General features: G+C 54.0%; 59 protein-coding genes, 16 tRNA genes, 1 rRNA gene and 1 pseudogene (1 of these 77 cut by a window edge). 26 read left to right on the top strand and 51 right to left on the bottom strand.

Annotated elements, in window-relative coordinates; all coding sequences use genetic code 11:
* The 8 genes from C7820_RS15430 to C7820_RS15400 all read right to left on the bottom strand — a co-directional run.
* A protein-coding gene (locus tag C7820_RS15430) for a hypothetical protein (RefSeq protein ID WP_116231839.1) crosses the window boundary here: on the bottom strand, positions 1–944 show its 5' portion. The gene continues 709 nt to the left of window position 1, outside the view; 944 of the gene's 1,653 nt are visible here — the first part of the coding sequence; its start codon is at positions 942–944; the stop codon falls past the left edge of the window.
* Between the two features lie 15 nt (positions 945–959).
* On the bottom strand, positions 960–1,094 hold the full coding sequence (locus C7820_RS33860) for a hypothetical protein (protein ID WP_258875269.1): 135 nt from the start codon (positions 1,092–1,094) through the stop codon (positions 960–962).
* Between the two features lie 23 nt (positions 1,095–1,117).
* Positions 1,118–1,552, bottom strand: a complete 435-nt coding sequence (locus C7820_RS15425) for a phage tail assembly chaperone (RefSeq protein ID WP_116231838.1) — start codon at positions 1,550–1,552, stop codon at positions 1,118–1,120.
* A gap of 370 nt (positions 1,553–1,922) precedes the next feature.
* Entirely contained in the window at positions 1,923–2,330 is a 408-nt protein-coding gene (locus tag C7820_RS15420; protein ID WP_076175086.1) for a phage tail tube protein, read from the bottom strand.
* Between the two features lie 74 nt (positions 2,331–2,404).
* Positions 2,405–3,865 (bottom strand): phage tail sheath family protein, encoded by a 1,461-nt coding sequence (locus C7820_RS15415; protein WP_116231837.1) that lies wholly within the window; start codon positions 3,863–3,865, stop codon positions 2,405–2,407.
* Positions 3,866–3,868: 3 nt separating this feature from the next.
* Positions 3,869–4,078, bottom strand: a complete 210-nt coding sequence (locus tag C7820_RS15410; protein WP_116231836.1) for a YqzN/YkzM domain-containing protein — start codon at positions 4,076–4,078, stop codon at positions 3,869–3,871.
* A gap of 11 nt (positions 4,079–4,089) precedes the next feature.
* Positions 4,090–4,929, bottom strand: a complete 840-nt coding sequence (locus C7820_RS15405; RefSeq protein WP_116231835.1) for a hypothetical protein — start codon at positions 4,927–4,929, stop codon at positions 4,090–4,092.
* A gap of 441 nt (positions 4,930–5,370) precedes the next feature.
* Positions 5,371–5,847 (bottom strand): ArpU family phage packaging/lysis transcriptional regulator, encoded by a 477-nt coding sequence (locus C7820_RS15400; protein WP_116231834.1) that lies wholly within the window; start codon positions 5,845–5,847, stop codon positions 5,371–5,373.
* A gap of 262 nt (positions 5,848–6,109) precedes the next feature.
* Between C7820_RS15400 and C7820_RS15395 the strand changes: the two genes are divergently transcribed.
* From C7820_RS15395 to C7820_RS15385, 3 genes are all read left to right on the top strand, one after another.
* Entirely contained in the window at positions 6,110–6,568 is a 459-nt protein-coding gene (locus C7820_RS15395; protein ID WP_116231833.1) for an XRE family transcriptional regulator, read from the top strand.
* Between the two features lie 39 nt (positions 6,569–6,607).
* A complete protein-coding gene (locus C7820_RS15390) occupies positions 6,608–7,021 on the top strand; it encodes an ImmA/IrrE family metallo-endopeptidase (RefSeq protein ID WP_089549896.1) in 414 nt (137 codons plus the stop codon).
* A gap of 101 nt (positions 7,022–7,122) precedes the next feature.
* Positions 7,123–8,955, top strand: a complete 1,833-nt coding sequence (locus C7820_RS15385; RefSeq protein ID WP_116231832.1) for a 5'-nucleotidase C-terminal domain-containing protein — start codon at positions 7,123–7,125, stop codon at positions 8,953–8,955.
* A gap of 154 nt (positions 8,956–9,109) precedes the next feature.
* Here the strand turns inward: C7820_RS15385 and C7820_RS15380 are convergent, their stop codons facing one another.
* Both C7820_RS15380 and C7820_RS15375 read right to left on the bottom strand, forming a co-directional pair.
* Entirely contained in the window at positions 9,110–10,261 is a 1,152-nt protein-coding gene (locus C7820_RS15380) for a transglutaminase domain-containing protein (RefSeq protein ID WP_089549894.1), read from the bottom strand.
* Positions 10,262–10,300: 39 nt separating this feature from the next.
* The gene (locus C7820_RS15375; protein WP_076175110.1) at positions 10,301–10,756 is read right to left on the bottom strand and encodes a hypothetical protein; all 456 of its coding nucleotides are present in this window, start codon (positions 10,754–10,756) and stop codon (positions 10,301–10,303) included.
* 364 nt (positions 10,757–11,120) lie between these two features.
* On the opposite strand from C7820_RS15375, the gene C7820_RS15370 reads away from it, so the two are divergent.
* The 3 genes from C7820_RS15370 (at position 11,121) to C7820_RS15365 (ending at position 13,090) form a co-directional block, all read left to right on the top strand.
* Positions 11,121–12,266 carry an MFS transporter gene (locus C7820_RS15370; RefSeq protein ID WP_116231831.1) on the top strand — a complete coding sequence of 382 codons (1,146 nt, stop codon included), beginning with the start codon at positions 11,121–11,123 and terminating at the stop codon, positions 12,264–12,266.
* A 119-nt stretch (positions 12,267–12,385) separates the two neighbouring features.
* On the top strand, positions 12,386–12,556 hold the full coding sequence (locus C7820_RS33465) for a hypothetical protein (protein WP_163882325.1): 171 nt from the start codon (positions 12,386–12,388) through the stop codon (positions 12,554–12,556).
* A gap of 174 nt (positions 12,557–12,730) precedes the next feature.
* Positions 12,731–13,090 (top strand): toprim domain-containing protein, encoded by a 360-nt coding sequence (locus C7820_RS15365; RefSeq protein ID WP_076175114.1) that lies wholly within the window; start codon positions 12,731–12,733, stop codon positions 13,088–13,090.
* A 180-nt stretch (positions 13,091–13,270) separates the two neighbouring features.
* Here the strand turns inward: C7820_RS15365 and C7820_RS15360 are convergent, their stop codons facing one another.
* Together C7820_RS15360 and cyoE are read right to left on the bottom strand one after the other, a co-directional pair.
* Positions 13,271–13,882, bottom strand: coding sequence for an SCO family protein (locus tag C7820_RS15360; protein ID WP_076175116.1), 612 nt, complete (start codon positions 13,880–13,882; stop codon positions 13,271–13,273).
* A 226-nt stretch (positions 13,883–14,108) separates the two neighbouring features.
* Positions 14,109–15,044 (bottom strand): heme o synthase, encoded by a 936-nt coding sequence (gene cyoE / locus C7820_RS15355; protein ID WP_116231830.1) that lies wholly within the window; start codon positions 15,042–15,044, stop codon positions 14,109–14,111.
* Between the two features lie 280 nt (positions 15,045–15,324).
* On the opposite strand from cyoE, the gene C7820_RS15350 reads away from it, so the two are divergent.
* The gene (locus tag C7820_RS15350) at positions 15,325–16,308 is read left to right on the top strand and encodes a metal-dependent hydrolase (protein WP_116231829.1); all 984 of its coding nucleotides are present in this window, start codon (positions 15,325–15,327) and stop codon (positions 16,306–16,308) included.
* A gap of 231 nt (positions 16,309–16,539) precedes the next feature.
* Here the strand turns inward: C7820_RS15350 and C7820_RS15345 are convergent, their stop codons facing one another.
* Positions 16,540–16,755, bottom strand: coding sequence for an alpha/beta-type small acid-soluble spore protein (locus C7820_RS15345; protein ID WP_076175122.1), 216 nt, complete (start codon positions 16,753–16,755; stop codon positions 16,540–16,542).
* 119 nt (positions 16,756–16,874) lie between these two features.
* On the opposite strand from C7820_RS15345, the gene C7820_RS15340 reads away from it, so the two are divergent.
* A complete protein-coding gene (locus C7820_RS15340; protein WP_116231828.1) occupies positions 16,875–17,060 on the top strand; it encodes a hypothetical protein in 186 nt (61 codons plus the stop codon).
* Between the two features lie 29 nt (positions 17,061–17,089).
* Here C7820_RS15340 and trpS read toward each other — a convergent pair whose 3' ends face one another.
* Positions 17,090–18,079: a tryptophan--tRNA ligase gene (gene trpS / locus C7820_RS15335; RefSeq protein ID WP_116231827.1), complete on the bottom strand. Its 990-nt coding sequence runs from the start codon at positions 18,077–18,079 to the stop codon at positions 17,090–17,092.
* A 453-nt stretch (positions 18,080–18,532) separates the two neighbouring features.
* Between trpS and C7820_RS15330 the strand changes: the two genes are divergently transcribed.
* Together C7820_RS15330 and C7820_RS15325 are read left to right on the top strand one after the other, a co-directional pair.
* Positions 18,533–19,513, top strand: coding sequence for an aldose 1-epimerase (locus C7820_RS15330; protein WP_116231826.1), 981 nt, complete (start codon positions 18,533–18,535; stop codon positions 19,511–19,513).
* A 199-nt stretch (positions 19,514–19,712) separates the two neighbouring features.
* Positions 19,713–19,952 carry an alpha/beta-type small acid-soluble spore protein gene (locus C7820_RS15325; RefSeq protein WP_076175232.1) on the top strand — a complete coding sequence of 80 codons (240 nt, stop codon included), beginning with the start codon at positions 19,713–19,715 and terminating at the stop codon, positions 19,950–19,952.
* 272 nt (positions 19,953–20,224) lie between these two features.
* Here the strand turns inward: C7820_RS15325 and C7820_RS15320 are convergent, their stop codons facing one another.
* The 3 genes from C7820_RS15320 to C7820_RS15310 all read right to left on the bottom strand — a co-directional run bounded on the left by C7820_RS15320 (position 20,225) and on the right by C7820_RS15310 (position 22,521).
* Positions 20,225–20,632: an O-methyltransferase gene (locus C7820_RS15320; RefSeq protein WP_116231825.1), complete on the bottom strand. Its 408-nt coding sequence runs from the start codon at positions 20,630–20,632 to the stop codon at positions 20,225–20,227.
* Positions 20,633–20,996: 364 nt separating this feature from the next.
* Positions 20,997–21,935, bottom strand: coding sequence for an anti-sigma factor (locus tag C7820_RS15315; RefSeq protein WP_116231824.1), 939 nt, complete (start codon positions 21,933–21,935; stop codon positions 20,997–20,999).
* Complete coding sequence (locus C7820_RS15310; protein ID WP_116231823.1) at positions 21,895–22,521, bottom strand: RNA polymerase sigma factor; 627 nt, start codon at positions 22,519–22,521, stop codon at positions 21,895–21,897. Before C7820_RS15310 ends, C7820_RS15315 begins: the two co-directional genes overlap by 41 nt.
* 257 nt (positions 22,522–22,778) lie before the next feature.
* On the opposite strand from C7820_RS15310, the gene C7820_RS15305 reads away from it, so the two are divergent.
* The 4 genes and pseudogenes from C7820_RS15305 to C7820_RS15295 all read left to right on the top strand — a co-directional run bounded on the left by C7820_RS15305 (position 22,779) and on the right by C7820_RS15295 (position 26,006).
* Positions 22,779–23,942, top strand: coding sequence for a COG1470 family protein (locus C7820_RS15305; RefSeq protein WP_116231822.1), 1,164 nt, complete (start codon positions 22,779–22,781; stop codon positions 23,940–23,942).
* Positions 23,943–24,001: 59 nt separating this feature from the next.
* Positions 24,002–24,376 (top strand): annotated as a pseudogene (locus C7820_RS34170) (ABC transporter ATP-binding protein); the annotation flags it as partial.
* Positions 24,365–24,955, top strand: coding sequence for an ATP-binding cassette domain-containing protein (locus C7820_RS34165; RefSeq protein ID WP_483874466.1), 591 nt, complete (start codon positions 24,365–24,367; stop codon positions 24,953–24,955). The pseudogene C7820_RS34170 and the gene C7820_RS34165, both read left to right, overlap by 12 nt.
* A gap of 118 nt (positions 24,956–25,073) precedes the next feature.
* Positions 25,074–26,006 carry an ABC transporter permease gene (locus C7820_RS15295; RefSeq protein ID WP_234489784.1) on the top strand — a complete coding sequence of 311 codons (933 nt, stop codon included), beginning with the start codon at positions 25,074–25,076 and terminating at the stop codon, positions 26,004–26,006.
* Positions 26,007–26,241: 235 nt separating this feature from the next.
* Here C7820_RS15295 and C7820_RS15290 read toward each other — a convergent pair whose 3' ends face one another.
* Positions 26,242–28,041, bottom strand: a complete 1,800-nt coding sequence (locus C7820_RS15290) for a M3 family oligoendopeptidase (RefSeq protein WP_116231819.1) — start codon at positions 28,039–28,041, stop codon at positions 26,242–26,244.
* Positions 28,042–28,177: 136 nt separating this feature from the next.
* Here C7820_RS15290 and C7820_RS15285 point away from each other — a divergent pair, with 136 nt between their 5' ends.
* Both C7820_RS15285 and C7820_RS15280 read left to right on the top strand, forming a co-directional pair.
* Positions 28,178–28,348 carry a YycC family protein gene (locus C7820_RS15285; protein WP_076175142.1) on the top strand — a complete coding sequence of 57 codons (171 nt, stop codon included), beginning with the start codon at positions 28,178–28,180 and terminating at the stop codon, positions 28,346–28,348.
* Positions 28,345–28,575 (top strand): hypothetical protein, encoded by a 231-nt coding sequence (locus C7820_RS15280; RefSeq protein ID WP_076175144.1) that lies wholly within the window; start codon positions 28,345–28,347, stop codon positions 28,573–28,575. The genes C7820_RS15285 and C7820_RS15280 overlap by 4 nt, the downstream gene beginning before the upstream one ends.
* 82 nt (positions 28,576–28,657) lie before the next feature.
* Here the strand turns inward: C7820_RS15280 and C7820_RS15275 are convergent, their stop codons facing one another.
* Positions 28,658–29,359: a DUF2225 domain-containing protein gene (locus C7820_RS15275; protein ID WP_181909077.1), complete on the bottom strand. Its 702-nt coding sequence runs from the start codon at positions 29,357–29,359 to the stop codon at positions 28,658–28,660.
* Positions 29,360–29,928: 569 nt separating this feature from the next.
* Between C7820_RS15275 and ylbJ the strand changes: the two genes are divergently transcribed.
* Together ylbJ and C7820_RS15265 are read left to right on the top strand one after the other, a co-directional pair.
* Positions 29,929–31,161, top strand: a complete 1,233-nt coding sequence (gene ylbJ, locus C7820_RS15270) for a sporulation integral membrane protein YlbJ (RefSeq protein WP_116231817.1) — start codon at positions 29,929–29,931, stop codon at positions 31,159–31,161.
* A gap of 83 nt (positions 31,162–31,244) precedes the next feature.
* A complete protein-coding gene (locus C7820_RS15265; protein ID WP_076175238.1) occupies positions 31,245–32,048 on the top strand; it encodes an NAD kinase in 804 nt (267 codons plus the stop codon).
* A 163-nt stretch (positions 32,049–32,211) separates the two neighbouring features.
* On the opposite strand, the gene C7820_RS15260 is transcribed toward C7820_RS15265, so the two are convergent.
* Both C7820_RS15260 and lipA read right to left on the bottom strand, forming a co-directional pair.
* A complete protein-coding gene (locus C7820_RS15260; protein ID WP_076175150.1) occupies positions 32,212–32,523 on the bottom strand; it encodes a YutD family protein in 312 nt (103 codons plus the stop codon).
* Between the two features lie 45 nt (positions 32,524–32,568).
* Positions 32,569–33,450, bottom strand: a complete 882-nt coding sequence (gene lipA / locus C7820_RS15255) for a lipoyl synthase (protein ID WP_234489770.1) — start codon at positions 33,448–33,450, stop codon at positions 32,569–32,571.
* 187 nt (positions 33,451–33,637) lie between these two features.
* Between lipA and C7820_RS15250 the strand changes: the two genes are divergently transcribed.
* Positions 33,638–34,729, top strand: a complete 1,092-nt coding sequence (locus C7820_RS15250; protein ID WP_116231816.1) for a M23 family metallopeptidase — start codon at positions 33,638–33,640, stop codon at positions 34,727–34,729.
* Positions 34,730–34,777: 48 nt separating this feature from the next.
* Here C7820_RS15250 and yunB read toward each other — a convergent pair whose 3' ends face one another.
* Entirely contained in the window at positions 34,778–35,617 is an 840-nt protein-coding gene (gene yunB / locus C7820_RS15245; protein WP_116231815.1) for a sporulation protein YunB, read from the bottom strand.
* 247 nt (positions 35,618–35,864) lie between these two features.
* Between yunB and C7820_RS15235 the strand changes: the two genes are divergently transcribed.
* From C7820_RS15235 to C7820_RS15215, 5 genes are all read left to right on the top strand, one after another.
* On the top strand, positions 35,865–36,560 hold the full coding sequence (locus tag C7820_RS15235) for a sigma-70 family RNA polymerase sigma factor (RefSeq protein ID WP_116231813.1): 696 nt from the start codon (positions 35,865–35,867) through the stop codon (positions 36,558–36,560).
* 30 nt (positions 36,561–36,590) lie between these two features.
* Positions 36,591–37,184 (top strand): ATP-dependent Clp endopeptidase proteolytic subunit ClpP, encoded by a 594-nt coding sequence (gene clpP / locus C7820_RS15230; RefSeq protein WP_258875268.1) that lies wholly within the window; start codon positions 36,591–36,593, stop codon positions 37,182–37,184.
* Positions 37,185–37,511: 327 nt separating this feature from the next.
* Entirely contained in the window at positions 37,512–38,186 is a 675-nt protein-coding gene (locus C7820_RS15225; protein ID WP_116231811.1) for a GntR family transcriptional regulator, read from the top strand.
* Between the two features lie 121 nt (positions 38,187–38,307).
* Positions 38,308–39,408: a mannonate dehydratase gene (uxuA, locus tag C7820_RS15220; protein WP_116231810.1), complete on the top strand. Its 1,101-nt coding sequence runs from the start codon at positions 38,308–38,310 to the stop codon at positions 39,406–39,408.
* Positions 39,392–40,246, top strand: a complete 855-nt coding sequence (locus tag C7820_RS15215) for an SDR family oxidoreductase (protein WP_089549876.1) — start codon at positions 39,392–39,394, stop codon at positions 40,244–40,246. Before uxuA ends, C7820_RS15215 begins: the two co-directional genes overlap by 17 nt.
* A gap of 78 nt (positions 40,247–40,324) precedes the next feature.
* On the opposite strand, the gene C7820_RS15210 is transcribed toward C7820_RS15215, so the two are convergent.
* Complete coding sequence (locus C7820_RS15210) at positions 40,325–41,122, bottom strand: TrmH family RNA methyltransferase (protein WP_116231809.1); 798 nt, start codon at positions 41,120–41,122, stop codon at positions 40,325–40,327.
* A gap of 78 nt (positions 41,123–41,200) precedes the next feature.
* Positions 41,201–41,863, bottom strand: a complete 663-nt coding sequence (locus C7820_RS15205) for a potassium channel family protein (RefSeq protein ID WP_076175169.1) — start codon at positions 41,861–41,863, stop codon at positions 41,201–41,203.
* 218 nt (positions 41,864–42,081) lie between these two features.
* Between C7820_RS15205 and C7820_RS15200 the strand changes: the two genes are divergently transcribed.
* Positions 42,082–42,315 carry a small acid-soluble spore protein SspI gene (locus tag C7820_RS15200; RefSeq protein ID WP_076175171.1) on the top strand — a complete coding sequence of 78 codons (234 nt, stop codon included), beginning with the start codon at positions 42,082–42,084 and terminating at the stop codon, positions 42,313–42,315.
* 95 nt (positions 42,316–42,410) lie between these two features.
* Here C7820_RS15200 and C7820_RS15195 read toward each other — a convergent pair whose 3' ends face one another.
* From C7820_RS15195 to C7820_RS15185, 3 genes are all read right to left on the bottom strand, one after another.
* Positions 42,411–43,994: a peptide chain release factor 3 gene (locus C7820_RS15195; RefSeq protein WP_076175173.1), complete on the bottom strand. Its 1,584-nt coding sequence runs from the start codon at positions 43,992–43,994 to the stop codon at positions 42,411–42,413.
* A 147-nt stretch (positions 43,995–44,141) separates the two neighbouring features.
* A complete protein-coding gene (zwf, locus tag C7820_RS15190; RefSeq protein WP_116231808.1) occupies positions 44,142–45,692 on the bottom strand; it encodes a glucose-6-phosphate dehydrogenase in 1,551 nt (516 codons plus the stop codon).
* 168 nt (positions 45,693–45,860) lie between these two features.
* Entirely contained in the window at positions 45,861–46,625 is a 765-nt protein-coding gene (locus C7820_RS15185; protein WP_116231807.1) for a YwmB family TATA-box binding protein, read from the bottom strand.
* A gap of 175 nt (positions 46,626–46,800) precedes the next feature.
* On the opposite strand from C7820_RS15185, the gene C7820_RS15180 reads away from it, so the two are divergent.
* Positions 46,801–47,133 (top strand): hypothetical protein, encoded by a 333-nt coding sequence (locus C7820_RS15180; protein ID WP_116231806.1) that lies wholly within the window; start codon positions 46,801–46,803, stop codon positions 47,131–47,133.
* Positions 47,134–47,240: 107 nt separating this feature from the next.
* On the opposite strand, the gene C7820_RS15175 is transcribed toward C7820_RS15180, so the two are convergent.
* From C7820_RS15175 to C7820_RS15060, 24 genes are all read right to left on the bottom strand, one after another.
* The gene (locus C7820_RS15175; protein WP_076175243.1) at positions 47,241–47,888 is read right to left on the bottom strand and encodes a response regulator transcription factor; all 648 of its coding nucleotides are present in this window, start codon (positions 47,886–47,888) and stop codon (positions 47,241–47,243) included.
* On the bottom strand, positions 47,869–48,951 hold the full coding sequence (locus C7820_RS15170) for a sensor histidine kinase (protein WP_116231805.1): 1,083 nt from the start codon (positions 48,949–48,951) through the stop codon (positions 47,869–47,871). Before C7820_RS15170 ends, C7820_RS15175 begins: the two co-directional genes overlap by 20 nt.
* A 15-nt stretch (positions 48,952–48,966) precedes the next feature.
* Positions 48,967–49,614 carry a cell wall-active antibiotics response protein LiaF gene (liaF, locus tag C7820_RS15165; RefSeq protein ID WP_076175183.1) on the bottom strand — a complete coding sequence of 216 codons (648 nt, stop codon included), beginning with the start codon at positions 49,612–49,614 and terminating at the stop codon, positions 48,967–48,969.
* Between the two features lie 173 nt (positions 49,615–49,787).
* A complete protein-coding gene (locus C7820_RS15160) occupies positions 49,788–50,492 on the bottom strand; it encodes a PspA/IM30 family protein (protein ID WP_116231804.1) in 705 nt (234 codons plus the stop codon).
* A 3-nt stretch (positions 50,493–50,495) separates the two neighbouring features.
* A complete protein-coding gene (locus C7820_RS15155) occupies positions 50,496–50,984 on the bottom strand; it encodes a PspC domain-containing protein (RefSeq protein WP_116231803.1) in 489 nt (162 codons plus the stop codon).
* 4 nt (positions 50,985–50,988) lie between these two features.
* Positions 50,989–51,663, bottom strand: coding sequence for a PspA/IM30 family protein (locus tag C7820_RS15150; protein WP_116231802.1), 675 nt, complete (start codon positions 51,661–51,663; stop codon positions 50,989–50,991).
* 78 nt (positions 51,664–51,741) lie between these two features.
* On the bottom strand, positions 51,742–52,047 hold the full coding sequence (locus tag C7820_RS15145) for a LiaF transmembrane domain-containing protein (protein ID WP_076175192.1): 306 nt from the start codon (positions 52,045–52,047) through the stop codon (positions 51,742–51,744).
* 734 nt (positions 52,048–52,781) lie between these two features.
* Positions 52,782–52,861: transfer RNA gene (locus C7820_RS15140), tRNA-Leu, on the bottom strand.
* A gap of 17 nt (positions 52,862–52,878) precedes the next feature.
* Positions 52,879–52,955: transfer RNA gene (locus tag C7820_RS15135), tRNA-Arg, on the bottom strand.
* Between the two features lie 12 nt (positions 52,956–52,967).
* Positions 52,968–53,041: transfer RNA gene (locus C7820_RS15130), tRNA-Cys, on the bottom strand.
* A gap of 9 nt (positions 53,042–53,050) precedes the next feature.
* A tRNA-Gly gene (locus C7820_RS15125) sits at positions 53,051–53,125 on the bottom strand.
* Between the two features lie 6 nt (positions 53,126–53,131).
* Positions 53,132–53,206, bottom strand: a tRNA-Gln gene (locus C7820_RS15120).
* Positions 53,207–53,228: 22 nt separating this feature from the next.
* Positions 53,229–53,304 (bottom strand) — tRNA-His (locus C7820_RS15115).
* Positions 53,305–53,335: 31 nt separating this feature from the next.
* A tRNA-Trp gene (locus tag C7820_RS15110) sits at positions 53,336–53,409 on the bottom strand.
* Between the two features lie 10 nt (positions 53,410–53,419).
* Positions 53,420–53,505 (bottom strand) — tRNA-Tyr (locus tag C7820_RS15105).
* A gap of 3 nt (positions 53,506–53,508) precedes the next feature.
* Positions 53,509–53,584: transfer RNA gene (locus tag C7820_RS15100), tRNA-Thr, on the bottom strand.
* A gap of 23 nt (positions 53,585–53,607) precedes the next feature.
* Positions 53,608–53,683 (bottom strand) — tRNA-Phe (locus C7820_RS15095).
* 57 nt (positions 53,684–53,740) lie between these two features.
* Positions 53,741–53,817 (bottom strand) — tRNA-Asp (locus tag C7820_RS15090).
* Between the two features lie 37 nt (positions 53,818–53,854).
* Positions 53,855–53,928, bottom strand: a tRNA-Met gene (locus C7820_RS15085).
* Positions 53,929–53,963: 35 nt separating this feature from the next.
* Positions 53,964–54,039: transfer RNA gene (locus C7820_RS15080), tRNA-Val, on the bottom strand.
* Positions 54,040–54,132: 93 nt separating this feature from the next.
* Positions 54,133–54,207 (bottom strand) — tRNA-Glu (locus tag C7820_RS15075).
* Between the two features lie 9 nt (positions 54,208–54,216).
* Positions 54,217–54,308: transfer RNA gene (locus tag C7820_RS15070), tRNA-Ser, on the bottom strand.
* A gap of 4 nt (positions 54,309–54,312) precedes the next feature.
* Positions 54,313–54,388, bottom strand: a tRNA-Asn gene (locus tag C7820_RS15065).
* Between the two features lie 68 nt (positions 54,389–54,456).
* A 23S ribosomal RNA gene (locus C7820_RS15060) occupies positions 54,457–54,553 on the bottom strand; the annotation flags it as partial.

The raw sequence follows: 54,553 nt of genomic DNA, 5'->3' as shown, positions 1-54,553 counted from the left end.
GCTTGAGCCCGCTCTTTCCCGGTCTTTGCGGTCATAATGGATATGGCATCGGCTGCGAATCCAAAGACCCCCGGCAGATTTTTGCCTATACCCTTAGCGGCTGAAGTCATCATTCCACTGCTTCCGATGGCTTTTACGGTAGAAGCAGCGATCCCGCTGCTCTGGGCAGCTTTTGTGGCTGAATTGGCGATCGCGCTGCTTTTACCGCCACCGAAGAAATCCTTTCCACTTTTCCACAACCCCTGTATTCCGCCGATAACGCCTTCACCAGCTGAACCAATGGTACCGATGAAATCACCCGCTGCGCCCATCGTTTTCCACGCTCGGCCCAAGGTCTTTTTCCGTTTATAAGTTTCAGTCCTTAGAGGAGTTTCCCTTTTGGCAGCGTCAGGATCGGCCGCGAGGTCCTTTTTTTCCTTATCCTTGTCCTCGCCTTTCCATGCCTTTTTGATGGCTTTGCCTTTATCCGGGATTTCCCCCGCGCTTTTCAACCCTCCGCCAAAGTTTTTAAGTGCAGAAAATACATCCTTGATTTTGTCAGAAGTGGACTTCGGCTCGTCCTTCTTCTCCCCTCCGATTTTCAGCCCTCCGATGGTCTCCGTGAGCTTTTTGACGGCGGCCGAGTTTTCCTGAAGCGCTGTAACGAGAGTGGAAAAGTCAATCTTTCCGCCTAGCGCTCCCCCACCTACTGCAACATCTACAGTCGCCGTCGCCCGGATAACCTGCGATTTCACGCGATTGATTTTTTCCAGCAGGCTGTCCAGCCCTTTCGAGGCACTGTCCTTCAGTGCGATTTCGGGAACCATACGGGTTCTCCCGATCTTCAGCACCCGCCCCTGAATACGTTCGAAATACCGCTCCATCGCCCGCAGCTCCCGGTTCGCCTTGATTACGTTTTTCGGATCAATGACGAGATTCAGCCGGTAATTTAACGTTTCTGCCATGAATTCTTCACCTCCTTAACTTGGATTGATGGCTGCCATCTGTTCGATTTCTTCCTGGGAAAAAGCGAGCAGCAGCAGCCGCTCCCCGCGCGGGAGCCGCCAAAACTCTCCGGGACGAAGGTGATGCCGGGCCCACAGATGGTACAGCATCGTCGTCATTCCCCCGGAGCCGATCAGTTTTTTAGGTCAGCGATCTCGACCCCGAAACCGGACAGCTCCAGCACCTTGTCGCCGACGGCGTCCAGTTCCCCGGCCAGCAGCATGCGGCGTACCGCCTGCTCTCCGCCCGACAGCTTCAATCGGCTTATAATCCGCGGATCGCCCCAGCCGTTCAGCGTGAGCCCCTTCACTTCCAGCTTGCCGGTGGCTTCGGAGATAAGCAGCGCGTTGAACGTTTCGGTATCGACCTTTTCGTCCACCGCCCCCTTCACCGTCCGGCGGACCGTGCACCGTTCACGGATGCTGTCCACCTTGCTCGAAGTCAGGCCGTGCAGCACGATCTGCATATCCAGCCGCTTGATGCGCACAGTCTCCTCCGGCAGCTTCTCCGCCGCCTCAAACAGGCTGTCCAAAATTTGTTCCTCGCTCCAGTTATCCTGCAAGCTCATGCGTCTTCCTCTCCTTCATTTCATGAATGGTTTATGTCCCTAAAGGGATGATGCTGAGAATTTTACTCCTTGAAAAGAATACTTACTCAGCCCTTTTGCTTATCCAGTCAGGCCGTACAATAGGTGCGCCAGTTCCGGTTCACGAAAAGAACACCCACAAGCGCAAAAGTGCGGCTATTTTCCGGGAAATCACACCTAAGGCACTATTAAAAAGCAAAAGTGCAGCTTCATTTCCGGCCAACCCGCCATTTCGCGAATTCTACCAGAAGTCAGTGCACTTTTTTGCTTCTATATTCTTCTAAAATGGTGACTCCGGCTGGATGAATTACACTTTTGCAGTTTTGCAGCTATTTTTCCGAAGTCCTTATCCTTAGTCCGCCGTAATCGGGTCCAGCAGCTCGTACCCTTCAAAGGTAAACGTCGTTTCCTCCTGTACTTCCTCGCCGGCGGTCCAGTTGGCCAACTGGATTTTGTCCGGCATGCAGCGGATCAGGCGGACGCGCTCGTGTCCGTAGGACTCGGGATCGTCCAGCTTGGAGATGATTTCAAACTTCGTGAAGCCGCGGTTGATCATATCCGAGGTCACTTTGTAGCCGCTCATCGTGCCGGTTCCTTTTTTGCTGCCGCTTTTATGGACCGTCCAGTCGCTGCCTACCAGCTTAAGCTCGCGTTTTTCGATTTCGACGCTGGCTTCGAGCTTGTTAATGTGCGTCTGCCATACACCGTCGATATAGGCCTGGCCGTACGTGCCGAGAATGACTTTTGAAGCATCCAACATAGGGGTTCCTCCTCAGAGTTATTCATAGTTTTTTTCATAGCTTGCATGAGTAAAAAAAGACCGCGGCTCTTCCATCACTGCACGTAGAAGGTGCCGAACAGCTGCTCCATCACGTCCGTCAGCTTCACGTTCCACTGCAGGAACACCTGATCCGGCTCCGGCTGCTTCACCGCGGAATCGCCGTAGTAGGCCGGATCGAGGATGACGTCATAGCCATCCGGCTCAATGACGCTGCTCAGCGACAGCTGGCCGAGGTATTCCTTGACCGCGCCGATCAAGGCGAGGCGCCCTTCTTCCGTGTTGTTTACACGGCCGATGTACGTCTGTTCCGCCGCCCGCTGCAGATCCGCATTGATCGCGTCCATGACGCGGATGGAGCGGATCTTCTTCCAGGCGCTGCTCTGGCCCTCGGCCGGCGTCGCCAGCGTGTTAATGTTGCGCAGCGCCTTCACCTGGCGGCCGTCAAAGAAGAGCAGGAACACGCCGCTCTTCACGGCCTGCTCCTGCTCGGAGCGCGTCCAGCGCCGGGTGACGTCCTCAAACGGCGTGACCGCGTACGTCGCCGACTGGTTCAGGCGTTGGCCCGCGATCAGGCCGGCCACATAAGCGGCCGTCTGCGCGGAACTGTAGTCCGTCCCGGACAGACGGACGCCGGTGCCCACGTTGACGATGCCCTCGTGGTTCAAGGCCAGGGAGCGGGCCGCAGCCAGATCGGCCGCATCCTTTGACACGTCATCAGCGGCGCTGCCTCCGAAGACGGCCATGACGCCGCGGCCTTCGCCGCGCAGCCGCTTGATCCAGGCGGCAAAGCTCTGCAGCAGCGCCATGTCGGCGGCATAGTCGAGCGCCAGCAGGTCGAAGTCCTGGCCTTCGGCGGCCTCCTGCATGGCGACGTAATCGGCGTTCGTCAGGCCGCCGATGCCGCTCGCTCCGCCGGTCAGCGCCAGTCCGCTGACGTCGGCCGGTACACCGCCGCCATCCACAGCCTCGGCAGTGACCCAGTCATTGCCGCCGTTGATGCTCGCGGCCAAGGAAGCGGCCGTGCCGTCGGCGCCGGTGAAGGTGCCGAGCAGCTTGGCGCCTTCATACAGGCGCAGCTCCTTTGCGGCCGGATTGCCGAGCGCAGGCTGCACCGTCACGGTGAAGCCGTTGCCGCGGCTGCCCGGGTGCTTCGCCGTCAGCTTCAAGACGGCGGCAGGCGCAGCATCACCGCTCAGCAGCGTCACGGCCGCCGCCTGGACCGTATCGTCAGCCAAGCGGTAGGCCAGCAGCTTCTTCGGGCCGCCGAGCAGCGCCAGGTATAGTGCCGGGTAGGCGGTCGCCCCATTTTCGCTATCCGCGGAATACATCGCAGCAATCGCCTGCTCGCTGCCGATCTCCACGAACTCGCGGACCGGACCCCAATTGGCTTTGACCGGCACGATTACCGTTCCGCGGCTGCCGCCTTGAATGGCCGACGTTGCCGCAGCTTTAAAGTTCATATACAATCCCGGCAGCACCGGTTGATTTGTGCTTTCCCAAGTTCCACCTGCCATAAGTTAGACCACCTTCGCTTTCATAAATTGTTGGATCTTTCCCTGAACCTCGGCGATCGAAAAATGCTGACCGTCCGTGTCATGCATAGCACCTGCCACGACCTCTGCCCGGACCCCGAACAGCTCCTTGGCCTGCGCCTTCAGTTCATCCAGCTCATACCTCGGCATGCTGCTTCCGGCTTCCGGGGTTTTCGAAATTTTCTTTACGCCCATATCGGGCCACCTCATTTCATGATAGGTTGAACGGCAACACGGCGGATCAGCGCCGCTTCCTCCGCAGGACGCATGCGCCGCTGCACCAGGGTCAGCTTAAGCTGTCCATCCAGTATGGCGTCGGCCTGCATATTCGCGGAAACTTCCGCTACGGACAGGTAGCGGCGTTCCCCGTCACCAAGCGGCAGCTGGGTCTGTGCCCCCAGCTCCTCCATCAATACGACCGAGGCATGATGCTCGGTCTCCGGGAAAGGAGCCGCCAAATGCCCCACAAACGTCTTGCGGATCTCGTACATCGAAGCCCCCGCCATCTTCGTCTCACAGCCGGCAAGGCGCCACAATACGGCATGCTCCTCCCGGTCCGCGGGCCATGACGTTTCATAGACCTGCCACAGGCCAGCCAGCTTCCCCCGTGTCCATTCCGCCAGGGCGCTGAGCCATGCATCCGGCGGAGCAGGCGCTTCGGCTCCCGAAGCCTCCGGCAGGTACGCACCGAACCTGAGGCACCGGATGATGCCGCCCGTGGCCGGATCAAGCGTGTCCGCTTCCGGAACGCCCAAGTAATGCAGCAGGATCGCTCCCGGATCCGGACCTGCTATTCTTCGGCGCTGCAGCCCCCGAACCAGCTGCTGTGCCCAGGCATCCAGCCGGGATATCCCGGCACTGCCGCTGTACAGCTTCACGCGCAACACCTGCCGGTATCCCGCCCAGGCCGACTTCCAAATCTCCTCACCAAGGGTGAGAACAGCGCATGGCCCGTCGTCCCCTTCTGCTCGCGGCTGCACATCGTAGATCCGGCCTTCCAGCTCGGGAATCAAGGCGGCGACTGCCTGTTTAACGGCTTCCCTCATACTACTACCCGCCGATCCGTTTCTTTTGCGTCACAGCCCCTTCCATTCTTTTGTGTCCGCTGAATCTGTATCAACTCGGCCCCCTCCTTTCTCTTGATCAAAGCTTACCGGGCAATGAAGCGTCACACGTCCGCAAAAAAACCGGCCCTTCCGGCCGGCTTAACATCCACTGATTGTGTTCGGTACGTCCCTTTGCTTCATTCCCGATGATATAATCTTACACCCCGGATTCGAAAACGCTGACGGCAGTTCGGACGGTTATCGGCGGAAAATAGTACGAATATATGTTCGTATTTTTTCATCCTTTTTATTCCAGATGAGAATGGTTAGGATCAGCACTTCTGCGGCCGGTTCATCCCCCGAAACTCCCGCTTCCCATTAGATGAAGAAAAAAGCCGAAGACCTCTCCGGTCCCCGGCTTGTCCCGCTTATGAGCAGGCTTTATTTGGAATTGCATGCTTTGGCTTTTTGAAGCTCGGATAACGTCAGCAGCCCGCGGTCTGCAAACGCCAGCGCCATTTTATAGAAGGCTCGCGTTCGTATTTTCGTGTACGTATCCTTGCTGACCGGCGGGTCGAGCACGTAATTGTAGACTTTATAGTCGAAGACATCATCTTCCTTCATATACCGTTCGCGGATCAGCGTCTGTTCCCGTTCGCCCAGCCGTTCCACAATCGACTCGATCATCCGGCAGTATGCCTGGCGGGCCGCAGGCGCGTCTACATTGTAGACGGCGACCTGTGCCGTCTGGTCCGAGGTCACGTTGGTCGGTCCGTGAAACCGTTCGGTATAAGAGGCGGTAACGCTCGCTTCCCTGACTTCAAACGTAATCGTTTTATAGATCCGGTATTTTTCCAAAATCGCTTCAACGGCGGCCTGGGTCTTGCGGCGGTCCAGCTGCGGCAGCATTTGATCCATATTCAAACACGCTCCTTCATGGATGTTCACCTAAAAAAACTGTGGCTTGTTCGCATTTTTGTTCGTATAATGATGTTAACATACCACTTTTTGGGTATCCCGTAAAACCCGGAAATCCCGGCTTAACCACCATTTCGCTCCGGATTCCTTTTTCTTTCATGCCATTTGGTAATTATAACATCATTTTTCTTTACCTTTTGGCAACATTGGATTATAGTAACGGTTAGAAATAGATCAACGTCATAGAGGGAGTGGCTAAACCGTGGAAAAAGAATTCGGAGCCGTGCTTAAGCGGCTGCGCGAGCAGAAGGGCATGACGATCAACCAGCTTGCCGAAGCATCGGGCATCAGCAATTCGCAAATTTCCCGCATGGAGAACGGGATTCGGGGCGTGCCCAAACCGCCGACCATCCGGAAGCTCGCGGACGCGCTGGAAGTTCCATACGGCGAGCTGATGAGTGCAGCAGGGTTTTGGGATGCAGACGGGGCTCCCAAAGGATTGCGGGAGGAAACGCCGGCATGGGCGACCTATAAGGACAAGCGGGATTTCAAAAAAATGCTCGAGGAAGACGGAGAGCTGATGTTCGACGGCATTCCGCTGGACGCTGAGGACAAGCAGCGCATCAAGGATGTCCTCACCGGGCTGTTCTGGGAAGCGAAGCAGATGAATAAGCGGAAGAAGAAGGAGCCAGGCTCTCCGGACAGCCCCCCTTCTTCGTGATGGGTGGGACGAACAATCCACAACTTGCAGGTGAATCCTATGGATGAAATGATTCGAAAGCTAATCCGAAAATATAAGACCAGCTGCCCTTTCGAACTTTCCCGGTCCCTTGGCATTCATATCCGCTATCTGGATCTTGGCAAATCCACCAAGGGACTCTATTACCGGAAACTGAGACGGCGGTTCATTGTGATTCACAGCGAGCTGTCCCCTGAGTGGCAGCGGTTTGTCTGCGCGCATGAGCTCGGCCATGACCGGCTCCATAAGGGGATCAACCGTTTTTTTCTGGAGGAGCATTCCTACTTTGCCCCCGGCAAGCTGGAGCGGCAGGCCAACCGGTTTGCCGTCGGCCTTCTGTCCGCGGGAACGGCGATACTGCAGGGAGAAACGGCTGAAACCTACTGCAAGCGTGTCGGCATCCCACCGGAAATGCACACTTATATTCAACCTTAGGCCAATAAATGATTCATAAGTCTTATTTCACCGTTCTGATAGTCTATTAGAATAATAGGGAAGGAAAATTATCTAATACGATTTAGGAGGTTATGAGATTCATGATCACAAGGAAATGGTTCACCTCCCTTCTGTTCAGCGCGGTGTTGTTGGCTGGTTCGGCCCAGGCGGCAGCGGCGGCAGAGGGTACGACCGGGAGCACCCCGGAGCCATCCGCCCCGTCCGGCAAGCATATTACGATTCTGCACACGAATGATATGCACGGCCGTGCGGTAGAAGCATCCCCTGAAATGGGATTTGCCAAGGTCACAGGAATCTTTAACCAATACCGCAGCAAAAATCCGGATACACTCGTTCTTGATGCAGGCGATGCCGTACACGGTACACCATTTGCCACGCTCGTTCAAGGCGAGAGCATCGTGAAGGTCATGAACGAAATGGGTTATGACGCCATGGTTCCGGGCAATCACGAATTCAACTACGGCTGGAAGCATCTCGTGGAACTCTCCAAGGAGTTGAAGTTTCCGATGCTGAGCGCGAACGTCATCCAGTCTGACGGCACTACCCTCTTCAAGCCTTACATAATCAAGGAAGTCGACGGCGTCAAGTTCGGCATTATCGGCCTCAGCACGCCGGAGACCGCATATAAGACGAACCCGACCAACGTCACCGGGCTGAAGTTCGCCGATCCATCGGCCGAAGCCAAGAAATGGGTGAACGAAATCCGCGGGCAAGTCGACGTCGTTGTCGTAGTTGGCCACCTCGGTCAGGACAAATCAAGTGTCGACACCAGCCTTAAGGTCGTTAAGGAAGTGCCCGGCATCGACATTTTCATCGACGGACACAGCCATACGGTTCTGGAAAACGGCCTGATGGCCGACAACAACACGCTGACCGCCAGCGCCGGCGAATACACGAAATATGTCGGCGTCGTCGATCTGTGGGTCGACAACCATAAAGTGGTGAAGAAAGAAGCCACGCTGATCGATGAGAAGGAAGCAGCCGATATCAAGGCCGACCCGAAGGTCGCCGATCTGGTCGCTTCCATCCAGAAGGAGCAGGAGCCGATTCTGAAGGAAAAGGTCGGCGAGACGCCTGTGAAGCTGGAAGGGTCCCGCGAGAAAGCGCGCACCGGCGAAACTAACCTCGGTGACCTGCTGGCCGATGCGATGCGCGATGTGAGCCAATCGGATGTGGCGATCACGAACGGCGGAGGCATCCGCGCGTCGATCGAAGCCGGCACCATCACCAAAGGCGACATCGTTACGGTCTTGCCATTCGGCAACCAAATCGTGCAGCTGAAGGTTAAAGGCTCTGATATTAAGGCAGCTCTCGAGAACGGCGTATCCGACTATCCGCAGTCCAAGGGAGGCTTCTCCCAGGTTTCCGGGGTGTCGTTTAAGATTGATACGTCCAAGCCGAAAGGAAGCCGCGTTCACTCCGTGAAGATCGGCGATAAAGCGCTCGATCCGGACGCCACGTATTCACTCGCGACCAATGACTTTATGGCTGTCGGCGGCGACGAATACACGATGTTCACGAAGTATCCGCAAGCCGGCATGTACGGCGCCCTGGACGAAGCCCTGATCAACTATATCCAGCAGGGCAAGCCGATTCCGGAAGGACCGGCCGGTCGGATTACCGAAGGACCTGCCCCTGCGGCAACGACAGCGCCGACACCGTCCGGACCAGCGCCAACGCCGGCCAAACCGGAAACGTCGGCGCCTTCGAAGCCGGCAGCGCCAGCCAAGCCGCAGCCTGAGGTCAAACCGGCTCCTGCTCCAGCCGCGAAGGTCTATATCGTCAAGAAAGGCGACACGCTGTACAGCATCTCGCTGAAATACGACACGACCTGGCAGACGTTGCGCGACCTGAATCACATCAAGAACGCCAACCGGATTTATCCCGGCCAGCAAATCAAGCTGCCTGCGTAACCTTGACGGCAACCTTAAGGAAGCTGCGAACTCGGAAATGAAGCCCAGCATCCGGCCTCAAAGCATCATCCATTCAAAGCAAAAAATCCCCTTGCCCAGAACGGGCAAGGGGATTTTGTCAATGATCCTGTACCATTAGATATACCAGCTTGAATTACAGCATCTGCTCCTTAATATGCGTCTCCGCAAACTTCGGAGGATTGAACCAGTCGCCGCTCTGCGCCCATGTCGGATCCAGCGGCACCCACTTGTTCTTTTCAGGCAAATACACTTCATTCCAGGCATGCGGTCCATATCCGCCCTGGCCGTCATAGCCTTGGCCTGTGACCACTTTCACCTGCAGGCCCTGGGACCGGGCCATCACTGCATACAGTCTGGCATAATCGATGCAGACACCCTTTTTCGTGTTGAACGTATCCTGCGGCGTCTGTTCATGCCAAATGCCCCGCTGCTCGTAATCATCGACTTTGCCGTAATCGTACTGCACCCGGGTGCCGACCCAGTCATACAATTTACGCGCCTTTTCCTCGTCGGTATCCGCGCCCTTGACGATCTCGGCGGCGGCCGCCTCGATATCCGAAGGAATCGCGTGGTCGATCACCTCGTATTTGCGCTGCATGATGCCGTTCAGCTCTTTTTCGACAGCTTTCGTGAATACCGGAAGCTTGTCTTTTACCAAGTGACCTGACAACGGCTCGATGACCCGCTGCGCCCCTTCTTTATAGATCGGCGACGCCTCCACGTATTGGGTAAACGAGGTGTGCGGATACAGCGATACGTACACGAACAGCAGCGCAACGACGACGATACACCGTCCTGCCCCGATCAAGAGGCCGATGCACGCACCGGCCAGACGGCTAAGGAGCGAAGCGGAGGACTTCCCGCCCGGATTAAAGAGCGCACTGCTCCCGCCGAAGATCAGCACCGTCAACCATCGGATCAGGAAACGGATGATGCTGTAGCTCACGATAAAAATGACGGCAAACCGCATCAGCGGGAAATCGGCCATCGCCGTAATGAACGTATAGTAAATCTGCTCCCACATTTTCAAATCCCGGTTCGGGAGCTGGCTGGCATAATCGGCAAGCCATTCCTGAACTCTGGGTGATACCCACAAGGTAAAAGGAACCGCAAGCACCAGCCCCAGCAGAATAAAGACGCTTTCCCTCAGCAGGGACAGCAGCCTTCCCGCAGAGCGGGATGCGCCCCGGCTCCAGCCCTGAAGCAGGGATACCAGCAGGATTAGCAGCAGCAGGATGCTGATGATGTTAAATTCCTTTAGACTTTCTATCCATGATTGCAGCATAAGATGACCCCCTCCACGTTGGTGCATGGATTAAGTCCTTTATTTTCCATTTGAACCGCCCGCCTGGCTCTGGGATTCGGAGATAAACGATTTGACCGTGTCGTTGATTTTCCACTGCCCGAGGGGTACGCCGCGGAACGTGACATCCACTTTGTCGCTTCCCTTGGTTCCCTTCATTTCCAGGTTCGGCGTCGTGATCGTAAACGTTCCGTCCCCGTTGTCTGCATACTTGGCATCCTTGGCTTCTTTCATCATGACATCCATAGCTTCGTTCTTCAGCGTATCTACGGTCTCGTCCTTCACCGTCGTCACGACCTGGTTGATCTGCTCCAGGGAAATGCCGCTGTATACGACAAGCGCCAGCACGATGATGATGACGAGCGCCCATTTGACCATCGTCTTGACCAGATTCAGGACGATAAACAGCACGACAAGGGCAATCACGATCACCAGCCAGTTTTGCTGCAGAAAATCGGACCATACCTGCATATCCATTTCAAAAACACACTCCCATCGACCTGAAGGGCTTAAGCCACCCTATCAAGTGATTTAGAAACTTCCATTCGATTATACATGATCCGGACATCGGCTGTCAGCCAGCCCTTAGACGGGGCTTTCCGTCGTTCCCGGGGCGTAGGTGCCTCCATTATCAAGAAATCCACAATCTGCCCGGCATACAGCAGTCCAGTCTTACGTAACCTGCAAAGCTATCGATTTGCCCGTCCCAAAAAAGAGGGTCTAAGCCGCCAAGTAGAAACGTACACGTAGATTGATGAACGAATGGTTGTCTTATCCGTTGGCCAACCCCCGTTCCATACCGAACGTACAGATGATGAATCTGCGAAAAGGAGCTGCTCACGTGAAAACTGCTATTTGGCTGTACATGTTTTTGTTTCTCGCCTTCTTCGACCTTCACGCCCAGTACCCCATACTCACGCCATTCGCGGTCTCCTTGGGAGCAGCGCCGGTCTTTATCGGGTGGATGATGGGCATTTACGCACTCACCCATTTGCCCGGCAATTTGATTGCAGGTACGGTCATCGACAAGCACGGCAGCCGGCGCTATATCATTTTCAGCCTCGTATCGGCCGGCATCGTCCTCCTGCTGCAGGCGCATGTGCAGTACCCTTGGCAGCTGCTGGTCCTGCGGTCAATCAGCGGCTTTGTGCTGGCCTTCTTGTCGCCCGCCTGCCTTGCCCTGCTCGCTTCCCTGTCCAAAAACGAAGTGACCCAGGGCAAATATATGTCCGGTCATGGCGTAGTGCATACCCTGGCCTCGGTCGTGTCGCCGGCTGCAGGAGCTTTTATCGTGGCACATACCGGTTATTCGACAACGTTCCAGGGTCTCGGGTGGCTGCTGATTGCAACCGGCGTCATGGCTGTCTTCAGCGTGCCGAAACCGGTCAAGGCGATGACAGATGCCCGTGGCGGTAATGAAGAAGCTGCATTGTCGTCTCCTGCCCCCAGCGTATCCTGGCGCTATTTTATCCTCCCCTTTGTCGTTTCCTGTTCCCAAGGGATCCTGTTCTTCGAGCTGCCATTGCGCGATACCGGGGTGGAAGGCATTAAATCGACCGGCATCCTGTTTTCCGTCCTGAGCATCGGCGCCCTGGTTACGCTGAGCATGCTGTTTATCAACCGCTATTCACCCTACAAAAGGGTCATCGCCGGCGTTCTATTGATGGCTCTTTGCTTCTTTGGCATGGCCGCGTTTCCTCATGTACCGCTGGTCGTCATCCTGTTTATTCTCGGTTCGGCAAAAGGCATCATCTTCCCTGGACTTGCCTCCATGTTTATCCAGCTCAGCGGCGGCAGCAAGCTGGGAAGGATCTTTTCGCTCCAGTCCATCGCCATGTCCATCGGCTCCTTCATCGGTCCGATCGCCGCAGGCCAGCTTAGAGGATCCGTGTCACCGTACTACATCGCTTTTGTCCTCCTCATGGCGGGACTTATGATGATCCCCATCAACCGCAAGGGATCTGCGCTTCATCCGCATATGAACTAGAATCCAGTGTAGACATAAGCCTAAAAATCAAGAGATAGGCCCCTGCACAATAATTCCTGCACTCACCCACATAAGATGGATTGTGTTAACCGACCAGGCAAGAAAGAGGGGTGATCTCGATGGGTTTGTATTCTCACTGCGGCTGTGGTCCTGTAGTAGCACCGGTGGCCGCACCTGCAACCAAGGTAGCTCCCGTAGCGGCAGCTCCGTGTGTGCCTTACAGTAACGTAGGCGTCGTACTGGTACTGTTTATCCTGCTTGTCATCATTTTGCGTGCATTCTGGTGCTAGAACGGCGATCTTCCCATATTAAACGGTCTGTCTACCCTGCTGGACAGATCGTTTTACTTTTTTTTGCATGGCTTGCCGAAAACAAGCTACACTAGAATTACCCGGACCTAAGCTTCAACATTTCCCGGGGAATTTCGAGACAAATATCCTTCTCTTAGTCCGAGGTGAGCCATCATGCCGATCTATATTATTGTCGAGGGAAAAAACGACCGCAGTAAGGTCCGCCGCCTGCTGGATCCCGAAATTCAAATTGTGTGCACGTACGGAACGTTAAACACGACAAGGCTCGAGTCTTTGCGCAAAGAAATTAAGGACAGCGAGGTTTATCTGTTTATGGACAACGACAGCTCCGGTAAAAGGATTCGCGGCGTTCTCCGGGATGCCTTCCCGGATGCAGGCCACATCTACACAAGACGGGGATACCGGGGCGTTGAGGGCACACCCGATGAATATATCATTTCCCAGCTGGAAAAAGCGGGGCTTGAGGAATTTATCGTTTATCCCGATTCCTACACCGTATGGTCCAAAGATTAACGCAAAATAGCCCCACGAAGTGGAGCTTATGCTTCGATGCCGATTGCAGATCCTTTGCGGGGAGCCCAATACAAGGAAACTACTCCGCAAACGCTAAATTTGGTACTTTCTTATCTCTCACAAAAAAAAGGCGCCTACCCATCCGGAGCATGCCGGGGATCGTGGCGCCTTCCTGTTTGATTATTCCTTGGCCAACGCCTCAACGTCCTTGGCAAGGGATTCTGCCGTAACTTCATCCGTATTGTTGGCGTTATACAGCTTGCGGACCTGATTGTCCCGGTCGACAAGAGCAATAATGTTGGCATGGGAGAAGTTGTCCTTGTTGTCTCCCATAATGGCGATTTTGAACGACTTTTCGGCCAGATCGCGGATCTGCTGATCTTCGCCTCTCAGGAAGTACCAGCCGTTGTAATCGACATTGAACTTGTCCCCGAACTCTTTGATCTTCTCCCGGGTATCAACCTTCGGATCGAAGGAGATCGAGACGAACTCCGCGTCTTTGCCGAAGGTTCCGTCCTTGACGAGCTGCTTCTGCGTCTGCGACAGCATGAAGGTCGTTACCGGGCATACGTCCGGGCAGCTGGTGTAGAAGAAGTAGAACAATCTGACCTTGCCTTTGGTATCGTCCAGGCTTACCGTTTTGCCATCCACATTTTCAAACGAAAAATCTCCGACCTGGCTGATGACCGGAAGCTTCTCTTTGCCGAATCCCATGGCGTTATATACCAGGTACCCTGCTCCAATCACAATCACCACCAGCAAAATCCAAGTCCATTTGTAGCGCTTCAACATCGAATTCGTTCCCCTCTCCCTAATCACGATTCCTGCTGTCCCTTATGCCGGCGGATTCTTGATCCCGCCCTGCCTCCCCAGGACTACAGGCAGTAGTTTGTTATGTAACACCGACGCGGGAACATCCGTCCTGGAGGCCGGGTGACCCGCTTGTGCCCGGGTGAACAGGCTTTCATTTCTTCCTTTTAAAAGAATCCCATGATTCCATGGGATTCTGGGTAAGAACTTAGTGAGTTGTGTTCAAAATCATTGCGATCAAGCTCAAGGTCAAGTAATTTATCGAGAAGAAGAACGTTTTCTTAGCCCATGCTTCATCGTCTTTGGCGGTAAATCCCTTCATGCCATAGTACAGCCAGATCAGGGACAGCAAGAGCGAAATGATCATGAAGTAAATGCCCACATAGCCGTATGCATACATTAATACCGGTACCGGAACCAGCAATACCAGGTAAGGAATACATTGAATCTTGGTACGCTTAACGCCTTTGACGACCGGCAGCAGCGGGAATCCCGCCACTCTGTATTCTTCGACACGCCGGATGGCGAGAGCCCAGAAGTGAGGCGGCTGCCACAAGAACAGCATCGCAAACAGCAGAACAGCGCCCATATCTACCGTACCCGTTACGGCAACATAACCGATTACCGGCGGCATAGCCCCGGAAATCGCGCCGACGGAAGTACTCCAGGTGGACGTCCGTTTCAGCCACATCGTATAAACGACTCCATAGACGAACATACCGATAACTCCGAAGATGCCGGCCATAACCCCTGAAAAAATAAAAAGGTCAGCGAGTCCCAGCACACCTAGAATAAAGGCATACCAGAGTACAACTGCTGGCTTTATGCGGCCGGCCGGAAGCGTACGTTTACGCGTCCGTTCCATCTTCATATCCAGTTCACGATCATAATAATTGTTATAGACACAGGCGGAAGCCATGACCAGCATGGTTCCTAGTAGAGTCAAAATCATCTTGCCTATATGAATATCCCATTGGGATGCGACCCAGAAACCTGCAAATGCAGCAATTAAGTTAGACCGGAGAATACCGGGTTTAGTTAATGTGATAAAATCTTTCCAAGTTGCCGATGGATTGGGTGGCGTTTGATTGATGGAAAGCGCTGCGGAATCCGAAGGAGCTTGGTAAGTCAAGTGATTATCCACGCCTTAAGATCCTCCTTAGTTCTGTCATTATGGAGGAACTTGCCCTCCGCTATAAAGTTTATCATATCAAAAGGTAAAAGTGTTTGACAATCCTCTCCAAAATCATTCACCATTTTGACAATTTAGTGACACGTATTAGCGACACGTAATAGTATGGTCAAACACTAATAAATTCATCCAATATTGGGTAGTAACTATATTGAGGCATTCTGCCGGAAAGGAAATCAGCTTCCGGGTTTGTTACAATAGAATAAAGAACAACAAGAAGGAGACATGGTAAATGGATACTGCCACACATTTTGTGATTGGACTCAGCCTGGCCGGTCTCGCCTACGTCGATCCGGCGGTTGCCGCGAGTCCCACGCTTGCCGCCGCGGTGCTGCTGGGCACTGTCATCGGTTCGCAGGCTCCGGATTTCGACGGCCTGCTGCGGTTCAAAAGCAATGCCCTCTATGTTAAAAATCACCGGGGAATTACTCATTCCCTGCCGTTTCTCGTCATCTGGACCGCTCTGATCAGCGGAATCCTGTCCCTTCTGTTCAGCGGTGTCCCATCCGGGCATATCGTGCTCTGGACCGGCATCGCCGTCTGTCTGCACGTGTTCAGCGATCTGTTCAACACGTACGGAACCCAGGCCTTCAGGCCCGTGACGGAAAAGTGGATTTCGTGGAACATCATTCATATTTTTGATCCGTTTATTTTTACGCTGCACGCCCTGGCCGTTCTGCTCTGGAGTACGGGAGCGGTACATCCTGCACCGCTGTTCACTGTCGTATATATCCTGACGGTGTTTTATTATATTTGGCGGACCGGCGCCCATTCGATGCGCACCCGGGAAGTGATGCGGCTGGATGAGAGCCGTAAGCCGGGAGAACGTTACTTCGTCATTCCGACCATTTCCTATAATAAGTGGCATGTCGTCAAGTCCCATCCGGACGGCAGCTATCAGATCGGCGTACTGAACGGGCATACCCTCGAATGGAGAAAGCATGCCGTCACGGAGTCCCATCCGGCGGTCGAGCATTCGCGGAAGCATCCCGATGTGGAAGCCTTCCTGTACTTCTCCTCCTTCGCGGTGGCCGAAGTCGAGCCGCTGCCCTGGGGCTATGTGGTCCGCTGGGCGGATGTGCGCTACCGGCACCGGAGACAGTATCCGTTCGTCGCTGTGCTCGTCATGGATAAAAATTATCAGCCGATCAATACTTACGTCGGCTGGCTGAGCTCCAAAAAAATGAACAAGCGGCTCTCCATCAATTCAGGCTGAGTGCCGCGGGGATGCATAATAAAAAGGGATCTGCGAAAAATTCCGCAGATCCCTTTTTTACCGTAACGCCTTCTATCCTTCCGTCGTAATGTTCTTCAGCCGCCCCGCTTGTTCTGGAAACAGCCTGCCTCTTGACGGATGCTGCCGGATAAGAGAGAATCACGTTAGTTGCAAGACAAAGACCGAAGCACCTGTCGGCGCTCCGGACCCGAAATACTTTCCTGTATGGAACTATCTGCCTTGGCCGGAAAGTTGCTGCTCTGCCAATTGAACCAGACGTTTCGTAATGTATCCCCCGAGAGAACCGGTTTCACGGGAAGTGTAGTTGCCCATGTATCCGTCTTGCGGCATTTGAACGCCGAGCTCCTGAGCCGCTTCCATTTTCAATTGCTGCAGTGCAGCGTTTGCTTGAGGTACCACCAGATTGTTGGAACGAGATCTAGCCATAATAAGAGTCTCCCTTCAATTCTGCGTCTTATTGAAATGCAAGCTTGCAAGCTTAGTATGGCTCGCAGCGACACAGTTATACAAGAAAGTTTCTATATATGAAATGGAGGTTTTTGCCAATGAGTAAAGGCTTGTCTTTATGGTTTGCTGCCTCGTCCATCCTGCTTCTGATGGCATGCGCCGTCTCCATCAGCTATAACGGCTGGGTAGCCGTGCTGCTCGGCATTCTCGCAATTCTCAATATCGGGTGGGGCTTTGTGGTCAAAGCCCGCAAGAACCGGCTTCAGCAGCCCGGCAACCAGTAATGCGCTAGGCATTGCTGCCGCCGGGGAAGTTATTTCTTGGCCGGGAGAAATCCCATTCTTTCTTTGACTTCGGCCACGGTGCGGGATGCCTTCTCCATGGCTTTGCCTGCGCCCTGCGCCAATATATCATGAATTTGACCGGACTTGCGGATTTCGTCATATTTTTGCTGAAGCGGCTCGAGCGTCGCTACGATGACTTCTCCCAGGTCCTTTTTAAATCCGCCGTACATTTGACCTTCGTATTTATCTTGAATTTCCTGCAGCGACATGCCGGAGCATTGCGAGTAAATACTCATCAAATTGCTGATTTCCGGTTTTTCATCCGGTGCATAGCGGATTTCTTTCCCCGAATCGGTCGTGGCCCGGCTGATCTTTTTGCGGATGACATCCGGCGGGTCCAAGAGGGCGATATAGCTTCCCGGGTTCGGATTGCTTTTGCTCATTTTTTTCGAAGCGTCGTCCAGCGACATAATCCGCGCGCCCACTTTGGGGATGTACGGTTCCGGAATGGTAAAATAGTCGCCAAAGCGGTGATTAAAGCGTCCCGCCAGGTCGCGGGCAAGCTCCAAGTGCTGCTTCTGGTCTTCGCCTACGGGAACCAGATCCGCATTGTACACCAGAATGTCTGCCGCCATCAGTGCGGGATAGACAAACAATCCGGCGCCTACGGAGTCCTTGCCGGCCGATTTGTCTTTAAACTGGGTCATACGTTCAAGCTCGCCCATCGAGGTGAGCGTCGTCAGCAGCCATCCGAGCTCGGCATGCGGCGGAACATGCGATTGCATATACACGTTCGCCTTATTCGGATCAATGCCCGCTGCGATGAACAAGGCGGCTACCGCCTCGGACTGCTCCCGTAGCGCCTCGGGTTCCTGGGGTACCGTAATCGCGTGAAGATCGACGACCATAAAATTGCACTGATAGTCGTTCTGCAGTTTTACAAAATTTTTCATGGCTCCGATATAGTTGCCGAGCGTCAGTTTGCCGCTGGGTTGAATGCCGGAAAGTACGGTTTTCATCAACAATCCCTCCAACTTTAAAAATGGTAAAAACAAAAAAGGCCCCACGCCCGCAAGGGACGTGAGACCGTGGTGCCACCCTTATTTGCTGCAAGCCGCCCATGTGGAAGCGACAACTGTCAGCCTTTCTGCTTCCGTAACGTGGAATCGCCGGCCGGTCTACGCAGGAAGTCATGGTTGCTTCCGTTCAACGCGGCACTCAAGGGTCCATTCGGCAAAATCGGCTCCACCGGTTCGCATCAACCACCGGCTTTCTGAAGGTTACGCCGTCTTTGCTTACTTGTCCCTGTCATCGTGTTTACATAATCATTGAAAGCCTTTTGCAATGCCTATGATAAAGCTCAGATCGTCGAATTGTCAAACCCCTTTTTTTACGAAACGCCATCAAATCTGTTATGATATGGGTTAGATATTTGAAGGCTAAATGAATTTAGAGGAAAAAGGAGCAACGATATGAAACAAGTGACCAAAGGGCAATGGAACGGATACGATACCTATATCCTGCATAGCCGTGAGCTTGAAGTCACACTGCTGCCATCGCTTGGAAACAATGTCATTTCCATTTTGGACCATACCCTAAACCGGCAGGTCGTTCGGAGACCTGATGACAACGATCTGGAATTCTACCTGCAAAAACCTTACCATTTTGGCATGCCGATGCTGATTCCCCCGGGACGGATCCGCGGCGGCCATTTTGAATACGAAGGCAGATCGTATCAGTTCGACCGGAACACTGCCGGAGACAACCATATTCACGGGCTCCACCGGACGCAGTCCTGGAGAGTCAGCGATATCGAAGAAGACGAAGAAGGCTGTGCAGTGACCTCGGAGTTCCTGACCTCAGACGATCCACACTGGATGGAGCAGTTTCCCGCACCGCTGAAGCTGGAAATGACGCTTCGCCTTCAAGGGTCCAAACTGACCCAACACTTAAAGGTTACCCACCTGGGGGACCATCCGATACCTTTCGGCATCGGTTTTCATACATGGTTTTTGCTTGACGGGCAGCCGGGAGAGTGGACGCTTACCCTGCCTGTAAGCGCGGAATATGCGCTGGATAAGGATTTAATTACGACCGGCGAGCTCCTCCCGCTCGGACCCCTCGATCAGCTCAATCAAGGACTCAATCTTGCCGGGACCAACTTCGACACGCCGCTCCGGATCGGGGAGGGACAGCCTGCGGAAGCCCTGCTGATGCGTAGTGACGGGTACGGACTGAAGTATTCTGCGGATCCGAAGTACTATAAACATTGGGTCCTTTATACGAAAGGCGAAGCGGACGAATTTTTATGCATCGAGCCATATACCTGGCTGCCGGATGCGCCCAATCTTGCCGCGGGACCGGACCTGACGGGACTGATCCGGATCGAGCCGAAGGCATCGGTCGAGATGGACCTGACGCTGGACATGATCTATCCTTCTGAAGACCATTAAGCCGACTCCTTAGAATCAGGCATAGGAAAACGCGGATTTTCAAATTTACAAATAACAGGGCTGCATGCTGCTTGAAGCGTGCGGCCCTTTTTGCGTTATCCTCTATTTACCAATTTATATCTCCATTCTTGCTGCATGTTTTCAAATCTTTCGTACCATAATAACTCCATAAAGTTCAAAGGAGGTGACAAACATGGGTATGGGTCAAGGTCAAAACCAAGGACGCGGAAGCCGCTCGAACAACCTGGTGGTTCCACAAGCTAACGCTGCTCTTCAACAACTGAAACTTGAAGCTGCACAAGAGCTTGGCGTTCAAATGCCACAAGACGGATACATGGGCAACTACACTTCCCGTGAGACTGGTTCTTTGGGAGGTTACATCACAAAACGTCTGGTACAACTGGCAGAGCAGCAATTATCGGGTCGTTCCGGCCAATAATCTGCATTTGTATATGTTGATATCATGATGAGCCGGGCCCGGCGCGAGCCGTCCCCGCCTACAAAAGGCAGCCTCTGGATTACTCCAAGGGCTGCCTTTTTCTAATTATAGAATTTATAAAATGTACAGCGGAGCTAACCATTCAATCATCGCAATAAAAACTACCGCTAAACCTGGGTCTGTCTTCTGTGCTAATCAAACTATTCGGATATTCATGGATAAAGTCATACTACAAAAGCAAGAAGGGATGATAAAAATAAGTCCACGACGAACTACGACAATTCTGTTACTGTTTCAGGATATGTATGTCTCGGATACCGGATCATCAGGTTAGCCATGTTATAGTTGGATTCCAAGATGGCATCCACCGCAATGAGCCCCTGCCGGATCGTAAATTCGTAGCTGATTTCACCGTGAGTCCAGTGGCGCTTGTATTTTAAACTTTCTAAAGCCATGAGACGAAAAGACGAGTACTGTACTGGAGTCAGTCCGGAACCCTGGGAATGAATTTCCCCGTTCCGTCCTTCCAGCGGATGATGCCGGATACCAAATTTACCAATGACATTATTTCGTATTTGCACAAACACCGTGCCGGATGATAGTCCTGACAGCTCTTCTTCCAGTTCCTTAAACACTAAATCCAATTGCCTTGCCAGAGATAACTGCTCGGTTTTGATCATCTTTTTCCCCCTCTCCAAAATTCGCCAAAACTCATAGGGCTTATGACTCATTATAAGACAGCATGTGGTATCATACAACAACATCAAACATAATTGGGTAATAATTCCTATTATTTTCGTTAAAGTAATTTTATTTTCGGCAACAAATCGCTATATTTCTGGTTATTTTGACAAAATGTGATTTCCCCAAGGATATTCCAAGAACAGCACGAAAAACCACGAATCAACTCCAATGAACGCTCCACCAAATCTGTTTCGATGATCCCATCACCCTAAAAACATCGGCTTAAAGCGGCTATCCCGGGCTAACGCGAAATCTGAAAAGAAAAAAAGCCCGAGGGCATTTAAGATCCCCAGGCTGACGCTACTCCCTGTTATCATCGACAGACACCCTTAGTGCTTCGGGTCCGGTCGGAACCCGGCTTCCGCCCTTAGGTTCCAGACTGATCACAATTTGGTCCGGGTCCATGGTCCCGTATCCGTAATAATAACCTTTACCCTCGGCCTTACCCGTCATCAGCATTCCCATGCTGACCGACCGCTGCTCATGCTGCAGCCATACCTGGTAGGCCTTTTCCTCCGGTGGCTGAAGACCTTCGATCACGATCAGCATCTCACCCGAATCCCGGTCGATCCACACGCCTCCCGATCCGTGGAGCGGCGGAAGCGGCGGAATCCGGTACTGATCGTAATTGGCCGACTGCATAACAGCGATTTTGGATGTAAAAGCTTGATCGATAGCATCGGCGGACGGCATCTCGCGATGTTTCAAGGAGAACAGTCCGGCAACGACGCAGCCTGCAACAACCGCTGCCGCTGCGGCAGGTACAAGGTAACGCCGCCGGCGGACAAATCCTTTTTCCAGGGAACGGAGCCGGGCCAGAAGCCGCATTTTGCGGCCCAGACGGGCGGACGGGCCAGGAGCTGCGGACGAGGCGGCGAACGGGCCAGCTACGTCGCTGGAGGCCTGCCAATCCGTCTCTGATGCGGTTTTCTCTTCGGCACCCACGGCCCGTATCGGCGACCCGGGCTGCGGTGTGCTCAACGCTGCAGCGGTTGGCTTGTCTTCCAAAGCCGAGGCTGGCTCGCTCACTACCGAGCCGACCAGCTCAACGGATTGCATCACCGTCTCCCACTCGGCAAGGCGCTCCCTGCAGTGGGGACAAGCGGCGGTATGCTCCTCGACGAGGAGACGCTCCGGCTCTTCCAGCTGTTTCATCGCGTAATCGACCAGCTTTTCCTCGGGCAGCTCAGCACAGCCTTCAGGATGATTGCTCCCATTTTCCCGAATGGACAACCGCATGCGGTTCACCTCCCTCGCCGGCCTGGGTAACCTGGCCCTGCTCCAATCTGTTGCGCAAATTCCGGATGCCGTAGCGGATCAGCGACTTCACGGTTCCGACCGGCTTCTGCATCTTCTCAGCCAGTTCGCGGTGCGTCAGCTCCATCATATAGCTCCCGTAGAGAGCCATTCGCTGCATAGGCGGGATGCTGCGCAGCGCCGCCCTCACCTGCTCCTGATCCAGATGCCGGAACGCTTCAAGCTCCGCCGATTCCAACGTCCGCTGCCAGCGCATAACGGCCGATTCTTCCTGCGTCCGCTGCAGGGCGGCCATCCGCTGCTTTTGCCGGAGGCGGTCCATGGCCCTGCTTCGGACACGAACCGCCAGCCACGCTTCCACACTGCCCCTTTCGGGATCGTAGTGCCCCGCTTTTTCCATCACTTCGATAAAAATTTCCTGACAGACATCTTCCGCTTCTACCCGGTCCTTCATCCAGTATTCCGCAAGCCGGTAAACCATCGGAGCAAACGCATCATAGAACCGGTCGAAAGCCGGAGCCGAGCCCTCTGCAATTTCCTTCAACCACGCTTCAGGACGGTCCTGCATGATGGAGTATCCCCCCTTATTCTCTTCATTCCCTTGATCCGGCCTGCCCCCTGCACCCAGGTCCCGAAGAGAGCGCTGGCCGCCATTTTTACAGCAACATTCTAGCAAAAGAATTTCGGGTTCGGACTCCCCTCTTCCGTGATTTTATCCCTTTTTAAGCAAATTTTTATCTTCTTTTAATCTTCCGGTAAATCCGGTGGCGGCTCTTCATTCGTATTCCAGATGATCACCAACACACTTGAGGAGGGTTCTGTTTCATGACACGTTTCTTGAGGATCATCACACACGCCGGCCTGGCGCTGATGCTCTGCATCGGCTTCCTGATCGCCAGCACAGGAAGTCCGGTCCATGCAGCCGGAGGTCTGACGCTGTACACTACCTACACTTCCATTTCCGTGCCTCCCGGAGAATCGCTGAATTACAGCGTGGAGCTGAAAAACAACTCGGGCAGCGTCATTACAGCCCCGATATCCGTTACCGATCTGCCCGAAGGCTGGACGGCTAAAATTTCGGGCGGCGGCTGGGACCTGAACGAAATTTCGGTCATGCCGGATTCATCGCAAACGATCTCCCTGGACGTGACGGTTCCGATGCAAATCGACAAGGGAACCTATCGCTTTACGCTGTCGGCGGGCAGCCTCGCGTCTTTGCCACTTTCGGTCAACATCACGGAAAAGGGCACATATCAAACCGAACTGACGACCGATCAGGCCAACCTGGAGGGACACTCCGACGCGACCTTTACCTATTCGGTGAACCTGTCCAACCGCACAGCCGAAAAGCAGACGTATGCGTTAACCGCCCAGGCTGAGAAGGGATGGGACGTAACATTTACGGCAGACAGCAAACAGGTCTCTTCCGTCGAAGTGGACCCGGGGGCTGACAAGTCCATTACCGTTGATGTAAAGCCGGCTGAAAACGTGACGCAGGGTACCTTTAAAATACCGATCCGCGCTTCCAACCAGACAACGAATTCCGAGCTGGAGCTCGAAGCCGTCATTACCGGCAAGTACAGCATGGAATTGACGACGCCAAGCGGATTGTTAAGCACCGACATTAAGGCAGGCGGAGATAAAACCGTAGAGCTGCTGGTCAAAAATACCGGTACCGCCGACCTGACCAACATCAACTTCACCTCCACGGCGCCAACCAACTGGGAAGTCAGCTTTAATCCCAAAACGGTCGATAAGCTCGCCGCCGGCAAGTCCACCACGGTGGAGGCCAAATTGACCGCAAGCGACAAAGCCATCGCCGGGGACTATGTGACCGATATTACCGCCCAGGCCGCGGAATCTTCATCCAACGCCTCTTTCCGGGTCGCTGTCAAAGGCTCCGTCCTGTGGGGCTGGATCGGCGTGCTGATCATCCTGGTCATTTTGGGCGGCATCTATGTACTCATTCGTAAATACGGGAGGAGATAACGTTGGCGGAGACAGTCATCGACATTCAGCAGTTGACCAAAAGCTACGGCACCCATAAAGCCGTGGACCATCTGTCCCTTCAAATCCGCCGCGGGGAAATCTTCGGCCTGCTCGGCCCAAACGGCGCAGGCAAATCGACCACCATTCTGATGCTTCTCGGCCTGAGCGAACCGGACGGCGGAAGCATCAATGTGCTGGGGCTGGATCCGACGCGGCGGCCGATTGAAGTCAAACGCCGCGTCGGTTACCTGCCGGACGACGTCGGTTTTTACGAAGACTGGACCGGCCTCGAGAACTTAAAGCTGACCGCCCGCCTTAACGGCATTTCCGACAAAGAGGCGGAAGATCGTTCGCTCTATTTGCTGAAGGAGGTAGGGCTGCAGGATGCCGCCCATAAGAAGGCCGGGAATTACTCCCGCGGTATGCGACAGCGGCTCGGACTCGCGGACGTTCTGATCAAGCGGCCGGAAATCATCATCCTCGATGAGCCGACGCTCGGCATCGACCCTAAAGGGATTGATGAGCTCCTCGGCCTGATCCACGGCCTCAGCCAGGACCAGGGCTTGACGGTGCTCCTCTCCTCGCACCAGCTTCACCAGGTACAGCAAATCTGTGACCGCGTCGGTCTGTTCGTCAGCGGCAGGCTGCTGGCCGAAGGAAACCTGGAGACGCTGTCCCGCGTCCTGCTGACCGACACGCCGCTTTTGATCACCGCCGAGGTGGACCGGGCGGATGATGCGCTGCTGGCTGACCTTCAGAGCGTTGAAGGGGTCAGCTCCGTCCGGATCGCGAGCGGGGATCAGGACTCGATGAGGCCGGCGGAGGACCGGACGCGCCTGGAGATCGGTGTCAACGCCGACTGCAGTCCGGAGATCGCCCGGACGGTCGTCGCGTCGGGAGCGGCCCTGTACGGGCTGCAGCGCAAGGAATACGGCCTGGATGAAATCTACCGGCGATATTTTGCGGGAGGTGAGGAACTTGGAAGCAAGCGTTCTAAAAGAGCAGCTAAATAAAGCCTGGGACACGGTCAGCACCCCGTTTAAGGACGGCATCGGCCGGCTGCGGGGAACCGTTCCCTCCGACCGGGAACGGTTCAGCCGGGCAAATGCGAACCCGGCGGCATTCCGCGTCCTGGTGCGCAAGGAAATTTCCGATCATGTCCGGAGCTGGCGCTTCCTGCTGCTCCTGGCGATCATCTTCCTGACCTGCGTCGCCTCGCTGTATACGGCGCTGAACAGCCTGCAGGACGCTATCAAATCCACGGACGGCTACAGCGATTTCGTCATCCTGAAGCTGTTCACCACCTCCGACGGCACCCTGCCGTCGTTTATCGGATTCATCGGCTTCCTGGGCCCGCTGCTCGGCATCGGCCTCGGCTTCGACGCCGTCAACAGCGAGCGGAACAAAGGCACCCTGAGCCGCATCATGGCGCAGCCGATTCACCGTGACGATTTGCTGAACGCCAAATTTATCGCATCGCTCACGATCATCGGCTTCATGTTTCTCTCCCTCGGGCTGCTCGTGCTGGCCCTCGGTTTTCTGATCGTCGGACTGCCGCCGTCATTCGAGGAGCTGCTGAGAATTCTCAGCTTCCTGGTTGTCACAATCGTCTATATCGGATTCTGGCTGAACTTATCCATCCTGTTCTCGGTTAAATTCCGCCAGCCTGCCACATCGGCGCTGTCGGGCATCGCCGTCTGGCTGTTCTTCAGCTTCTTTTACGATATGATCCTGAATTTGATCTCCTCGGGCCTTGCGCCTAACAGCGACACGGCTTCGGTCGACGACATGGTCCACCATGTCAGCTTTATGCTCGGGCTGAGCCGGATTTCACCGTATACGCTGTTCAATGAGGCGACCTCGACGCTGCTGATGCCGACGGTGCGTACACTGGGTCCGCTCACGACGGAGCAGGCCTACGGCGCGATTGACAGCCCGCTCCCCTTCGGGCAGAGCCTGCTGCTGATCTGGCCGCAGGTCACCGGGCTGATCGCCCTGACGCTGGCCTGCTTTGCGATCTCGTACGTCATGTTCCTGCGTCAGGAAATCCGCGGACGTTCCTAACTATGCACCGCTTGGTGCACTTTACGGAGGGCGGACATCTGACAAAGCGATTCCATGTTGCTATCCAGTCCCACAAGAGTGCATTTAGCGATCGCCTTCTTACGATGCGATATATAACAAGTCCGTGTCTCCCAAACTAATGTATCATCAAAAAAGCAGTCCCTTTGAGGCGTAATGAACCCCAGGGGACTGCTTTTTGTGTGGCGTAATCGTTTATTCGAACCGTCCGTCTGGATTACACCAGATGATCGGTCATGGCCAGGAACTGCTTGACATCCTCTGCCGTCAGATCTGCCGCGCTCTGCCAGAAATCGCGGCCCGTCAGATCAGCGTTCAGGTGCTTCTTCGCCAGCTCCTCCACCGTCATGACGCCGGTATCGCGCAGCAGGGCGTCGTATTTATCGGCAAAGCCTGCGCCTTCCTGCAGCGCGCGTGCATAGATGCCCGTGCTGAACATGTAGCCGAAAGTATACGGAAAGTTATAGAACGGCACACCCGTAATATAAAAATGCAGCTTCGACGCCCAGAAATGCGGATGGTAAGACGACAGGGCGTCGCAGTACGCTTCCTTCTGTGCTTCTTCCATCAGCGTGTTCAGCTCCTGAACGCTGAGCAGACCGCTCTTCCGTTTCTCATAGAAACGGGTCTCGAACAGGAAGCGCGCATGGATGTTCATGTAGAATGCGACGCTCCGCTGGATTTTGTCTTCAAGCAGCGCCAGCTGCTCCTGCTCATCGGCAGCCGATTTCACCATCGCGTCCGATACGATCATCTCCGCGAAGGTAGATGCCGTCTCGGCAACGTTCATTGCATACCGCTGGTTCAAGATCGGCAGCTCGTTCATCAGGTGCTGGTGATAGCCGTGTCCGAGCTCATGCGCCAGCGTCGAGACGTTCGAAGCGGTTCCGCTGAACGTCATGAAGATCCGCGTCTCCTTGCTGAGCTTCAGTGAGGTGCAGAAACCGCCTGGACGCTTGCCCGGCCGGTCTTCCGCCTCGATCCAGGACTTGTCGAAGGCCATCTCGGCAAAGTCGGCCATGCGCGGGCTGAACTTGCGGAACTGCTCCACGATCGTTTCCGCCGCTTCCTGGTAAGAAATCGTGCCCGTGGATTTGCTGATCGGTGCTTCTACATCCACCCAGCTCAGACGGTCCTGGCCGAGCAGCTTGGCCTTGCGCTCCATATACTGCAGCAGCATCTGCTTGTTGTCCTGAATGACATTCCACATGGCGTCCAGCGTCTCACGCGACATGCGGTTGATTTCAAGCGGCTCCTTCAGCACTTCGTCCCAGCCGCGGCGTCCGTACAGCTTCAGGCGGAATCCGCCGAGGTGATTCAGCGTATCCCCGCAGAAGTCGGCTTTGTCCGACCATGCCTGTTCCCACTTCACGAACATCGACTCGCGGGTCTCCTTGTCCGGACTGTCCAGCTTATTGGCCGCCTGCCCGGCCGACAGCGACACGGTCTCGCCGTTTTCTTCAAACGGAATTTGGATATGGCTGACGATCGTATCATACATGCTGCTCCAGCCATGATAACCGTCGATGGCCAAATCGAGCGCGAGGCTCTCCATGTCCGGGCTCATCATTTCGCGGGCTTGGTCGCGGCTTTCGCTAAGGACGAAGGCCAGCTGCCGCACCTGATCCCGGCCGATCCACTGCGCGAACGTCTCGTCATCGGTCGAGCGGAGAATGTGGTCAAAGTCGGTCATGATTCCACTAATGAGCGCCCGAAGGGTCGCCAGGCGGCCGCCCAGCTGAACGGCCTTCTTATCCTGCTGGTTCTGTGCCTGCAGGCAGCTGACGAACGCGCTGGCTTCGGAGAGGCGGGCAATAGTGCCCTGCAGCGCTTCAATAAACCCGTCAAACGACTCGGTCTCTTTTGGGCTCGCCGGCGCCTTGGCTGCCTTGATTTCGCCCTGAAGGCTCTTCAGATCCTGCTCCAGGGAGTGAAGGAAGGTATCGAACTCGGCGGAAGCGGAGCCGCCCGGAAATACGGATTCAAGATTCCAAGTTAATTTCAGGTCTTTGTTCATGTTCGAATCACCTTTCTCATCATCATTTTTATTTTATTTGATTGGCCTCATGGTAAGGTGTATAACTATAAAGACGAAACCCTTATGTTTCTGCCCGGCAAAACGGGCTTATTCATACAGAGGAGGGATACTCACCATGAGACCATTGCAAATTTCACCGGAGACCGCCGTGAAACTATCCGAGAAGCTGGGGGTTCCCCTGGAACACCTGATGCACATGCCGCAGCATATCCTGCTGCAGAAGCTGGCGGAGCTCGCCAAGGAAGAGGCCGGCAAGCAGGACGGCGATGAAGGAACCAAATCATGATTCCGTTCTCCAGAACCTGGCCTTATGACAAAGTGATGGGCGATATCTATGTACATGAATGTCCGTTCTGCGGAACGAACAATGTGAGGCTGCCCCTTAAGCCGGCTGAGCTTCGCAGTATTCATGAAGGAAAGAAAAAGCTGCTCGTCTTTCCTTGCTGCAACAACAGACTCCATATCATTGACACGGACAACGATTATTTGCTGTTCGACCAGGATATTCGCTGATCGAACCGGCAGATCTGCTCCGGAAAGAAAACACGCAAAGGCATGCCGTGATGAACACGGTCTCCTTGGCGTGTTTTTACGTTCAGGCGGGATTCATCTCGCCCGGCAGCTCCATTCGCTTGTCCAGCATCTCTTGCCGCAGCACGCCCCACTGCTCGCGTGAAGCGTGGATCATGGCTGAATCCACGATATGTTTATCATTGATGACTCTGGAGAACCACTTGACCGCCTGATGGTAATCGCCTGTCCGGCGGTGCAGTTCCCCAATCAAATACAGCAAGCGAGCGTTGTTCGCTCCTACGCCTTCCAGCTCATACACCCGGATATAAGAATCCAGGCAGTATTTCAGAAAGCGCTGCTCCTGCTCCTCGTCACCCTTATACCGGTAGAGCCAGGCAATATGGTGCAGAAGGCTTGCGATAATCCGATCCTTCTCTCCAATCGTCTGCGCGCACAGCAAGGCGAGCTTGTAGGTCTCAAGTGCAATTTCCCAATCCCGGTGTCCGCTGTAGTCCCGCTCGATCCAGCGCTTGCCGATTTTCTCGGCGAACTGCTTTTTCTGCACATCGCTCAGCTGTTCCGTTGAATGCTCCGTAGACGCAAAACCGCACTTCGGGCATACCCTGACCACATAATAATCGGGATTCTCGTTGTTATAATAAGCACAAAAATCCGCATCCGTACGCACGGCCTTCTTAAAGCTCGGACGCACCCGTGACGTGGAAAATTGATGCTCGCAATTACAGCATACTACATTGATGGAGTAAAGAGGTTCCAATGCCACATCCATACATTCCTTTCATGCCCAGTGTCCTTCATCGCTGCTTGTCTCTTTCCGGGCCTTCCGTCACTGCTTACTCGAATGAATCATCAACATGCAAAGTACATATTATTTCCATTATATCAAAAACCAAAAACAAAATAACCCCACAAAGTGGGACCTGGGCTTTAAATCAGGGTTCTCAGAGATCCTCTGGATGAGCCTGGCGGAAGGACAAGTCCCTATGCACAAAAAAAAGGCGCTAAACGTAAGTTTAGCACCTTAGGACATCTTCAGTAACTGCTCCAATCCTCTTCGCCGGGATGGACCAGTGATTCGCGAATGACATACACGAAGGCGCAGACAAGGAGACCGGCGACAATACTCATGTTCTCATCACTCCATCCATATATTTTAAATTTGAAATGAAGTTAGTTGTTGTACTGTATATTTTACCATATCTCCACCAAAAATACAGCATTTATTGTAAACGCTTTCCCAACTTTTTTGTACTGTTTGTCCGATGACATTCATAAAATCTAGGAACATAGGTGTGATTCTCATGTCCCATATTCGGAAGGGAGGCTGCGAATTTGTCCGTAAAAAGGCTGGGTTTACCGCTCATGATTGCGTCTATGGCCGGATTGTTAGTGCTGATGCTGTGTTACCCCGGCCCTTATTTGGAATCCGCCCTGCGGGGCTTGGCCATTTGGTGGGACGTCCTGTTTCCGTCGTTATTTCCCTTCTTCATCATTTCCGAAATGATGCTGGGCTTCGGCATCGTTCACTTGTTCGGCACGCTGCTCGATCCGCTAATGAAGCCGCTGTTCCGCATTCCCGGAAGCGGAGGATTCGTCGCCGCGATGGGGTATGTGTCAGGCTATCCCATCGGGGCCAAGCTGACGGCCAAGCTATGGGAGCAGAAAATGCTCAACCGGGAGGAAGGCGAGCGGCTGGTGGCCTTTACAACCTCGTCGGACCCGATATTTCTGATCGGCGCCGTATCGGTCGGTTTTTTTCATTATCCCAAAATCGCGACCATTCTTGCGCTTTCCCATTACGGCGGCGGGTTCCTGATCGGCCTCCTCATGCGTTTCCATGGCAAACGGGGCTCGGTGACCGAAATTCCGGCTTCCGGAGCTCCGGTTCGCGGCAGCCGGCTGCGGCGGGCGTTCAACGCTATGCATGAAGCCAGAATGAACGACGGCCGAAGCGTGGGCGAGCTGCTCCAGCAGGCAGTCGAATCTTCGCTGAAGCTTATTATTGTCGTGGGCGGACTTGTTGTATTCTTCTCGGTATTTTTAGAGATACTTACCGAAGCGGGGGTAATGGCGTTCTTCTATCGTTTGCTGGAAAATGGCCTGATGGCGCTCCACTTCCCTCCATCCCTCTCGGAAGCGCTCGTTGGAGGCTTATTTGAGGTTACCCTGGGCTCCCGTTCGGCGGGTGAAGCTGCCTCCTCCGTTCCGCTGCCCTTTAAGGCAGCTGCAGCGGCCTTTATCCTGTCCTGGGGAGGGCTCTCCGTTCATGCCCAGATCGCGAGCATTCTGCACGCCACCAATCTGCGCTACTTGCCGTTCATGATGGCGCGCTTGATCCACGGTTTTGTGGCTGCGTTCCTCGTTTTGTTTTTATGGGAACCGGTGATGGGACGTTATACCGATGCGCCTGCTTTCGCAAGCCAAAACTTCGGCTTTCTGGCCTCGGCCCAAGGCATCCGGGACTCCCTCGTCCTGTTGTGCATCCTGCTGGCCGGGATGACGGTGCTCTCCCTTCTGATCAGCTGGATTCATTCCTTGTGGCGCGGCGTTCGCCGGACCTCCTGATCACGGAACATGAAATGGACGTTGTGTTATCCTCCGATATTGTTTATGATTCTTATAAACCCATTACAAAGGAGCTTACACCCTTGAGATACTATGTTCTGGATCGCGGGGATCAGTTATCCGTGGATTTAAGCGAGCAGTTCCATAAGCTTGCGGCGCAACGGGGATTTCAGCTGGATGCCGAATCACCGGAGATTGTCATTTCCATCGGCGGGGACGGCACCATGCTTCATGCCTTTCATACGTTTATTGACCATATTCCTGACATTGCCTTCGTAGGGGTTCACACCGGACATCTGGGATTCTATGCGGACTGGAAAGCGGACGAGCTGCCGCAGCTGATCGAACTGATGAGCTCTGCGGCCAATTCGGGCTCCATTCGACCGCGAATCGTCAAATATCCGCTGCTTGAACTTGAAATTCATAGAAAATCGGGCAACGCTTCCTATATCGCCTTGAACGAGTTCACTCTGAAAGGCGTCGACGGAACGGTAGTGGCCCAGGTGGACATCAACGACCAAACCTTTGAAATGTTCCGCGGCGACGGGATCTGCGTCTCCACGCCATCCGGAAGCACGGCATATAATAAAAGTCTTGGAGGCGCCATGGTTCACCCGACGATCGAGGCGCTGCAGATCGCGGAGATCGCGTCGATCAACAACCGCGTCTTCCGGACGATGGGCTCGCCCCTTCTGCTGCCCAAGCACCATCACTGCGACATTTTCTCCCGCAAAGAGCAGCGGCTCTTACTCTACATCGATCATGTCAACCTGCAGGTGGACGACCTCATCTCGGTTCGCTGCCAGGTCGCCAAGGAGAAGGTCAGCTTTGCGAGATACCGCCCGTTCCCGTTCTGGAACCGGGTGCGGGAAGCTTTTCTGGGATAGATCAGCATCAAGAACGGATGTTGGATAAAAATGGCATAAGAAAAACGTCTATCGACGTACCTTCAAAGAAGACAGACCGCTTCTAGAGGAGGTTTTTCTTGCGAGATCAGGAAGCAGAAGCTCCGAAACTTATACTTTCTGATCTCATAACAAAAAGCGGCTCCTATACGGAACCGCTTTTTGTTTTCTCTTTAGGCTGCGACTCCCGGCTCTTCTGCAGTACAAAGTACGCGCAGCCGAAGTTGCAGTATTCGTTAATGTAATCCATCATGCCGGAAATGGCTGTGTCTTTGGTTGCTTTGGGATGCTTATCCCGGTAAAACCCTTTAAGCCTGAGCTGACTGTAGCCCCAATCGCCGACAATATAGTCGTAGCGGTCCAGCACTTCACTGTATCGTTCACGAAAGGCTTCAAGGTTCCAACCGTCTTTATGATCTTTAAGCACCTCATAATTTTTTCCGCCGATCAGAATCAATGAACTACCCCTGCCTTTCTGCCTGAGGTTATCGTATAATGGCGCCTATTTATGCTGTGCAGCGGATTGTACCTGCTCATGGGCATGGTAGGAGCTGCGCACAAGCGGTCCGGATTCCACGTGGCTGAATCCCCGCTTCATGCCTTCTTCCTTCAGAGCGGCAAACTCATCCGGATGATAATATTTAACCACATTTAAATGCTGCGGAGAAGGCTGCAAATATTGCCCGATTGTCATAATGTTGCAATCCACGGCGCGAAGGTCGTCCATCGCCTGCAAAATTTCATCCCATTCTTCGCCGACTCCCAGCATGATGCTGGACTTCGTCGGAATGTTTGGCTGCATTTCCTTCGCTCTGCGCAGCAGCTCCAGGGAGCGGTCATACTTCGCTTTGGCGCGCACACGATTCGACATGCGTTCCACCGTTTCAATGTTATGGTTCAAAATATCCGGCTTCGCGTCCATTACGGTCTTCAGGGCGTCCCAATTGCCCATAAAGTCCGGAATCAGCACCTCCACGCTGCACAGCGGCAGACGCTTGCGGACAGCCTTGATCGACTCTGCGAAAATAGACGCACCGCCGTCGGACAGATCGTCCCGGGCCACACTGGTGATGACGCAGTGGCGCAGACCCATGTTCTCCGCCGCTTCAGCGACACGTTCCGGTTCCTGGAGATCCAGTTCCGTCGGTTTTCCTGTATTTACTGCACAAAAACGGCAGGCCCGCGTACAAATATCGCCGAGAATCATAAACGTGGCGGTACGATTGGCCCAGCACTCATATATGTTAGGGCAACGTGCTTCTTCACATACCGTGTGAAGGGTCTTAGAGCGCATCATGCTCTTGATTTCCTGGTAATTGTCACCGGTTGTCAGTTTGATGCGAATCCAATCCGGCTTTGGCTCCTTGATGGTATTCGTAGGCAATGTTCTGACCTTCTTTCGCTATCATGGTTAGCTGCTGCATGTTCCATATTATATCATGAAATCAGCCAAAATACTTCCATTTCCAAGCACGGATAAATTCGAGGTTCTTGATTCACTCTAAGGCTATGTCGGTCCAGTCCGAATATTGAGCGAGGACTGCATCAAACTGGCAGGAGGTAGAGAACCGATGAAATACATTGTTCCGCACACACGGTGGCTCAAACGTTCGCTGACAGGTGTACTCGCATCGGCGCTGCTGCTGGGCTGCTTTCACCTTCCAGGCAAGGTGGACGCGGAGCCGGCGGCTCCGGAGCCTAACCAAGCCGCCAAATCGCTGGACCAGCTGAGCCGGACAGAAATCCTGGAGTCCAGAAAGGCACTCTATGCGAAGATCAGCAAGGCCACCAACATCCCTTGGTACAGAATTGCCGCGATCGACCAGTACGAACGGACCTTGACCAAAGCCCATCCCAAGGATCGCAAGCACCCGGAGCGCCTCACCGGCATCCTCATTACGGAACCGGCCTGGTCGGGAGTGTTCAATCCGGAATTGAACGATCATAACCCGCGGTCCATTTCCATCTTCGACGGGTACGGCCGCGACGGCTCCGGCGACGGGCGGGCAGATCCCGACAACGACCTTGACGTGCTGTACAGCATGGCGGATTATTTGCAGCGGTACGGCAAATCACAGGAAGATTTCAACATCGCGATGTGGGAATATTACCATAACAGCCGCTCGGTTCAACGGATCGAACAATTCTCCAAGCTGTATGAAAAATTCGGCACGCTGGATTTATCCGGGCATGCCTTCCCTCTCCCCATCAGCAGCAGCTACTCGTACCGGAGCACCTGGGGAAGCGGGCGGAGCTGGGGAGGTTACCGGATCCATGAAGGCACGGACATCTTTGCGAACTACGGGGTTCCCGTAAGAAGCACCTGCTATGGCGTAGTTGAGCTCAAGGGGTGGAACCCGTTCGGCGGTTGGCGAATCGGCATCCGGGATCTGGACAACCATTATCATTACTACGCTCATCTGCAGGGGTTTGAAAAGTCCATCAAACAGGGGGATATCGTCACACCAGGACAAACGATCGGCTGGGTCGGCAGCTCCGGCTACGGGAAACCCGGCACACAGGGTAAATTCCCTCCGCATCTGCACTACGGCATCTACCGTGACAGCGGCCTGGTCGAATGGTCGTTCGACCCTTATCCATCCCTCCGGCGGTGGGAAATGGAAGAGCGCAAAGCGCTGAAACAGAAAAAGGGATCCTCCTGAACCGCGTGTTCGGGAGGTCCCTTTTTCATATCGCTATACCAAGGCCGTTTAGTGCTTCGCTGCCTCCCCCGTTACCCCGCTCGTCGAATCCGTTGTTGCGGGGTTTTCCCCTCCCGGATGGATGCTGGGCGGGGTAACGGCCGCCGGGCTTCCGCCTTGCTGGCTTTGCGCTCCGGCTCCGGGCAGCGCGATGCTTGGCGCCGCGGCCCCGTTCTCCCCGACCGGCGTGCCCTTGCTGTCGTAATAATACATCGGCACGTTGCCGACGACCATCAGGTAGGAGACCGGGATTTCCGTATCGACGATTTCCGGCTCCATGTCGAACGGCACGACAACTCCCACTTCGACCGTTACATGAATGTAAATCTCCACGAGCACCATATTGATCCCCGCATCTTTTTCTCTCGTTTTCAGATCTACCTTGACCGCACCTTGAGGCTCGACCCGAATCGGAATATTGGGGCCGAAGGATGCAATGATCGGGCTGCCGAGCGCCTGGCCCAGCGGAATGCTCTCGGCCAGCTTATGTTTGTCCTCCAGCGTGGACTGAACCACCTTAAAGGTGCTTGAGGTAATTTTCATATGCTCTGCGTAATTCAGCATAAAGCCGGACACTTTGCCGGACGTATCCATTTTCCAATCGATCAGATCATCCGCGTTCTCGCCTTCCGCCACCTGCGCAGCCACCGCTTCGTTAATGGCGTCGGTTGCAATCTGCTTCATGCGGATTTTGGCTAGGTACATGATGGGCGGCTTCAGATGATTTTCAACATAGGCGAAGCCCTGGAGCATAAGAATGAGAAAAACCAATGCACCGATCAGCCATACCCTCCGCCGGCTCCGCGGCCTGCTCGCCCCTCTGCTGCGCCATCTGGCCCTTCTTTTCATGCCGGAACCCCTCCTTCGAAGCCGTAGGTTACCTTATCAGCATATGCCCGGGCTTGGCAAAAAAGAAGAGCAAGCCCCGCTCCTGCCAGGGAGCAGCCACTTTCATATTTTGTTATACTGGTATCAATATTGGAGAAAGATCGTAATCCCCTTTTAACATAATATTTTAAAAAAATGAGCATCCCGTATCCTTTTCCCCCTGTTCAAACGTTATCTCTATAGAGGCCTCTACAGGAGTGTGATTAACATGTTAATCCGTCAATTCCATGGCACCGGATATCATCGCGAGGATATTTCGGAGCTGTACCCAAGTTTGAAAAAATTCTGCCTGAGCGTCACCCGCAACCGCTGGGATGCCGAAGATCTGGCACATGACACCATCGATAAAACGCTGCGCTTCTGCCTGAAAGACCCGTCATCTCCGCGGCAGCCCAGCCTGCCGCTTATGATGACCATTGCACGCAACCATTGGATCGATCTCGTCCGTAAAAGGTCGCGTGAGTCGGCCGAACCGATGGTTGAGCCGCAATCAACCGATCACCCGATCGATACGCTTCTGTCCGGGCTCGACACCTTGATGGAGAAGCTGACGCCAAAGCAGCTGCTGGTGTTCGTGCTGAAGGACGTGTTTGAGAGCCGGGTGTCGGATATCGCCAGCATGCTGGAACTGAACGAAACGACAGTCAAATCACTGCTGCACAGGGCGCGCCGCAACCTCAGCGGAGACACCGGCGAAGCCATTTCACCGGACCCGCACTGGAAGGACGTCGAGCAGGAAGAGTTTCGCCATATCCTGCTGACCGCCATCCGGCAGGAGAAGCCTGAGCTGCTCCAGCGGCTAATGGAAGCCCTGCAGCCGGCAACGGACCGGGCCCCAGTGGTCGGTTTCGGCCGGACACGGATGTCCTCCGGATCGGGTATGTCCCTGCGCTGTGCGGCGTAGATCCTTGTGCCTTCCCATATAAAGGAGGCCATGAACATGAACACGATTCCTTACGTTGTGGAACAAAGCCGGCTTGGCGAGCGTTCCTATGATATTTATTCGCGCCTTTTGAAGGACCGGATTATTTTTCTCGGTTCCGAAGTGAACGACGTGGTGGCCAACAGCATCATCGCACAGCTGCTGTTCCTGGCCGCCGACGATCCGGAGAAGGATATATCCCTGTATATCAACAGCCCAGGGGGCTCTACCTCGGCAGGCTATGCCATTTTGGACACGATGGACTACATCAAGCCGAAGGTCACCACGATCTGCATGGGCATTGCCGCATCCATGGGCGCCGTGCTCTTCCTTGCCGGGGAAAAGGGCATGCGTTATGCCCTCCCCAACAGCGAGTTCATGCTGCATCAGCCGCTAGGTGGAGCCCAAGGCCCCGCTGCCGATATCGATATCACGGCCCGCCGGATTTTGAAGCTGCGAAGCAAGATCAACGATTTTATCGCGGAGAAAACCGGGCAGCCGCTAGAACGCATCGAGAAGGATACCAATCGCGACTTCTTCCTCACCGCCCAGGAAGCACTGGAATACGGCATCGTGGACCGGATCATTACGCAGCCGGTAAAATAACCGAACGCTGTAAGCCCGGCAAACTGCAGCTAACCGACCTACCGCCATGTGCACAGAAGATTCATGCCCGCACGATCGTTGCAGCGCTCTGCCAGATTAAAAAGCCGACGGACTATGTCCGCCGGCTTTTTTCTGTCCTAAACCCGGCTCTCCACCCTGTACGCCCTTTTCCATGACAGGTTTTCAGAGCTTGCAGAACCTGCTTAATCCTATTGGCCTGCATTTGATTGACTTTTCATTCTAATATCCAGGTCGGTCAGCTGCAAATTTTCATTTCGTCTACCATACTTGTATGGTAGTATGGAAGTGTCAGGAGGTATCCATGAAATGGATGAAACTATGCTCCAATCCGGTTCAGCCGGAAATCTCGTGTACCAACAGCTCAAGCAGCAAATTGTCAGTCTGGAGCTTCCCCCGGGTACGGCCCTGTCCGAGAAAGAAACGTCTCTGACCTTCCACGTCAGCCGGACGCCGGTTCGGGAGAGCTTCGTACGCCTGGCCCAGGAGGGTCTGCTGCTGGTGCTGCCTCAAAGGGGAACCCGTGTCTCGCTGATCGATCCGGACATGGTGGAGGAAGCCCGGTTCATGCGCGAGCAGCTGGAGAAGGCCGTCATCCGTCTCGCCTGCGAGTCCTTTCCCGCAGACAAGCTGCAGGAGATGGAGAACAATCTCGTGATGCAGCAGGAGAGCATGAAGCGGCTTGACGGCAAACGAATGTTTGAGCTCGACGAGGCTTTTCACCGAATCCTGTTTGAGGGCGTCCGGAAAATGGGCACATGGAACGTCATTCAGCAGATGAACGCGCATCTGAACCGCACCCGCGTGTTATGGCTGTCGCTGGATCCGCACTGGGGGAACCTGTTTGAGCAGCACCGGGAAATGATCCAAGCCATCCGCAGCCGGAATGCGGACCTCGCCGAACGGATCATGAAGGAGCATCTAACCCTCAGCATTTCGAACCTCCCGGTCCTGAAACAGCGCTACCCGGAATATTTCAAGTAAGTCAAGCTGGCCTGTGTAGCAAGGCCGCCGGAGCATGCCATACCGGTACCGGCAATGGTGCCGATGAAATGGCAGCAGCTTCTTTCTGCAAAACAACATAATGACAAGGCGGTGTATGGGATTGCGTATGGTATTCCGTTGGTTCGGCGAAGGCAATGACACGGTTTCGCTGGATCATATCAAACAAATTCCCGGTGTCGAAGGGATCGTGTGGGCGCTTCATGACGTCCCGGCCGGAGACGAATGGCCGATGGAGAAGATCATCGCTGTTCGGGATCAGGCTGCAGCACATAACCTTCATATTGACGTGGTGGAAAGCGTTAACGTTCACGAGGATATTAAGCTGGGCCTGCCGACCCGGGACAAGTATATCGACAATTACGTCAAAACGATCGAAAAGCTGGCGCAGGTCGGCGTGAAAGTGATTTGTTACAACTTTATGCCGGTGTTCGACTGGGCCCGGACGGAACTCTACAAGCGGCTGGAGGACGGCTCCACCGCACTCTTTTTTGAAAAATCCAAAATCCACGGCATTGACCCGTTTGACCTTGTGCAGACGATCAACCAGAACAGCTCCCTGACGATGCCCGGCTGGGAACCCGAACGTCTTGCGCATCTGACCTCTCTGTTTGAGGCCTATCGGAATGTGACGTCTGAGGATCTATGGGACCATCTCGCCTATTTCCTGGAGGCGGTCATTCCAACTGCGGAGCGCTGCGGCATTACGATGGCCATCCACCCGGACGATCCGCCATGGCCAATTTTTGGGCTGCCGCGTATTATTACCGGCCAGGACAGCCTACGGCGTCTGCTCTCCCTTGTAGACAGCCCGTCCAATGGCATTACGCTGTGCAGCGGCTCCCTGGGGGCCAATCCGGACAACGACATCATCGCCATGATCCATGAGTTTGCGGACCGGATTCCTTTTGCACATATCCGCAATGTGCGCGTGTATGAGAACGGCGATTTTATCGAGACTTCGCACCGGACGCAGGACGGCACCGTCGATATCGCGGGCATCGTCAAGGCATATCATGACACCGGCTTTACCGGTTATGCCCGCCCGGACCACGGCAGACATTTATGGGGCGAGCAGTGCCGGCCGGGATACGGCCTGTATGACCGCGCCATGGGGATTATGTATCTCTGGGGGCTGTGGGACGCCTACCAGAAGCTTCAACCTACCGCAGAAAAGAGGGATACGCATGAAAGCATTGCCTAACCACCCTGCCCTGCACGGAAAAACAGCCGTTGTTACCGGCGGGTCCGGGGTTCTCTGCAGCGCGATGGCGCTGGAGCTCGGACGCCAAGGGGTGAAGGTCGCGATTTTGAACCGGACGGCGGAAAAGGGCGAAGCCGTTGCCCGGCAAATCCGCGAAGCGGGCGGTCAGGCGCTTGCCGTGGCCTGCGACGTGATGGAGCCTGGCAGCGTGCAGGCGGCGGAGCGCCAGGTCCGCGAGGCCTTCGGCCCGTGCGACATCCTGATTAACGGAGCGGGCGGAAATCATCCCAGTGCTAACACGACGGAAGAGATCTATAAGCCGGAGCACCTTGGACAACCAGGGATCACGACGTTTTTTGATCTCAGCATCCAGGGATTCCAGAACGTGCTTGGCCTCAATATGATCGGCACCCTCATTCCGACCCAGGTCTTTGCCGGGCAGATGATCGGCCGTCCCGGCGCAGTTGTGCTGAACATATCCTCCATGAGCGCACCGAGTCCTATGACCAAGGTGCCGGCGTACAGCGCAGCCAAAGCCGCGATTAACAACTTTACTCAATGGCTGGCGGTTCACCTCGCCGAATCGGGCATCCGGGTCAACGCCATTGCCCCCGGCTTTTTCCTGACGGAACAGAACCGGAAACTGCTGACGAACGAGGACGGGTCCCTGACCGAACGTTCCCATAAAATCATCAGCCACACGCCGATGCGCCGGTTCGGCGTTCCGGAAGACCTGCTGGGTACCCTGCTCTGGCTGGTGGACGACACCACCTCGGGATTTGTCACCGGCACGGTGGTGCCCGTTGACGGCGGATTTATGGCCTATTCGGGCGTGTAACGAAACGCAAAAAAGGCAGCTCCGCATCGCACACCGATCGGAATTGCCTTTTATTTTTATACTCACGAGCAGGCAGGTTCAATCAAAATGCCGCTGCCGCATCGCCTCGAACAGCATCAGCGTCGAAGCCATCGCCACGTTCAGCGACTCGGCCTGCCCCCGCATCGGAATGATGAGCGCGTCATCCACCAGCTGCTGCGCCTGCTCCGATACCCCTTTGGCTTCGTTGCCGACGAGCAGCCAGCAGGAGCCCTGCCGGAAATCGTAGCTGTAGCACGTGTCCTGCGCCTGCAGGCTGGTGCTGATCACCCTCGCGCCGCTCCGCTTTGCCTCCGGCAGGATCTCCATCAAATCACCCTCCACCACGGGTAAATGGAACAGCGACCCCATGGTCGAGCGGATCGTCTTCGGGTTGTACAGGTCGGCCGACCCGCGCCCCAGAATGACCCCGTCCGCCCCCGCCGCATCGGCACTGCGGATGATCGTCCCGACATTGCCGGGGTCCTGCACGCCGTCCAGGACGATGACCAGGCTGCCCTCCCGGCTCATCAGGGCGTCAAGCCCTGCCGCGGTCTTGGGCTTCCGGGCAATGGCAAAAACCGGCTGCGGCGTTTTGGTATCCGTACACTTCGCGATGACCGCAGGCGATACGCCGATCCACTCCACAGATTCCCCGCCGGCCAGGTGGGCAAGCTCGGACGGAATCCCCTGCTCCAGGTCAAACGCGACGCACTCCAGGTCTGCCCCGGCCGTCAGCGCCTCCTGCACGAGATGAATGCCCTCGATGATATATTTATGCTGCTTGTCCCGGTGCTTCTTCTCGAGCAGCTGCGCCCATTCCTTGACCCGGGGATTTTGCGGTGAAATGATGTCCATCCTTAACCGTCCTTCTCATGATTCATCTGTCAAACTGCTCCTCTGCCCCAGCACGAGGTTTTCGCGTTGAGGATCGGATCATTTCGGATAAGCCAGCTCCAGCTTGGTCAAATCGCTTTTCTCGCCAACGATAACGAGTACGTCGTCTTCGCTCAGCGGGGCGTCGGCATACGGCGAAATATCCATCTTCGTGCCGTGCTTGATCGCCATGACGTTGCAGCCGAAGCGGGCGCGAATGTCGAGCTCCCTCAAGTTTTTGCCGACCATGTCCTGCGAAGCCTTTAATTCCAAAATGCTGTAGTCTTCGGAAATCTCGATGTAATCCAAAATATTCGGCGAAGTGAGATGGTGGGCGACCCGCATACCCATATCCCGCTCCGGAAAAATCACTTTATCGGCGCCGATCTTTTGCAAAACCTTGCCGTGCAGTTCATTTTGCGCCTTGACGATAATCGTTCCGACCCCGAGATCCTTCAGAATGAGCGTCGTCAAAATACTGGATTGGATGTCTTCGCCGATGGCGACAACCACCACGTCAAAATTGCGGATGCCCAGGGCACGAAGCGCCTCTTCATCCGTTGAATCCGCTGATACGGCATGCGTAACCATATTTGATACCGCCTGGGTGCGCTGTTCATCCGAATCGATGGCAAGCACGTCAAACCCCATCTCGCTCAGTGTGTTTGCAACACTGGAGCCAAAGCGCCCCATACCGATGACGGCGTACTGCTTTTTCGCCATATGTTAACCTCCACGACTATAAGAAGTCTATCCTGCTTATTATATCACAGCGGGTGAAAAATCTGAATTTTGCCACCCGCCTCGGGGCACATTACTAAAGAATATCATTACAATTCAGACTGAGCCCTGGGAAGCGGGACGTCGTCCGCACGATATATGGAAGCGGGCGCGGCTCTGATGTGAAGGGTTCATACTTTTAGCCTGGAGGGAAAACGATCATGTCAATTCTTCTCGACCTGCGCCAAGCTATTGTCCATAAGGTCCATGATTCCAATGAAGCCGAGCTTCGTGAAATGATTGAAGGGTCCGTCGACGGTCCGGAGCAGGCGCTCCCCGGCTTGGGAGCGATCTTTGAGATGATGTGGAAAAATATCGACACGAAGCAGCAGAACGAGCTCGTCCATGTGGCTCATGAGCACCTCAAGACGATTAAGCCGGGGCCATTGACTTAACAAAGACGCCGGTGCTTTTACCGCACAACGACAAATACCCCTCCGCTGGGAAACAGCTGAGGGGTATTTCCTATATTACAGAAGCTTCAGCAGACTTAAGGCGCTGTCTCCAAAAACTTCGCGGTTGGATTTTTTTCCATCGCCGTCCGCATCGCATATTCGTTTTCGAACAGCACGACATAGTTGCCCTTCTTATCCTTCACCAGCGTCGAGTTGATGCGGAATTTGCTCGGATCGATCTGGTCGTCCACGATCCAGCGGGCGAACTGGTACGGCATCCGCTGCAGCTGCACATCCACGCCGTACTCGCCTTTCATCCGGTATTCGAATACTTCGAACTGCAGCTGGCCGACAACGCCGAGAATCGTATCGTCGAAGCTGACCGTATGGAACACCTGAATGGTCCCTTCCTCCGTCAGCTGGTCGATGCCCTTCTGGTACTGCTTGTGCTTCAGGGCGTTCTTGACCGTTACCTTGGAGAAAATCTCCGGCGAGAACGTCGGCAGCTCGTCAAAGACGATTTCGCTGCCTTGGCTCAGCGAGTCGCCGATCCGGAAAATGCCCGGGTCAAACAGCCCGACGATATCGCCAGGATACGCCTCATCGACGATGTCGCGGTCCTGTGCCAGGAACTGCTGCGGCTGCGACAGCTTGATGTCCTTGCCGACCCGCACATGCTTGACGGTCATGCCGCGCTGGAATTTGCCGGACACGATCCGCATGAAAGCGATACGGTCCCGGTGCGCCGGGTTCATGTTCGCCTGGATTTTGAAAATGTAACCCGAGAACTTCTCGTTCGTCGGCTCGATCAACCCAGCCGTGCTGCGACGCGGCTCCGGCGGCGGGGCCAGCTGCAGGAAGTTCTCCAGGAACGTCTGCACCCCGAAGTTGTTGATCGCACTGCCGAAGAACAGCGGCGTCAGTTCGCCCTTTTGTACCTTTTCCAGGTCAAATTGGTCCCCCGCCACGTCCAGCAGCTCCAAGTCCTGGCACAGCTGATCGTGCAGGTAATCCCCCGCCATCTCACGGATAACCGGGTCGTTATAGTCCTCCACCTTCTGTACCTGGATAGTCGAGTGGTCGTTCCCTTGGAACAGCTCGACCTGATTCTTCATGCGGTCGTAGACACCGCACAGCTCGCGTCCGGTCCCGATCGGCCAGTTCATCGGCACGGAGCGGATGCCAAGCACCTGCTCCAGCTCCTCCATCAGGTCGAACGGACTCCGGCCTTCCCGGTCGAGCTTGTTAATAAACGTAAAAATCGGAATGCCCCGCTTCGCGCAAACCTGGAACAGCTTGATCGTCTGGGCCTCGACCCCTTTGGCCACGTCGATCAGCATGACGGCGCTGTCGGCAGCGGTCAGCGTACGGTACGTATCTTCACTGAAGTCCTGGTGACCCGGGGTGTCCAGAATGTTGACCCGATGTCCGTTATAATCGAACTGCATCACCGACGAAGTAACCGAGATCCCCCGCTGCTTCTCGATTTCCATCCAGTCACTGGTCGCGTGCTTGCTCGCTTTGCGCGCTTTGACCGTACCGGCCAGCCGGATCGCGCCGCCGAACAGGAGCAGCTTTTCCGTTAATGTCGTTTTACCTGCGTCCGGGTGGGAGATAATCGCGAACGTCCGGCGCTTCTCCACTTCCTGCTGCAGCGTATCATCTATCGCTTTGCTCATTTCACTATTCCCTTCATCACTAAAGTCATGTCTATTATTGTATCACATTCTCTACGCAAATCACCCCCATGCAGAGGCTGCATGAGGATGATTTCATTTCAGGCTATGTCTTTAGTGAAACATAAGGCAAGCACCGGCACAACGGTTTTATTTGCCAATCTGCCACACGACGTTGTCCTCTTCCTGGCCGTTCACCGGCCACCAGTGGAAGCCGTCCGCTTTCAGCAGTTCGTCCGTTTCCTTCGGTCCCCAGGACCCGGCAGGATAATAAGAGATATCACCCTGATTTTGCGCCCAGGCTTCGGCGATTTTATCGACGAAGGACCAGGCCGACGCCACTTCATCCCAGCGGGTGAAATACGTCGATTCGCCACGGGCTGCATCATGCAGCAGGCGCTCATACGCCTCAGGCGAGTTGATGCCGACCATGCAGCTCTGGCAGAAGTCCATCGCAAGCGGCTCGATTTCATTTTCAGAGCCCGGCTTCTTCGCGTTGATCTTTACGTAGATGCCTTCCATCGGGTTCACCCGGATGACCAGCAGATTCGGTTCGAGCTTGTATTTTTTACCCAAATACACGTTGTTCGGCATGCTCTTGAATTCCACGACGATTTCCGTCGTTTTGACCGGAAGGCGTTTGCCTGTCCGGATGTAGAACGGTACGCCCGCCCAGCGGAAATTATCCACGAACAGCCGCGCCGCAAAATACGTTTCCGTATTGGAATTCGGGTCGACCTTGTCCTCCTCACGGTAGGCCGGCAGGTCCTTACCACGGGCAGAGCCCTTGATGTACTGGCCGCGGATGACGTTCTTCTTCACTTCTTCCGCTGTCTCGTAAGGCCGGAGCGAACGGAGCACCTTCACCTTCTCGTCGCGGATGTCCTCCGGCAGCAGGCGGCTAGGCGGCTCCATCGCGATCATCGTCAGCATCTGCAGCATATGGTTTTGTCCCATATCACGGAGTGCACCGGCATGGTCGTAGTACCCTCCGCGCTCTTCAACGCCGACGGTTTCGCTCAGCGTAATCTGCACGTTGGCAATATGCTTGTTGTTCCACAGCGGCTCGAAAAACGCGTTGGCGAACCGGATGACTTCGATATTCTGCACCATTTCCTTGCCCAGATAGTGGTCGATCCGGTAAATCTCTTCTTCTTTAAAGACCTGGCGAATCTGTTCGTTCAGCTCTTCAGCCGATTTCAGATCGTAGCCGAACGGCTTCTCGATGACGAGGCGGTTCCAGCCTTCGGCATCCAGCATGCCGCCCTTTTGCAGGTTAAACGATACGCTTCCGAACAGCTCCGGCGCCAGGGCCAGATAGAACAGGCGGTTGCCCGGAATGCCGAACTGCTTCTCCAGATTAACCGTCTGTTCGTTTAATTCACGGAACCCGTCGACGTTGTTGATATCGAGGGACTTATATTCAAAATGCTGCGCAAACGTCTTCCAGTTGTCGTTGTTCTCCGCCTTGTAACGGCAAAATTCCTGAATCGACTGGAAGATGTCCTCACGGAACTCCTCCTGGGTACGCGGACGCCGCGCGACGCCGATGACCGCAAAATCCTCGGCTAATTTACCTTCACGGTACAAACTATAAATGGCAGGAAACAGTTTGCGTTTGGCCAAATCCCCGGTTGCCCCGAAAATAAAAAATACAGCACCAGGTGTTTTGAGTGCTTCAAGATTTTGATTTTCAGTCATGGCTCCTCATTCTTTCTATGTCGTATTTTGGTCTCTTCAAAATCCCGATTTTACACCATAATTTGGTGGCATAAAATGATTGATGTCATTTTAGCACATTCATCAGCATGATGCTATCCGTTTAACTTGGTCGTAAATCAAAAATTTCTTTCTGCGTGCTAGGCAGATCTAATACTCAATCGTAATGACCGGAAGCCCGATCGTCACCCGGCTGCTGCCGGTCGATTGATCCTCATGAACCGCCACCTGCATGTTCAGAACCTTCCCTCCGCTTTGGATGCCGGACCGCAATGAAGGCACCTCGTAAGCGTTGCTGACCGTAGTCGCATCCTCGTAGGTTTCCGCCTTAGTCGCCGCCATATGTCTGAAAATGCCATCCTCTACCGCTTTCATGGTCGATCCGGCAGGATGCTCCCCTTTAACCGTTCCCTGCAAAGAAGCATTCCATTCAGCATCGATGCCGTTTTCGTGCAATGCTTGTCCGTATTCCGACTGGAGTTCGGTCAAGGCGCTCAGCTGCTCATCACCAGCCGCCTCCATTTGAATAATAATATAACTGCGATCCTCTGAAATCTCCTGCCAGTTAAACCGCACGTTAACGCCATTTTTCGTATCCACGACCCGGTATGTCAAGTGACCGCCTTCCGTCAGCTGCTGTACTCCCGGCAGATTCAGCGATCGGGACAGCCCCTCGGCCGCCTCGTACGCATCCTGATTTCCGTTGGCTTCCCAGTCTCCCTGCCACTTCACAACCAGACGCTGCGGCACGTCCACCACTTCATTTCCCAGCTTCAAGAGGGTGCGCAATTCTTCCGGATCCTGATGGGACGGCGCCGACGTCTGATTCGCACTGTACCACAAATACCCCATCCATACCAAAGCCGCTACGCATACCGCCAAACCTAAACCTGCCCATCTCCGGACTGCCATCATCCCTCATACATCCCTTCACCAGGAAATCTATCAATCTACTAAAAGGATGTCCGTTTCCGGGGCGATTATACCTAAAGCCGCACGATAGGCGAAATTGGGTGAATGACCATAGCCGCGTCCATAGGCGGTGAATACACTGGTTAATAAAAATGATAAGGGAGGTTCGCACACTTCCATGATCCCTATTTACCCATTAACAGAAGAAAATATTCGGCGGCACTGCGGCAAAATGGTCGCCGCCTGTATGTATGACGGCAGAGTATATACCGGAAAGCTGACCGAGTGCAAAGACGGCCATATTATTCTGAACGGGCCGGAAGGCACCCAGCTGCACGGCGCCAAAGTAAAGGGCGGCCATAAAAAACGCGCTAAGGGGCCTGTAGCCAAAGCTCCACAAAAAGCCACTGTCCGCGCCTTCTATCCTTATTATCCGTATGGCTATGGATTCGGCTTTGGAGCTGGCCTGGCGCTGAGTCTGGCCACCCTCGGGCTGCTGTTTTTGATTTAGCAGTCTTCAAAACTTACACATCATTATCTAAAAAAGCCCCTGGAAGCTATCCGCTCCTCAGGGGCTTTTCATCTGCTATGGATTAATTTGCTCTGGATTCAATCCAACTATTCCGCCAAACCGTTCTTGTAAGCGTAGATCGCCGCCTGCGTGCGGTCGTCTACGCCCAGTTTCGCCAGGATGTTCGTCACATGGAACTTGACCGTTTTGATTCCAATGATGAGGTCATCGGCGATTTCCTGGTTGGACTTGCCCTGCGCCAAAAGGCGGAGCACATCCATTTCGCGGTCGGTCAGCTCCTTGTGCGCCGGGGCCTCCACCTCCGGATGGCGGAACCGGTTCATCATCTTGGAGGCGACCTGCGATTCCAAGACCGATTGGCCGCGCGCCGCGGCGCGGATGGCGTCGGCGATTTCGCTTGCGCGCGACGTCTTCAGCAGGTAGCTGAATGCACCGGCCTCGATAACCGGGTACATTTTCTCGTCGTCCAAATAGCTTGTCAGCACGATCACCTTGCAGTCCGGGTACAGCTTCAGCAGCTGCCGCGTCGCCTCAATCCCGTCCATGCCCTCCATCACCAGGTCCATCAGGACGACGTCGGGTTTGTATTCCCGGGCAAGGCGGATGCCTTCCTCCCCGCTGCCTGCCTCGCCGACGACTTCGATGCCGTCCTCAGTCCCCAGCACGGCCGCCAGACCGATCCGCACCATCTCGTGGTCATCGACGAGCAGCACTTTAATCATGGGTGTTTCCATTTCCAAGATCCTCACTCCCTACTTTGTCTTCAGATACAATCGGCACGGTAATTTCGATTCGCGTACCCTTGCCGGGCGCCGTAATGATTTGGATCGATCCGCCGATTTCATTGACGCGTTCCTGCATATTGGAAAGGCCGTAAGAGGCCTGTTTTGTCTCGTTTAGTTCGAAGCCCTGGCCGTCGTCACGCAGCATGACCCAGACCATGTCTTTCTTTTGGTGAATCCGGATTTCCATCTTATCCGCTTTGGCATGCCGGAGCGTGTTAGACATCGCTTCCTGGATGATTCGGAACAGATGGTTTTCGATTCCTTTTACCAAGTGGATGCCTTTGTCCATTTCAAACACGATTTCCATCGGAACCTTCACTTTGAGCTCTTTGATCAGCTCGCCGAGTCCTTGCTCCAACGGCTTGCCTTCCAGATAGACCGGCCGGAGATGCAGCAGCAGCGCTCTCATTTCCGATTGGGCCACGGCGGCCATTTCTTCGATGAGCGCCACCTGGCGCTGAGCCTTGTCAAAATCCTTCTCAAGCGTCCTCCCCACGGCCGTCGCCGTCATCGATATCGCAAACAGCTGCTGGGATACCGCATCATGCAGCTCCCGCGCCAGCCTCTGGCGCTCCTCTACGATCGCCGATATCCGCGCCTGCTCAGCCAGCTGGGCATTGTTCGTGGATAAGCGCTGAAGGGAGTTGACCTGCTCCTCCCACTTTTTGCTGATGCGCCCAAGCTGCTCGCCAAGGCGCCCGACCTCGTCGCTGCCAAGCTCCGGCACGGAGCGGGCGACGTTCCCTTTTTCCCAGGAGAGCAGCGTCTCCCGCAGCCGTTCCAGCTTCATTTTGACCCGGTAGCTCTGATAGAACCCGAAGATAGCTCCCAGACCGATCGGAACCAGGATCAGCGTAGCACCGGCCTGCAGCGTTTTTTGCCAAGAATCAAACGGGGCCAAATAACCATATGTATAAAGCACGTAAAAAATGATCAGGAGCATAACAAAAGAAAGAAGGGCCCCCTCGCCCATGCTCCGGGAGACCATATTAGCCGGTTTTCGGGTTTTCATCAGGGAACCCTCCTCCTATGACAGATCAATATCAACATCTCCTACCAGGTAGGAAATATGGAATTTAACTTTGTATTCGCTGGTCTCATAATTTGGGGATTTCCAGTTCAAACGGTTCATCAAGCCGTTATCCCGATGCCCTCTGAAATCGATCGCGCCGAACAGGACGAACACTTCAAGCTCCACCCCGTAATACTCCGGAATTTTGATGTCCGTATCCCCCATGATGCCTTGAAACATCATCACCGTACGGTGTTCCTCGGGGATCGCAAGCGACAAATCCAGATCGGCTTCGTTGATAACATGCCAGACGCTCTGGCTTCTCATAGCCCAAGGGACCTGATCCCAATTGTAATGCCCCGAAAAGCCCTGCTTCTGTAGGTACCCGTCCCGGTTTTGTACCTTCCTTGCCTTTACAAAAAACCATCCCAGGGAGATCAGCGCAATCCCCAGCACGATCAGCAAATGATCAATTAGCAGCAGGATAGCTCCGACCGCCACAAGACGGTAGCCTCTCTTCACTTTTCCGCCGCGAATCGTATAAATTCCCATAAGAATGAATAAGAGGGCGACGATGGTAAAAAAGCCGACCCACCTGCCGAAGAGCATGAGGAGGCCGATCCCGATGAGAATCAGCGCAATGAAGCGATTTCTTTTTTCCATGCCGCACCTCCTTATGATGTCTTGGTTTATCGGAAAAGTAAGACCGGAAAAGCCATAGGGTTGTGACGGGCACACTCCTTATGGCTTCACCGGGATCCAGGAAGATGTGAATGAGGTCTCGCGCCCTTATTCCATTCTTCCTAGCATATCATATTGTCCGCAGAATTGAATACTTATTCTTTATTCGATTTGGAAGGAGCGGCAGTCGTCGGGTTCAGCTTGCTTTTCAGCGCGCTGAGCTGTTCTTCCACCTTCAGCTGCTTCTCCGCATCGACCGGGCTGGTGAAGGCGGATGTTTCCGGACGGTAAGGGGCACGCATCACATCGGCTTCAGCTTCCATTTGCATGATCTTTTCTTCCATGCGGTGGAATCCAAGGGACGCGCTTCCGCTTTCGATCGTATGCAGGCTGCTGATTTGAGACATTTGCTTTTTGGCTTTCGCCATTTGAGCACGGGCTACGAGCTCATTGCGCTTGTTGCGCATTTTGTAGAACTCGTCTTTCATGTCATGGAGCTGCTGTACCAGTTCTTTGGCCTGCGCCTCGGATTGAGCATGCAGTTCTTGGTACTCGGACAGTTTTTGGTCAAAATAAATCTTTTCCTCGAGCAGCTTGCGCGCTACTTCTTCCTGGCCGTTACGAAGTGCCAGTTCAGCTTGAGCCTCACGTTGGCCGGCCATCTTCACGGCTTCTTCCACGCGCTGCTTCATGCGGCGCTCATTGGCCATTTGCTTCGCTACTGTAACTTCCGCGTCATGGATTTCTGCCTCCATATCGCGCAGATACTGGTTCAGCATAATTACCGGATCTTCAACTTTATCCAATACCTCGTTCACCGATGCTTTCGTCATATCCTTAATTCTTTTAAATACTCCCATGTTTTACACTTCTCCCTTCTCGTACTTAGATAATTTTTTTTTCAATTCCTCAAGCTCTTTCTTCATGGCTTTCTTCTCGATATCTTCCATCATGGCGTCCAGGTCGGATGCGGACGAGCTGTATCCGCCCGGTCTGCCTCCGCCGTAAGCCGAACCGTTGTATTTGGCTCTAGGGTCAAAAGATTGGGCACCATAAGCGCCATTGCCTTGCTGACCGTTGCCGTAGTAGCTGCCGGATCCCATACTATTGCCGTAGTATCCTCCCCCAGCTACCCCCGGTCCCGGTCCATATGGATTAAAAGGTGTCGTTGGTTCTTTAGGGATGACCAAAGCCGCGATAAAGTAGATGAACAGCGTGGTCCCGCCGGTAAATGGGATACTGATCAAGAACAGGATCCGCAGCAGCGTGGAATCGATGCCCAATGTATCGGACAGACCGCCGCACAAACCGGTGACCATTTTATCGCGGGTCGATCGGTATAGCTTGCTCATGACGTTACTCCTTTCCGCTGTTGTTCAGCTTTTCCTTCAGGCGGGCCAGCTCCCTTTCCAGCACGCTGGATACCGTTCCGCTGGCTTGTTCGAACAGTTCCTGACCGCCGCGGCGCAGGTCGCGCAGACTGCGTGCTTCAAATTCCCAATCGGAAATGCGGTCTTCCAGACGGTTGAACATCTTGGGAACATCCTGTCCGCCAAAACCTTCCATGCGCTGATTCATCCGTTGCTGAAGTCTGAGGGTTTCCATCCGTGCCGCGTAGTATTGACGTTTGCTGTACACGGTTTGGTACTCCAATTTCAGGTCGTTCAGTTGATTTTCCAGCTCGGTGAGCGACTGGCGGGTTGTATCCAGCAGTCCTCCGTATTGCTCGAGCTTTTCTTCATAGATGATTTTTTCCTGCAGTGCGAGCTTGGCTAGATGATCCTCGCCGGCCTTCAGAGCCAGCAGCGCCTGCTCCTCACGCTTTTCCTTCATACTGGATGCCTGATCCACTTGCTGCTTCAGCTGTCTCACATGAGCGGAGTACTGCTGAACGAGCTTCTCGGCTTCCATAATATCGTCACGCGTTGATGCCAAAAACTGATCGATCAACCGTACCGGGTCCTGACTTTGTTCCAAACGTTCATTTAATGTCGCTACGGTGATATCCCGTACCCTGCGAAATACGCTCATCTGTTTTTGCTCCCTCCTTATAAGCTGTGATCGCCTATTCGTTTGATTGTATTTATTGAAGGTAATTCTTTGTTACCGTTACATCCACTTCGACGACTTCTTACCTTTCAGCAGCATAATCCCGAACACTACCAGGGCAATTCCCAGCAGCGGTCCGATGATCCAGGACAGCTTCGCCAGAAGTCCCATGACACCGAATGCGAGGATAATCGTACCGATGACCACCTTACCTCTGCGAATTCCATAATAGCCGAGCACGATCATCAGGATCGGGAAGATCAATCCGATCAGCCTGCCGAATAATGGAGCGAATACTCCCAGGAGCATCAGTGCTCCGATTGCGATCAATACGATCGCCCAACCAGAAGTTTTATTTGTTCTCATGCTTTGTCACCGCCTTTCGTTTGTATCAACCTTATGACTCTATTTTAGGTTCTATCCGGGTTTTCCAAAACGGACCCCAGACGGTTTTTAATCCTAGACCTAAGTCGGGGGAAGGCTCGGACCTTAGACGAAGCAAGCTTTTTCTGCATGGAACGCGGCAGCCACATCCTCCACTGAAGCTCCAATATCCCGTTTATAGGGCATGATCGACACGCTATGGGAACTTCAATGAGCAGTTTACTTAAACAATGCTTGGGATAGGGAATCGTTGGAGGCTCTGAGCAAGGGATTTAGCTCTTAGCTAAAGAAACATTGAGCCAGTTTAGCCCCGGTAAAGCCGGCTGGAATGGTTTATCAACTTTAAACAAGGATGGGGAACACGTTCAAAGGGAGTAATGGTAGAACGAACGGATGATCAGAGGATCTTGTTCAAGGCTGTTGTACACCCTCTTACTCCCATCTTACGAGGGCATGTCATATAAAGAGAACATTATGCGGATAGGACCTACATAAAACAAAAGGATACGAATTAAACGCCATACAAGCCATACAAATAAACGCAATACGAATTAAAATGGCCGCCTTTCTGCGGGATATCATCAGGTGGCTGATTGGAAGGAGAAGTGCAATATAGCGGGATGGGAGATTAACGAACGACGAACGATGGCTCGGTTTACAATGTTAGTCTATACAAGAAAAAGCCTTGGAAAGATATCCAAGGCTTTTCTCTATGATGCCGGTGAAGGGACTCGAACCCCCACGGTTTCCCTCACGATTTTGAGTCGCGCGCGTCTGCCAATTCCGCCACACCGGCATATTCAGTTAAAAAAATGGCGCGCCCTAAGAGATTCGAACTCCTGACCTTTTGATTCGTAGTCAAACGCTCTATCCAGCTGAGCTAAGGGCGCATATGAAATTAATGGAGGCGCCACCCAGATTCGAACTGGGGATAAAGCTTTTGCAGAGCTGTGCCTTACCACTTGGCTATGGCGCCGAAATCAAATGGAGCGGACGACGGGAATCGAACCCGCGACCCTCGCCTTGGCAAGGCGATGCTCTACCGCTGAGCCACGTCCGCTTAAACTGGCTGGGGATATAGGATTCGAACCTATGCATGACGGAGTCAAAGTCCGTTGCCTTACCGCTTGGCTAATCCCCAACAAGATTGTCATTATAAGTTATGGGGCGATCGATGGGACTTGAACCCACGAATGCCGGAGCCACAATCCGGTGCGTTAACCCCTTCGCCACGACCGCCATAATAAAAGATATGAAACTGTATTTCGAATGGCAGGGGCAGCAGGAATTGAACCCACACTAACGGTTTTGGAGACCGCTGTTCTACCTTTAAACTATGCCCCTATAATAAAACTGGTGGAGGCTGATGGATTCGAACCACCGAACTCGTACGAGAACAGATTTACAGTCTGCTGCGTTTGGCCACTTCGCTAAGCCTCCATATGGTGCCGGCGAGAGGACTTGAACCCCCAACCTACTGATTACAAGTCAGTTGCTCTACCAATTGAGCTACACCGGCTTTTATGCTTGTTATTAAATTCATGGTGGCTCGGGACGGAATCGAACCGCCGACACGAGGATTTTCAGTCCTCTGCTCTACCGACTGAGCTACCGAGCCTAATTTTGTTTTTATTAAGAGCATTATTGCAACAAACTAAACTCTCAAGAAAATAAATGGCGGAACCGACGGGATTCGAACCCGCGATCTCCTGCGTGACAGGCAGGCATGTTAGGCCTCTACACCACGGTTCCACGGCCAATTATGTATCTCCATACGTAAGGAGATAAATTGCGGGGGCAGGATTTGAACCTGCGACCTTCGGGTTATGAGCCCGACGAGCTACCGGACTGCTCCACCCCGCGTCATTAAAAAATATTTATTTTCTTTAAAGTATAGATGGTGGAGGCTGAGGGGATCGAACCCCCGACCCTCTGCTTGTAAGGCAGATGCTCTCCCAGCTGAGCTAAGCCTCCATAAGAAACACTTTTAATATCTTAGCAGATAAACCACTAAAAAGGCAAGCATTTTTTCTTTGGGATTCTCATCCCTGAAGCTAATAATTAAAGTGGTGACCCGTATGGGATTCGAACCCATGTTACCTCCGTGAAAGGGAGGTGTCTTAACCCCTTGACCAACGGGCCAAACTATAATGGCGGAGAGAGAGGGATTCGAACCCTCGAGACGCTTTTGGCGCCTACACGATTTCCAATCGTGCTCCTTCGGCCAACTCGGACACCTCTCCATAATGGCTCCCCGAACAGGACTCGAACCTGTGACAACTCGATTAACAGTCGAGTGCTCTACCAACTGAGCTATCAGGGAACAATATTTAATTCAAGTGTTTGATCACTTGAAAACTAGATACGAAACGAATCTACATTTTATATTTATTGGATAAGCCCTCGACCGATTAGTATTGGTCAGCTCCATGCATTGCTGCACTTCCACCTCCAACCTATCTACCTCGTCGTCTACAAGGGGTCTTAC

Origin of the sequence: Paenibacillus sp. VMFN-D1 (assembly GCF_003386155.1) — a bacterium.
Lineage (GTDB): Bacteria > Bacillota > Bacilli > Paenibacillales > Paenibacillaceae > Paenibacillus_AQ > Paenibacillus_AQ favisporus.
The sequence above is the reverse complement of the archived record's forward strand: the minus strand, read 5'-3'. Positions and strand labels throughout refer to the sequence as shown.

Coding starts and splice junctions, on each gene's coding strand:
- C7820_RS33860 (WP_258875269.1), bottom strand. CDS start 1,094: ATGCTGTACCATCTGTGGGCCCGGCATCACCTTCGTCCCGGAGAGTTT.
- C7820_RS15160 (WP_116231804.1), bottom strand. CDS start 50,492: ATGGGAGTATTTAAAAGAATTAAGGATATGACGAAAGCATCGGTGAAC.
- C7820_RS15225 (WP_116231811.1), top strand. CDS start 37,512: ATGGATGAAACTATGCTCCAATCCGGTTCAGCCGGAAATCTCGTGTAC.
- liaF (WP_076175183.1), bottom strand. CDS start 49,614: ATGGAAAAAAGAAATCGCTTCATTGCGCTGATTCTCATCGGGATCGGC.
- C7820_RS15315 (WP_116231824.1), bottom strand. CDS start 21,935: ATGCGGTTGTCCATTCGGGAAAATGGGAGCAATCATCCTGAAGGCTGT.
- C7820_RS15210 (WP_116231809.1), bottom strand. CDS start 41,122: ATGGACATCATTTCACCGCAAAATCCCCGGGTCAAGGAATGGGCGCAG.
- C7820_RS15310 (WP_116231823.1), bottom strand. CDS start 22,521: ATGCAGGACCGTCCTGAAGCGTGGTTGAAGGAAATTGCAGAGGGCTCG.
- clpP (WP_258875268.1), top strand. CDS start 36,591: ATGAACATGAACACGATTCCTTACGTTGTGGAACAAAGCCGGCTTGGC.
- C7820_RS15290 (WP_116231819.1), bottom strand. CDS start 28,041: ATGAACAAAGACCTGAAATTAACTTGGAATCTTGAATCCGTATTTCCG.
- C7820_RS15170 (WP_116231805.1), bottom strand. CDS start 48,951: ATGAAAACCCGAAAACCGGCTAATATGGTCTCCCGGAGCATGGGCGAG.
- C7820_RS15250 (WP_116231816.1), top strand. CDS start 33,638: ATGAAATACATTGTTCCGCACACACGGTGGCTCAAACGTTCGCTGACA.
- trpS (WP_116231827.1), bottom strand. CDS start 18,079: ATGAAAACCGTACTTTCCGGCATTCAACCCAGCGGCAAACTGACGCTC.
- C7820_RS15345 (WP_076175122.1), bottom strand. CDS start 16,755: ATGGCTAGATCTCGTTCCAACAATCTGGTGGTACCTCAAGCAAACGCT.
- C7820_RS15305 (WP_116231822.1), top strand. CDS start 22,779: ATGACACGTTTCTTGAGGATCATCACACACGCCGGCCTGGCGCTGATG.
- C7820_RS34165 (WP_483874466.1), top strand. CDS start 24,365: ATGCGACAGCGGCTCGGACTCGCGGACGTTCTGATCAAGCGGCCGGAA.
- C7820_RS15185 (WP_116231807.1), bottom strand. CDS start 46,625: ATGATGGCAGTCCGGAGATGGGCAGGTTTAGGTTTGGCGGTATGCGTA.
- C7820_RS15390 (WP_089549896.1), top strand. CDS start 6,608: ATGGATGAAATGATTCGAAAGCTAATCCGAAAATATAAGACCAGCTGC.
- yunB (WP_116231815.1), bottom strand. CDS start 35,617: ATGAAAAGAAGGGCCAGATGGCGCAGCAGAGGGGCGAGCAGGCCGCGG.
- C7820_RS15235 (WP_116231813.1), top strand. CDS start 35,865: ATGTTAATCCGTCAATTCCATGGCACCGGATATCATCGCGAGGATATT.
- C7820_RS15175 (WP_076175243.1), bottom strand. CDS start 47,888: ATGGAAACACCCATGATTAAAGTGCTGCTCGTCGATGACCACGAGATG.
- C7820_RS33465 (WP_163882325.1), top strand. CDS start 12,386: ATGGGTTTGTATTCTCACTGCGGCTGTGGTCCTGTAGTAGCACCGGTG.
- C7820_RS15350 (WP_116231829.1), top strand. CDS start 15,325: ATGGATACTGCCACACATTTTGTGATTGGACTCAGCCTGGCCGGTCTC.
- C7820_RS15410 (WP_116231836.1), bottom strand. CDS start 4,078: ATGGGCGTAAAGAAAATTTCGAAAACCCCGGAAGCCGGAAGCAGCATG.
- C7820_RS15380 (WP_089549894.1), bottom strand. CDS start 10,261: ATGCTGCAATCATGGATAGAAAGTCTAAAGGAATTTAACATCATCAGC.
- zwf (WP_116231808.1), bottom strand. CDS start 45,692: ATGACTGAAAATCAAAATCTTGAAGCACTCAAAACACCTGGTGCTGTA.
- C7820_RS15340 (WP_116231828.1), top strand. CDS start 16,875: ATGAGTAAAGGCTTGTCTTTATGGTTTGCTGCCTCGTCCATCCTGCTT.
- C7820_RS15155 (WP_116231803.1), bottom strand. CDS start 50,984: ATGAGCAAGCTATACCGATCGACCCGCGATAAAATGGTCACCGGTTTG.
- C7820_RS15180 (WP_116231806.1), top strand. CDS start 46,801: ATGATCCCTATTTACCCATTAACAGAAGAAAATATTCGGCGGCACTGC.
- C7820_RS15415 (WP_116231837.1), bottom strand. CDS start 3,865: ATGGCAGGTGGAACTTGGGAAAGCACAAATCAACCGGTGCTGCCGGGA.
- C7820_RS15360 (WP_076175116.1), bottom strand. CDS start 13,882: ATGTTGAAGCGCTACAAATGGACTTGGATTTTGCTGGTGGTGATTGTG.
- C7820_RS15365 (WP_076175114.1), top strand. CDS start 12,731: ATGCCGATCTATATTATTGTCGAGGGAAAAAACGACCGCAGTAAGGTC.
- C7820_RS15145 (WP_076175192.1), bottom strand. CDS start 52,047: ATGAGAACAAATAAAACTTCTGGTTGGGCGATCGTATTGATCGCAATC.
- C7820_RS15320 (WP_116231825.1), bottom strand. CDS start 20,632: ATGATCAAAACCGAGCAGTTATCTCTGGCAAGGCAATTGGATTTAGTG.
- C7820_RS15420 (WP_076175086.1), bottom strand. CDS start 2,330: ATGTTGGATGCTTCAAAAGTCATTCTCGGCACGTACGGCCAGGCCTAT.
- C7820_RS15200 (WP_076175171.1), top strand. CDS start 42,082: ATGTCAATTCTTCTCGACCTGCGCCAAGCTATTGTCCATAAGGTCCAT.
- C7820_RS15215 (WP_089549876.1), top strand. CDS start 39,392: ATGAAAGCATTGCCTAACCACCCTGCCCTGCACGGAAAAACAGCCGTT.
- C7820_RS15280 (WP_076175144.1), top strand. CDS start 28,345: ATGATTCCGTTCTCCAGAACCTGGCCTTATGACAAAGTGATGGGCGAT.
- C7820_RS15150 (WP_116231802.1), bottom strand. CDS start 51,663: ATGAGCGTATTTCGCAGGGTACGGGATATCACCGTAGCGACATTAAAT.
- C7820_RS15425 (WP_116231838.1), bottom strand. CDS start 1,552: ATGAGCTTGCAGGATAACTGGAGCGAGGAACAAATTTTGGACAGCCTG.
- C7820_RS15325 (WP_076175232.1), top strand. CDS start 19,713: ATGGGTCAAGGTCAAAACCAAGGACGCGGAAGCCGCTCGAACAACCTG.
- C7820_RS15330 (WP_116231826.1), top strand. CDS start 18,533: ATGAAACAAGTGACCAAAGGGCAATGGAACGGATACGATACCTATATC.
- C7820_RS15405 (WP_116231835.1), bottom strand. CDS start 4,929: ATGAGGGAAGCCGTTAAACAGGCAGTCGCCGCCTTGATTCCCGAGCTG.
- C7820_RS15375 (WP_076175110.1), bottom strand. CDS start 10,756: ATGGATATGCAGGTATGGTCCGATTTTCTGCAGCAAAACTGGCTGGTG.
- C7820_RS15205 (WP_076175169.1), bottom strand. CDS start 41,863: ATGGCGAAAAAGCAGTACGCCGTCATCGGTATGGGGCGCTTTGGCTCC.
- C7820_RS15385 (WP_116231832.1), top strand. CDS start 7,123: ATGATCACAAGGAAATGGTTCACCTCCCTTCTGTTCAGCGCGGTGTTG.
- C7820_RS15400 (WP_116231834.1), bottom strand. CDS start 5,847: ATGGATCAAATGCTGCCGCAGCTGGACCGCCGCAAGACCCAGGCCGCC.
- C7820_RS15285 (WP_076175142.1), top strand. CDS start 28,178: ATGAGACCATTGCAAATTTCACCGGAGACCGCCGTGAAACTATCCGAG.
- C7820_RS15195 (WP_076175173.1), bottom strand. CDS start 43,994: ATGAGCAAAGCGATAGATGATACGCTGCAGCAGGAAGTGGAGAAGCGC.